The organism is Streptomyces sp. NPDC102402, from assembly GCF_044765765.1.
GTDB lineage: Bacteria > Actinomycetota > Actinomycetes > Streptomycetales > Streptomycetaceae > Streptomyces.
On record NZ_JBIWKR010000006.1, the window covers coordinates 343,790 to 401,159 of the forward strand.

Genomic DNA, 57,370 nt, shown 5'->3' on the forward strand with positions numbered 1-57,370 from the left:
TGATCAGGGTCCACCCGCCGCCGTCGTCCCTGACGACGGACGTGTCCACCCAGCTGCCGCCCGCGTTCCGGATGTCCGTCCGGAGCGAGGGGTAGGAGGTGAGGGTCTTGTCCCTCACGACGTCCGACTCGACGAGAGCCCAGGGGCCGTGGCAGATGGCCGCCACCGGCCGGCCGGTCGTGGTGAACGAGCGGACGATCCGGGTGGTGGCCTCCTGCTGGCGCAGCTTGTCGGCGTTGAGGGTTCCGCCGGGCACGAGCAGCAGGTCGTAGCCGGCCGGATCCACGTCGGCCAGGGTCAGCGAGGGCCGTACGGTCTCGCCCGGGTCCTTGTCACCCACGAGCGTCCGGACGGGGTCCGTCGAGACCGCCGCGATGTCCACCGTGGCGCCGTCCGCGCGCATCTGCCGCACGGGCAGCACGAGTTCGTCCTGTTCGACGCCGTAATTGGTCACGATCGCCAGGGCTCGGCGTCCTTCGAGGCCGTCGGTCATCCGTCTATCCTCTCTGCGTGATCTCCAGGATGGGAGTGCGTTGAGCGAGTACCCTCGGCCGCTGGCCGTATTCGATCTTGACGGAACGATCGCCGACAGCGGTCACCGGCAGCACTTCCTCCAGGGCCGGCGGCGCGACTGGGCGCGTTTCTTCTCGGCGGCACCCCACGACCCCCCACTGGAGGAGGGGGTACGCCTGGTTCTGGCGAGCGCGGAGGAGTGCGAGATCGTGTACCTGACCGGCCGCCCGGAGCGGTGCCGCAGGGACACCGTGGACTGGCTGACGCGGCAGGGGCTGCCGCGGGGTGATGTCCACATGAGGCGCGACGGTGATCGCCGCCCGGCTAGCCGCACCAAACTGGAGGAGCTGGAACGCCTGGGCCGTGATCGCGAGGTGCGCGTCTTCGTCGACGACGACGAGCTGGTGTGTGACGCGGCCGAACGAGCCGGATTCACGGTCGTACGCGCTCGGTGGGCCGTCACCCCGCAGTCGATGAGGCACGCGCAGCAGCGCGACGGGCGGACCTGACGCGGCTCTTTCCGGACGCCGCCCGTGCCACGTGCCGGCTCATGCGCCGAGGCCAACGGGTCAGGCGTCGCCGTCGAGCCGGAAGCCGACCTTGAGCCCCACCTGGTAGTGGGCGATGCGGCCGTTCTCGATGTGGCCGCGGACCTGGGTCATCTCGAACCAGTCGAGATTGTGCAACGTTTCGGCGGCTCTTGCGACGCCGTTCCGGATCGCCGCGTCGATGCCCTCCTCGGAGGTTCCTACGATCTCGGTGACCCGGTAGGTGTGGTTCGACATCTAATGTCTCCTTTCGTGATTCCACGGTGCCTCACTCGACGTCCTCGCGCGAGGCGTCCAGGCCGGTGATCCACTCCGGCCGGGCCTTGACCTGCGGATTGGTCCATACCAGACTCCGGGTCATACGCCCGTGCGAGCGCCGCCCGCAGCCCCCCACCCGGGTCTGTCGTGTTGTCGTGCCGTTTCGCAGAAGGTGACCCCCGTGAAGATCCGCATACTGGCCGGAGCCGTCGCGCTCGTTTCCTCCGTCACGCTGAGCGGCTGTGGTCTTCTCCCCGGTGAGGGTCCCGACACCAGCACCGTGACGGTGTGGCTGATGAAGGGCAGTGCCTCGCAGGGGTTCCTGGACCGCTTCAAGGAGTCGTACGAGGCCGAGAACCCTTCGGTCGAACTGGAGTTCACGATCCAGGAGTGGGGCGGCATCGGCCCCAAGGTCATGAAGGCGATCGAGGGTGACGACGCACCGGATGTCATCGAGGTCGGCAACACCCAGGTCGCCCAGTACGCGGAGAGCGGTGAGCTGCGCGATCTCACCCTGGAGTCGATGCGTGACCTGGGCGGGGAGGACTGGCTGCCGGGGCTCGCCGAACCGGGCAAGGTCAACGGAGGGCAGTACGGAATCCCCTGGTACGCGGCCAACCGCGTGGTGATCTACAACAAGGACCTCTTCGCGGAGGCGGGGATCACCGAACTCCCCAAGACCCGTGCGGAGTGGGTGGACGTCACCGAGCGCCTGAACGCCGACGGCCGGCAGGGAATCTACCTCGCCGGGCAGAACTGGTACGTGCTCTCCGGGTTCATCTGGGACGAGGGCGGCGAGCTGGCCGACGACGGAGGCGGCGACTGGGAGGGCGCGCTCCACTCACCCGCCGCGCTGCGGGGCATGGACTACTACAAGACGCTGCAGGCACTCGGCGGCGGCCCCAAGGACGCCGACGAGCAGTCGCCCCCGGAGACCGACGTATTCGCCGAGGGAGGGGTCGCCCAGATCATCTCCGTGCCCGGCAGCGCCGCGCTCATCGAGCAGCAGAATCCGGAACTCAAGGGAAAGCTCGGCTACTTCCCCATTCCCGGCAAGACGGCGAACAAGCCGGGGTCCGTCTTCACCGGAGGGTCCGACCTGATCGTCCCCGAGGGGGCCGACCAGCGGGGCGAGGGCATCGAGGTCGTCAAGGCCCTCGCGGGGGAGAAGTGGCAGACCGAGCTCGCCCGGGCCATGAGCTACGTGCCCAACAAACCCGCCCTGGCGGGCGTGGTCGAAGGCCAGGAGGGGACGTCGGCGATGGCCGTGGGTGCCACCGAGGGCCGAGCGACCCCCAACTCGCCGTTCTGGCCCACCGTGGAGGCGGACAACCCGATCAAGCCGTACATGACGGCGGTGCTGGAAGGCGGCGATCCGGCGGAGGAGGCGAAGAAGGCGTCCGACCGCATCACGTCGAAGCTGGCCATCGGCTGACTCTCCTGAGGGCGGTCCGCGCGAGGCGACGCGGGCCGGCCGGATTCAGGGCGGACCGCGGAGCCGGGAGACGCGGTCCGCCCGCGAACCGGGGGATTCAGCCGTCGCACATCCGCTCGCTCCACGGCGGTCACGTCGAATCCAGCCGGTCACGGAAGAAGTAGGGAGTCGGGCCGTCGCACCTGCGCGGCGGTCCGTCAGCCGCCCCGCTGATCCGTCCCCGGAGACTGCCATGACCGTGCTGCCCCTCACCTCCCCCGCTCCCGCACCCGTCGGTGTACCCGCGCCGCGCCCGGCCGCCCCTTCGGCCTACCGGGTCTCCCTGGCCACCTGCCAGGACGACGTACGGGCGGCCCAGCGGCTGCGCCACCTCGTGTTCGCCGGAGAGCTCGGCGCGCGGCTCGACAGCGCCGAACCCGGCCTGGACAGTGATGCCTTCGACGCCCACTGCGACCACCTCCTGGTGCGAGAGGTGGCCACCGGGGACGTCGTCGCCACCTACCGGCTGCTGCCGCCCGAAGGAGCCAGGCTCGCGGGCGGCCTCTACGCGGAGGGCGAGTTCGACCTCACCCGGCTCGACCCGATCCGGGACGACCTCGTCGAGGTCGGGCGGTCCTGCGTCCATCCCGCCCACCGGGACGGTGCCGTCATCGCCCTGATCTGGGCGGGGCTCGCCCGCTACATGGAGCGCACCGGGCACACCTGGCTGGCCGGCTGCTGCTCCGTACCCCTCGCCGACGGAGGGGCCCTGGCCGCCAGGAGCTGGGAGACCGTCCGGACCCACAACCTGGCGCCGGAGGAGTACTGGGTCACGCCTCACCGCCTCTGGGACACCACGGGCCACCCCGGCGGCACCGCCGGCCGGGCCGGACTCCCCCCGCTGCTGCGCGGCTACCTGCGGCTCGGCGCCTGGGTCTGCGGGGCCCCGGCCCACGACCCGGATTTCGACGTCGCCGACCTCTACGTCCTGCTCTCGATGCGCCGCACCGACCCGCGATACCTGCGCCACTTCCTCTCCCTGGCCCCGCTGCGATGAGCGCCTGGCTGCCCGTCGCCCCCTGCACCCCGCGCGACTGCGCGCGCCACGAGGGCGCCACACGCTCCCCGCTGCCCGCGGCGGCCCTGCTGCTCGCCGGATGCGCCCTCACCTTCCTCGGGGTGCTCTGCGTGCCCGCGGTGCTGCTGCTGGGGACCTCGTACCGCGACCGGCTGATCCGCCGGTGGGCGTCCACGGTGGTGCGTGCCTTCGGCGTACGCGTCCGGGTCACCGGTGGGCAGGCCGACGGGAAGGCCCGGCCCCCCGCGGGTGAACTGGTGGTCGCCAACCACGTCTCCTGGCTGGACATCCCGCTGGTGGCCTCGGTCCTGCCCGCCCGCATGGTCGCCAAGAGCGAGATACGGGACTGGCCGCTGCTCGGGCCGCTCGCCGCGTTCGGCGGCACGCTGTTCATCGAGCGGGACAGGCTGCGGGCCCTGCCGCACGCCGTCAGGGTCATCGCCGGGGCGCTGGCCGCCGGATCGCGCGTGGCGGTGTTCCCGCAAGGGAGCACCTGGTGCGGCCGGAGCGGTGGCGGCCGGTTCCGGCACGCCGCCTTCCAGGCGGCGATCGACGCGGGCTCCGCGGTGCGCCCCGTCCGGATCAGCTACCGGACGGCCGGGACGACGAACGCGGCGGGAGCCGCCGCGTTCGTCGGGGACGACCCGCTGGCCGCCTCTCTGTGGCGCGTGGTGACCGCCGCCGGGCTCACCGCCGAGATACGGATCCTGCCGCCGGTCCCCGCCGGAGCCGAGCCCGGACGGCGGGCGCTGGCGCGCGCGGCTCAGTCCGCCGTCGACAACGACAACGCGAACCTGCCCGCCGTGTCCGTCCACCACTGATCCAGCCGCAGGCCAGCGGCGGCCAGCTCGTCGCGCACCTTCTCCTCGCGGAACTTCGCCGAGATCTCCGTGCGCAACTCCTCGCCCTCCTCGAACTGCACCACGAGATCCAGCTCCCGGATCTTGACCGTCAGCGCCCGGCGCGCCCGCAGCCGCATCTCGATCCACTCACGGTCCGGGTCCCAGAGGGCCACATGGCCGAAGTCGTCGGGCGTGAAGTCCGCACCCAGCTCACGGTTCACCACCGTCAGCACGTTCTTGTTGAACGCGGCGGTCACGCCCGCGTCGTCGTCGTACGCCGCGACGAGCGTCGCCTCGTCCTTGACCAGGTCCGTGCCGAGCAGCAGCCCGTCGCCGGGCGCGAGCCGCGCCCGGACGGAGCGCAGGAACTCCGCGCGCTCCTCCGGAAGCAGATTGCCGAGCGTGCCGCCGAGGAACACGACCAGTCGCGGGCCGGGGCTCTCGGGCAGTTCCAGGTCCTGGGTGAAATCGGCGACGAGCGCGTGCACGTCGAGCTCCGGACGTTCGGCCAGCAGCGCCTCGGCCGCGCCCGCGAGCGCGCTCTCACTGACGTCGACCGGCACGTAGGTGTGCAGGTCCGGCAGCGCGTCCAGCAGGTGCCTGGTCTTCTCCGAGGAACCGGACCCCAGCTCGATCAGGGTCCTCGCCCCGGACGCCTCGGCGATCTCACCGGCACGGGCGACGAGGATCTCCCGCTCGGCACGCGTCGGGTAGTACTCGGCCAGCCGGGTGATCTCCTCGAAGAGGTCGCTGCCGCGCGCGTCGTAGAACCACTTGGGCGGCAGCGTCTTCGGGTGCCGGGTCAGACCGTCCAGCACATCGGCGCGCAGCGCCGCGTCCGTCGCGTCCGCAGGCAGGGTGCGGGTCAGCAGGAAGGGACTCACGCGGTGGGCTCCTTGAGCGGGGTGAGCAGGACATCGGTGCGTGTCGCGGCCAGCAGGGTGCGGTCCGGGACCTCGCGCCAGAACGGATCGTCGTCGTACGGCTCCGAGGCCACCACCGTGCGGCGGCCCGGTTCGTGCAGGTACCAGAGGGAGTCGCCCCAGGCGGTCGCCACGATCGTCGAACCGTCGGTCAGCAGAAGATTGAGGCGGGAACCGGGAGCGGCGGCGGCGACGTCGAGCACGGTGTCGGCGACCGCCCGGGCTATCTCGTCACCCTGCGCCGTCCGCTGGAGCACCAGGGCCCAGATCAGGGCCGAATCGCTCCGCGCCGCGAGGGCGAGCATCCGCTCGGGCGGCAGCGAACCGGCCAGCGGCGTCAGGGAGCCGGGCCACCCCGCCACAGCACCGTTGTGGCTGAACAGCAGAGCGCCCTCGGCGAAGGGAGCCGCGGCCGCCTCGCCGTCCGCCCCGGCGAACGTCGCGTCACGCACGGCGGCGAGCACCGCCGTGCTGCGCACCACGCGGGCCAGGTCGGCGAACGTCTCGTCGCCCCAGACGGGCCCGCTGCGGCGGTAGCGGCCCGGGACGGGGTCCCCGTCCGCGTACCAGCCCACTCCGAACCCGTCGGCGTTGACCGTGCCGTTCCGCTGGCGCCGGGGTTCCCACGACTGGCGCACCAGACTGTGGGCGGGGGAGGTGAGCACCTCCCCGAGAGCCACCAGCGGTCCGATGTAAGCGATATGACGGCACATCAGGCATCCCTCGCGGTACGGAAACCGGAGAAGATCTGGCGCCGGACGGGAAGGTCCCAGTTGCGGAACGTGCCGCGGCACGCCACCGCGTCCACGGCGAACGAACCCCCGCGCAGCACCTTGTGCCCGGGGCCGAAGAACACCTCCGAGTACTCGCGGTACGGGAACGCGACGAAGCCGGGATAGGGCAGGAAGTCGCTCGACGTCCACTCCCACACGTCGCCGATCATCTGACCCGCCCCCGCCGGGGACCGGCCGGAGGCGTACGCACCGGCGGCGGCGGGCCGCAGGTGGCGCTGGCCCAGATTGGCCCGCTCGGGTGTCGGGTCCTCATCGCCCCAGGGGTAGCGCAGTGAACGCCCGGAGGCCGGGTCGTGACGGGCGGCCTTCTCCCACTCCGGCTCGGTCGGCAGACGCCGGCCCGCCCAGCGGGCGTACGCGTCCGCCTCGTACCAGCTGACGTGCAGCACCGGTTCGTCCGCCGCCACGGGTTCGGTCACCCCGAAACGCCGCCGCAGCCACTGCCCCGCGTCCCGGTGCCAGAACAGGGGTGCGGTCAGGCGATGTTCGCCGACCATCGCCCAGCCCTCGGGCGCCCACCAGCGTTCGTCGGTGTAGCCGCCGTCCTCGATGAAGCGCTGGTACGCGCCGCAGGTGACCGGAGCGGTGTCGATGTGGAACGCGTCCACGTCGCGCCGGTGCGCCGGGCGTTCGTTGTCCAGCGCCCAGGGCTCTGTGGAGGTGCCCATGGTGAAGGGGCCGCCGGGGACGAGGACTTCGGCCGGAAGGGTGAGCGGGCCGGTGGGATCCGGAGGCTCCGGGGCGGTGAGCACCGCGGGTCCGGAGCGCAGCTGATGGGTGATCAGCATCGTCTCGTCGTGCTGCTGTTCGTGCTGGGCGACCATGCCGAAGGCGAACCCCGCCCGTTCCAGCCGCCGTCCCCCGTCGTGGAGCGGAGCGCCGACCAGGATGTCCAGGGCCCGGCCGCGTACGGCGGCCGCGTACGTCCGGGCCTCGGCCGGCTCCAGCAGGGGCAGCGAGGGGCGGCTGGCCCGGGAGTGCTCGAACGCGTCGTACAGGCCGTCGATCTCGGGGCGCAGCGCGTCACGCCCGCCGACCGCCCGCAGCAGCCACAGCTCCTCCTGGTTGCCGATGTGCGCAAGGTCCCAGACCAGGGGCGACATCAAAGGGGAGTGCTGCGCGGTGAGCTCGTGGTCGTCCACGCTGTCGGTCAGCAGCGCGGTGCGCTCGCGCGCGGTGAGGAGCGCGGCCAGGGCACGCTCACGCAGTGCCTCGGGGCCGGTCTCCCCGACCGTGTGCGGAGCCGGAGTGTCAGTCATCGGACAAGCCCTTTCCGTGCGGCGGCCGTGCCGGATCGAGAAGATCGTCGGCCGGACATCGGCCCCGGGCCACATAGCGGTCGTGGAAGGCGGCGACCGTGCCGAGGACGTGGTCGCTCGCCCCGATCCTCGGCAGCGCCTCGAGAGCCGTGGTGAAGCAGGCCGCCGCCGCCGCGGCCAGTTCCGGATCGCTCAACCCGTCGCGTGCGGCAGCGGTCCACAGCGGATTGCGCGGTGCGGCCGCGGGGCCCGCGGTCTCCGCCAGCGGTTTCACGGTGCGGTACACGGTCTCCGCCGCCTCCGGGTCGTCGAACAGCGCGGTGGTGACCGCCAGTGGCACCAGCCACCCGTCGGTGCCGGACTGTGCGTCGATCATGCGCAGCTCCAGATGCCCGCGGGGGCGCACCGGGGGGAACAGCGTGGTCAGGTGGTAGTCGAGATCGGCCCGCACCGCCGGCCTCGGTCCGCCTCCGCGGATCCAGTCCCGGAACGTCAGACCGTCCGGGACGGCCCAGGGGCCGTCGCCGTTCCGGACGCACATCACCGGCGTGGCGAGGACATGGGCGGCCCAGGCCTCCCGGGGTGCGAGACGGGCCTGGGGCGCGAGCGACCTGGCCGGATCGAGATCGGCCCACAGTGCCTGCCGGCTCGACCGCCAGCCCGTGCGCCGTCCCTGGCGGAACGGCGAATTGGCGAACGCCGCCACCAGCACCGCGCCCAGCAGGTCTCCGAGCTGCCAGCGCCGCGCGTAGCCCAGCGGACCCGGCTCCTCCTCACCCGCGTCCAGGCACACCTGCACCGAGGCGGACGTGCACATCATGGCCCGGCCGGCGGGTCCCGAGCGGTCGAGCGCCGCCTCCATGGCGTCGTAACGCGGCTCCTGGAGCAGTCGGCGCGGAGCCTGCCACGGGTCGACGCCCAGGCCCGCCAGGACCAGCCCGGCACGGCCGAGCGTGTCGCGGACCGAGGCCAGGTCGGCGGCCGTGGTGTCGACGCACTCCATGAGGGAAGCCGCGGGCTGGGAGCTGAGCTCCAGCTGACCTCCGGGTTCGAAGGTCAGGGCGGCGTCCAGCGGAGTCGCGCGCACGGCGTCGGCCGCGGCGCGGAGGCGGTCGTGGGGGACAGCGGCCTCGGGACGTTCAAGGTCGTGCAGGAGCCATTCCAGCTCCACGCCCACCGTCCGGGGCGGTCCCGTCTTGAAACATATGCCGCGGAGCAGATCCTCCGCCTCCTCCTCGCCGAGGGGCGCCGCGTCGACGGGCGGACCGTGCTGGCCGAGAGTGTCCGGGGGCATGCCTGGGCCTCCTTTCCGAGGTGCTCGCTTCCCACCCAAACCCTTACCGGGAGTTCGCACAAGGGTGCCCCTGAGCCACCGAAAAGCGGTTGCGTCCATGCCGCCGGGACATCCAGCATGCCCCGTATGCACCACATGGGGGAGGGCCGATGAGCGCACGACTGCGCGCTATCGCGCGAGAGACCGAGGCGATCGTCCTGGCCGGGCGGTACCGCACGTCAGAGGGGCGCGAGGTGACGATCGAGCACGCGCTCGCCACCGCGCTCTCCGGTACCCGGCTCCACGGCCCCGAGGCCGTACCCGTAGCCGTTCCGGACACCGGCCGGGACCGGACCGTCCAGGTCACCGACGAGACCAGCCTGCAGGCGGCACGGCGCATGACGGGCGAGTCGGCGGCCGGGGTCGCCGTGCTGAACTACGCCTCGGCCCGCAACCCCGGCGGCGGCTACCTGAACGGCGCGCAGGCCCAGGAGGAATCCCTGTGCCGCGGCTCCGCCCTCCACGCCACGCTGCTGCGCGCCCCCGAGTTCTACGCGCACCACCGCGCCGAACGCAGCGCGTTCTACACCGACCGGGTCATCCACTCACCCGGTGTGCCGGTCTTCCGCGACGACCGGGGCAGGCTGCTCGACGTCCCGTACACCGTCGGATTCCTCACCTCGCCCGCTCCGAACGCCGGAGTCATCCGCAGCCGCGACCCGGACCAGGCCGCCCGCATACCCGCCGCACTGACGAGCCGCGCAGAACGCGTGCTGGAAGTCGCCGCCGTACACGGTTACCGGCGGCTGGTACTGGGCGCCTGGGGCTGCGGCGTCTTCATGAACGACCCGGCCGAGGTGGCCGGCGCGTTCGGCGCCCTGCTCACCGGCGGCGGACGGTTCGCCGGGCACTTCGAGCAGCTCGTCTTCGGCATTCCGGACCGCGCCGCCGATTCCGCCGTCCGGGCGCCCTTCACCCGCGCGTTCGCCGCTCAGCTCCAGCCGTAGCGCTCCCGCAGGCGCCCCGCGACCAGCCCGAACCGGTCCAGGTCCAGCGCACAGGCCTCGCGCCGCATCCCGTCCTCGTGCACCCGCAGCACCCGGTCCAGATCCACCCAGGACGGTCGTCCCGAGCTGTCCCACGGCCCCGCACCGAGCGAGACCCATTCGTGGTCCCGGGCGTGCTGCCTGCTGGACAGCTGTACGGCGAGAAGAGTGCCCCTCTCCTCCCGGGCCACGACGAGAACCGGCCGGTCCTTGCCTCGCCCGTCGTTCTCCTCGAACGGCACCCACGTCCAGACGATCTCGCCGGGGTCGGGATCTCCGTCACGGTCGGGGGCGTACGAGGTACGGACGGCCCCCACCTCACGGGGGTCGGCCTCCGTGGTGGCGGCCGGTCCACTGCGGCCGGGGAAGTCGGTCGTGCTGTCGCTGCTGTGGTTCATGTGCTGGAACGTCATCGCAACACCGTAGAACCTGTACGGCCCAGTCCGTGGAGCGGGGCGGTGGAAGGGACAGCAGGCTCGACCCCATGATCACCACCGACCTCGTCGCCCGCCTGTCCCGTGCCCTCACGGTTGCCGGCCTCCTCGCGACGACCGCGCTGACCACGGCTTCCGGTGCGGCGTCAGCCCCGACGCCGGAACCACCCCCGGCAACGGCCCCAGCCCCTGATCCCACCGCCGGCCCCACCACACCGCTTCCCCGCACGGTCTCGGCATGGCTGCCCTACTGGGACCAGGAGGGCGCCTACCAGGACGCCCTGCGCCACGCCGGCCAGCTGCACACCGTCAGCCCGTTCTGGTACGAGGCCGTCTCGGCCGGCCGGATCGACGCGCACCCCGGCGCGGGGGAGCGGCGCATCATCGACGGTTTGCACCGGGCCGGGACGAAGGTCGTCCCCACGGTCATGGAGACGATGAAGTCCGGCGCCCTGGCGGCGATCCTCACCAGCCCCGCCCGGCGCGCCGAGCACGCCGAGGCGCTGATGCGCACCGTCTCCACCCGCGACTACGACGGCCTCGACCTCGACTACGAATCGATCGCCGCCACCGGCGACACCACGTACGCCGCCGTACGCGACGGCTTCACCGCTCTGGCGACCGACCTCTGCCGACGCCTGCACACCCTCGGCAAGCAGTGCGTGGTCACGGTCTTCCCGAAGACCGCCACGACCGGCCGCATCTGGGACTACGCGGCACTCGGGCGTGTCGCCGACCGCGTCCGGATCATGGGCTACAACCTGCACTGGTCGGGCGGGGACCCCGGACCGCTCGCCGACACCCGCTGGTACGAGGACATCCTGACCCGAGCCACCGCCCTCGTCCCGCCGGCGAAGCTGGAGATGGGGCTCCCCGCCTACGGCTGGAACTGGCCCTCGGACAGCACGAGTACGGCCGCCACCCGGCACGTCACCTGGAAGGAGGCCGAGGCGCTACGAGCCGAGGTGGGCGCCCCTTACCGGTTCGACGAGGTCTCCGGCACTCCGTACTTCACGTACGACGACGGCACGGAGTCCCGCGAGGTCTGGTACCAGGACGCGCGGGGGATCTCCACCCATCTGCCGGTGCTGCGCAGGCACGGCGTCGTCAACACCACGCTGTGGGCGCTCGACTTCGAGGACCCGGAGATCTGGCCCGTCCTCGCCGGAGGCTGACGGCGTCCCGGTTACGGTGCCCCGACGCGCGGGCAGGGCGGACGCGTCTGGAAGACTGCCCGACGCCATGAGCCAGTTACCCGAGCGACCCGCCGGCATCTCCGTACCGACCAGCGCCGACGTGGCGCGGTTCGCGGGAGTCTCCCGGGCCACCGTGTCCTACGTGCTGAACAACAACACGTCCGTGCGGATCAGCGAACCCACTCGCCGCCTGGTCAGGGAAGCCGCCGCGCACCTCGGCTACGTCCCGCACGCCGCGGCCCGGAGCCTGCGCGCCGGGCACACCAGAACGGTGCTGCTGCCCGCCGCGCAGAGCCCGGCGGACCCCCTGCACCAGCGGTTCCTCGCCGGGCTCGAATCCGGCCTGCGCAGCCTCGACTACACCGTCGTGCAGTTCGGCAGCGCCGGCCTGGACGCCGACGAGGCGGCCCGGGCCTGGGCAGAGCTCCGGCCCGTCGCCGTCGTAGCGCCCGGCGGCATGTCCCTCACCCCGTACGGGATAGCTGTACTCACCCGCTCCGGAGCCAAGGCCGTGATCACACTCGGTCCGCAACCGGTGGACGGAGCACACGCCCTCGTCGTGGACCAGCGCGAGGTCGGCCGCTGCGCGGTCCGGCACCTGCTCTCGTGCGGGCGGCGCGCGATCGGGGTGGTCATGCCCCAGGAACCCGGTCTCGGCCTGTTCGCCGGGCACCGCCTGGAGGGCGCGGTGCGCGCAGCGGAGGAGTCGGACGCGGGCGCCCGCGTCCAGCCGCTGCCCCTGCGGTACGAGGAGGCCCCGGCCGCGGACCTCGCCGCCCGCTGGCGGACACTCGGCCTGGACGCGGTGTTCGCCTACGACGACGCGTACGCCATGCTCCTGATGAGAGCCCTCCAGGACGCCGACGTCGACGTACCGGGCGAAACGGCCGTGATCGGCGCGGGCGACCTGATGCTCGGCAGACTCCTGCGGCCCCGGCTCAGCAGCATCGCCATGGAGCTGGCGGCCCGGGAGCCGCCGGCCGAGCTGATCGACCGGCTGGTGCAGAACCCCGGCGGCGAGCCGGAGCGCCATCATCTGCTGAGGGCCGCGGCGGTGACCCGCGAGTCCGGCTGACCGTGCCGCCCCCGCTTGTCACGGCACACAGGTCAGGGCCTCACGACATGCGCGAAGGGCGGCGGATGTCTAGCGTCGTCGGCATGAGTCATCCGCAGAGCTACGAGATCCTGCTGTTCCCGGAACCGGAGGAGACCGCCACCGGCGCGCCCGAGCCCGGCACCGCCATCCGCTCCGCGGTCGTGGCAGCCACCGGGGACACCGGCGCCTCGGGGTACCCGCGCTACGCGGGCGAAGGCATGGAGGCGGACATCGACCCGGCCTCGCACACCGTGGAGGCCGTGCTGGTGGACGGGGCGGAGCTGGACTACGGCCTCACGGTCAGGATCGCCGAGCGCATCGGCGGCACACGGGAGGCGGCGGAAACAGCGGAAGCGGAGGCGCCGGAGCCACTGGACGCGCCGGGCTCAGACACCGGCCGGGAAACGGAAGCGGCTGGGGGCGGTGCCCCACGCTCCGGCTCCACCACCGGACCGGATCGGCCCGGCGAGGGATGAGGCGGCCGGAACCATCCCACATGACGAAGGCCCGGCCTGCACCTTGGGTTCTAACGGTCCTCGCAACTCCCACAGATCGCGGGTGTTGCGAGGACCGTTAGAACCCAAGGTGCTTGGGTTCCAGTGATCTACTCACCACCTAAAACCAGGCGGTGTTGCGACGACCACTGGAACCCAAGCACGGCCGGGCCTTCATCACGTCTGCCGCAGGTCCGCTGCGACTACTGCTGCTCCTGCTGGGGCGGCTGCGCCTGCTGTGCCTGCTGCTCCTCGACGGACTTGCGGACCTCGTCCATGTCCAGGTTGCGCGCCTGACCGATGACGTCCTCCAGCGCTGCCTCCGGGAGCGCCCCGGGCTGCGAGAAGACCGCCACGTTGTCACGGACGATCATCAGCGTGGGAATGGACCGGATCTCGAAGGCGGCCGCCAGCTCCTGCTGCGCCTCGGTGTCGACCTTGGCGAAGACGAGGTCGGGGTGGCGATCGGAGGCCGAGTCGTAGACAGGGGCGAACTGCTTGCACGGACCACACCAGGAAGCCCAGAAGTCGATCAGCAGGAATTCGTTGTCGCTCACGACCTGATCGAAGTTTTCCTTGGTGAGCTCTACGGTGCTCATACTCTGTTACCTCTTCCTGGGACCGTTCGGACCTGTCCGGCACAACGGTGGCGTCACTTGCGCTATTCCGCCTGCCCATGTGGCCGCGGCGCACACCCACGACGACACTGTTCCCATGACTGATGTTGATGGTGTGCAGAGCAGCGAATACGACGTAGTGGTCATCGGGGCGGGCCCGGTGGGGGAGAACGTCGCGGACCGTGCCAGGGCCGCCGGGCTGAGCACCGCGGTGATCGAGTCCGAACTGATCGGCGGCGAGTGCTCCTACTGGGCGTGCATGCCCAGCAAGGCCCTGCTCCGCCCGGTCGTCGCGCGTGCCGACGCGCTCCGCGTACCCGGGCTGAGCGAAGCGGTTCGAGGACCGCTCGACGCGGACGCCGTCCTCGCCCACCGCGACGAGCAGACCTCCCACTGGAAGGACGACGGGCAGGTCGGCTGGCTGGAGGGCATCGGCGTGGACATCTACCGCGGCATGGGCCGTCTGACCGGAGCCCGGAAGGTCTCCGTCACCGCCCCCGACGGGGCGGAGCGCCACCTCACCGCACGGCACGCCGTCGCCGTCTGCACCGGCAGCCGGGCCGTCGTCCCCGCGCTGCCCGGCATCGAGGACGTCCGGCCGTGGACCAGCCGCGAGGCCACCAGCGCCAAGGAGGTGCCCGGCCGGCTCGTCGTCGTGGGCGGGGGTGTGGTCGGAGTGGAGATGGCCACCGTCTGGCAGGGACTCGGCGCGCAGGTCACGATGCTGATCCGCGGCAAGCGCCTGCTCCCCAAGATGGAGCCCTTCGCGGGTGAGCTGATCGCCGAGGCACTGGCCGACGCCGGCGCGCGCATCATGACCGGGGTCTCGGCCACCGGTGTGCGCAGGGCGGGCCACGACGGCCCGGTCACCGTCGAACTGGACAACGGGGAACAGCTGGAGACCGACGAGATCCTCTTCGCCATGGGACGCGCCCCGCGCACCGACGACCTCGGCCTCGGGACGGTGGGGCTCAAGCCGGGGTCCTGGCTCTCCGTCGACGACAGCTGCCGGGTGGAGGGCAGCGACTGGCTGTACGCCGTCGGCGACGTCAACCACCGCGCACTGCTGACCCACCAGGGCAAGTACCAGGCCCGCATCGCGGGAGCGGCGATCGCGGCACGGGCGCAGGAGACACCCCTGTTGGAGACTGACCGCTGGGGTGCGCACGCGGCCACCGCCGACCACGCGGCCGTCCCCCAGGTCGTGTTCACGGACCCCGAAGCCGCCTCGGTCGGCCTCACCCTCGCCGAAGCGGAAGCGGCGGGACACCGGGTCCGCGCCGTCGACTACGACCTCGCCTCCGTCGCCGGGTCCGGCCTGTACGCGCAGGGATACAAGGGCAGGGCCAGGATGGTCGTCGACCTGGACCGCGAGATCCTGCTCGGCGTCACGTTCGTCGGCCCGGGGATCGGCGAACTGCTGCACTCGGCGACGGTCGCGGTCGCCGGCGAGGTCCCCATCGACCGCTTGTGGCACGCCGTGCCCGCCTACCCGACGATCAGCGAGGTGTGGCTGCGGCTGCTGGAGACTTTGAGGGGGTAGGAACCGCCGTTAAGGACACACCGGGAAACGCCACGACGGGCTGGGGAACGCGGAGGCTGTCGCAGGTTCGAGCCTGGTTGTTGTGTCATGTCTGGCAGGTATCAACCTCGTCAGGGTGCCGAGCACTGCTGATGCGACGGGGGCAGGCGACGCTGTGTGCAGACCGACTGCCCCTACTGGTCGGATGTGCTGGAGGGGAATAGTCTCTCGGCTGATTTGCAGGAACGGTCGCCCCTCAGCCGCTGACCTCGTAGACGGCCTATCGGCTGCTTGCTGCTCGTGCCCTTGATGCAGCTGAAGGCCCCGGAGGGCTCCCAAGCAGGCTAGGCGTTCTTCCCAGGTCATGTGGGCTGTGCGGGGCGTGCTGGAGTTCAGCGGTTGGGGGGATTCTCGCGGATGACGGAGCAGGGACAGATCTAGCGACCTGGGTGGGGCCGTCCTCGCGGGGACCGGGGACGACCTGCAGTCCGCGCGGTTCGCCAGGTGCTGGCGGGTCTCCGCCGGGTGCTGCGCGACCACACAGCATTCGTCGTGCCTGGAGGCACTGTCCGAAACGCCGTTTCATACGAGGGGCAATGTGGTAGTGGTAGCGGCTGACGGTGGACTGAATGGGGGGCGGACATATGCGAGATCCGTTGGAGAAGGTGGAACTCACGGCGGCCGTACAGGGCTTGCGGGATCAGCTGATGGACTCTGTGCAAGCCGCGGACGGCCAGCGCGTCAGGTTTGAGGTCGACGAGATCACGCTGGACTTCTCGGTCGAGCTGCGGCGCGACGCGACGGCCAAAGCGGGGTTCAAGGCATGGGTAGTCTCCAGCGACGCCCAGGTGGGGGTGGCGCAGAACTCCGTCCAAAAGGTATCCGTGAAGCTGAAGCCGAAGGACTCGGCCAACGGCGGGCCGATCGAGATCGGAAATCAGGCTGAAGTCGATATGAGCGACTTCGGACATCCGTCCGGACTGCGCGGGGGATGAGCATCCGCTCCGTCGAACGCATCGCCATCGTTCAGGGAGCGCGGCAGGGTAGCGGCTTCCTGCTGGACTCCCGCCTGGTGCTCACATCGGCGCACCTGTTCGAAGGCGAGGGCGAGATTGCTCGCGTCGCGGTACCCGGAGGGACAAGGACGCACATCTGCCGCCTCGTGTGGCGTCGCTACGACGAGTCATGCGACGCGGCCTTGCTCGAAGCAGACGAAGAGCTGGTGAGGGAGGGCACGACGTGCCGGATGCCCGACGTTCGGTGGGGGCGGGTTTCCGACCTGGCCGCCCGGGAGAACTGCGAAGCGATAGGTTTCCCGCAGATCTCGCTCCGCGACGGCCTGCGGCCGGACACCGAGCAGATCGTGGGCACGCTGAAGCCAGGATCATCCATCCTGCGCGGCCGCTATGTTCTGGACAGTTCTCACGCCCCGCCGCCAGCGGCCGGCACTACCGGCACATCGCCGTGGCAAGGGATGTCGGGCGCCGCGCTCTTTCTCGATGAATACCTGATCGGCGTGGTCTCCGGGGATCCCGCACAGTGGGGTCACGCGCGGGTGGAAGCCGTTCCCATCTTTGTCGTGGTGGCTGATGCCGGCTTCCGAAAGGCGATGGATGCAGCAGGACTTTGTCCCGAGGTGGTGGAGATCGGCAGGCCCGTGCCGCAGGTGGGGAACGAGGCCGCAGTATCGTGTGAAGGTGACTGGGTCGCTGTCACCGACGCCGACCCGGTCTCCTTCGGTGTTCATCGCGCGCCAGTTGCCATCGGCCATCCGGACGTTGTGCAATACGTGCCACGCTGTGTCGACGTGGAGATGGACGCCCGACTCGAAGCGCTAGCTGAGACGGGCGGCATGCTGCTGCTTACAGGGGATTCGGCCGCAGGCAAGTCGAGGGCTCTGTTCGAAGGTATGGTCCGCAATCTCGGGGACTGGTCGGTCTGCAAGCCGGACCCCGACGCAGACCTATCCTCCCTGCATCCCTCCCCTGGACGTGATCACGAGAAGGTCGTGTGGCTCGACGACCTGCACAATTACCTGCGGTCCGACGGGCTGACGCCGTCCTTGTTGGACCAGTTCGCCCGGCGCGGCATAGTCGTGCTTGCCACGCTGCGCACCGAGTTCCACGAGCACTACACGAATGAGGAGGACGGCACGTCGCTCTCGCGGAGCACCGGGCCGAGACTGCCGTCCTCGCCGGGCAGAGTGATCCGCGCAGCGCATCACATCACCTTGGACCGGATCTGGACCGAAGACGAGCGGTCGGCTGCGTCGTCGGGCGAGGATCCGCGTGTCGTTGCGGCACTGAACGCCGACAGGGCGCACGGAGTGGCGGAGTACCTAGCGGCCGGACCGCAGGTCCTCAAGCGGTGGAAGGCCGCTTCCCGCGCGAAAGGCAACCCCCGGGGCGCCGCGCTCGTCGCAGCCGCCGTCGCCCTCGCCCGCACAGGTGTGGACACCGCGCTGCCGCCGGAGTCTCTGGCACGCCTCCACGGGTACTTCCTCGACCGGGCGGGCGGCCCAGCCTTGCGGCCGGAAAGCATGGAGGAAGCCTGGGATTGGGCATCCAAGATCGTGCTGGGCGTCACCAGCCCCCTGGTACCCGGCCAGGGAGGAATGTGGAAGCCGTTCGACTACCTCGTGTCCGACACCGCGCGCCTGTCCCGGCCGAGTGACCTCCCGGGACAGGTGTGGGACGAGGCCCTGCGCATTGTGGACGACTCGCGACGTGTGCTGGTGGCGACCGTCGCCAAAGTAGCGGGACGGCCGGATGTGGCCAAGGAGGTGCTCTGCCCGCTCGCGGAACGGGACGTACCAGATGGCCTGATCAACCTCGGGGCGCTGCTGGCCGAGGAGATGGACTATGCCGGTGCCGCCCGCTGCTTCGAGCGCGCTTTCTACCTGGGTGACTCCGGCGGGGCCCACAACATGGGCGCCCTGTCTTACACGAGGGGAAATCTGGAGGCGGCACGGGACTGGTACGAGCGTGCGATCGAGAGCGGGGAACGCGAGTCGATCGGCGCTCTCGGCCTGGTGCACGAAAAGCTGGGGAACCAGGACGAGGCGGCAGCGCTGTGGAAGCGTGGCACCGAGGCCGGCGATCCCGGGAGCGCACTGCACTACTCGGACTGGCTGAGGTCGAAGTGGCAGTCGGACGAAGCCGTCGAGGCCCTGAGAGTGGCTGCGGACGGTGAGATGCCGTTCGCCGCGCTCTCATACGCCGGCGCCCTCCTGCGGAGGAAGGACCACGAAACGGCAAACGCCTATGTCGCGCGCGCCTACGACGCGGCGGTCAAGCAGGGGAGTCTGGGCGACCCGATCGGCTGCCTGATGGCCGGCGTGACCGCTTACTCCTTCGGCAACGTCCGGCTGGGGGAGGAATGGTGGAGTCGGGCACGTGAGCACGGCCACCCGTCGGGCTGGGTGGTCCTGGAAGCCGCGGACGGCTCGGCCGGACTCCCGTACCTGGCCTTCAGCCAGGATTGCCTGGGCAGACTCGGGCACGAGGAAGCCCGTTCCCTCATGCAGTTGCTCTGGGCCGGTGACTGCCAGGACTGCGGATACCCGCTGGGCGACGGAGTTCCAGCACTCTATGTGGACGACCATCACTGGACTGACGCTCGGCTCTTCCACTTCGGACTGTGCCGTTATCCGCACTGGAACGATTCTGCGCTGATCAGTGTGTCGAAAGAAGCGGGTATTAGTTGGACGGCCTTCACCGCCGGAGTGCCTGTGGGAGAGCGCAACGACCTGGTCGTTCCCGCTCTCGTGATCAATCCCTCTCTCGAGGTGGCGCAGTTGGTCCGGAGCGGGGACCGCTGGACGGCCACGTCTGCTTTCGGTCCCCGGTCGACCCGCGCTGAAGGGCTTAACCTTCGCCCTCTGTGGTCCGGATTGCCGCCGAGGACCTCCGACGGGCGTGCTTGGGCACTCACCGGTCCCGGTGAGGTCGCCGTGGCATCGCTCGGTCAGCTCTGGACCGCTCCTGCGACCAAGGAGTTCATCGCACTGGTGAAGCAGAACGGAGGAATGCTGCTCATCGTGGCGAGCATCGTCGGACCCCAGGCCCCGGCCACGATGGAGGTCCTGGTGGACGCCCTGGAGTCCTGGGACTCAATGACGAGGTGGGTGCCCCTGAAGCCCGACGTTTCGGGTCGGGCCTCCCGAACTGAGCGTGGCTCTGGCAATCGAACGGCTCTGGACCAAAATCGGCGATAGCGCCGTGGAGTGATCACTCGAGGAGGACGGGGAGGCCGAGCAGGGGGAACCCGGCTCGGCCCTGCATCTGGACTGGATAATGCTGCTTGAGGCCACGCTTCTCACCGACGTCGGCGGCGGCGACGTCGAGGCGAGGCACCAACGCGCTGACCGGGACTTGCAGGCGGTCAGGACTGACCACTCGCCTCACGCCTGCGAAGGAGCTCGGTTCCCTAAATTGGGTCTCGAGAGGTCGCTAAAGCAGTGAACGTCTTCCAACCTGACGGGTGGTTGGGCTGGCAGCCCCGGCGGCGGGCATGAAGAAAGCTCCTGGTAGACGGGTTCACGACCAAGATCACCAGTCCGCCAGGAGCTTCCGCGTGCTTGTCTACCCGTCCGGCATTGATCTGTCCAGCCGCACCCTGAGGCATCTCTCCGGTCTTCTCGCAGATCACCGTCGTCGGATCGGTTCACGCTGGCGGCGCCTGACCTGCGGCCGACAGGCCATGCTCTGACCGCACACCCAGGCAGCACCATTCTCGTAGCCGAGCGGGCGAGGCTGTCGAGGTCGGCGCGGTCGGCATCATGAGGATCGGTTCGCGCAGCCCTTGCTCGCTGATCCGGCCGGCATGTGACTCGACGGCCTGTCGGCAATGCGACGCGTAACGGCGATACGTGGCGTACCTGGCTTATATCGCCGTAACGGGCGTGATGTACGTGTCAGTCCACTTCCAGGGCGTCCAGGGCCAGCGTGTGGGCGATCGCGAGGCGGCGGTCGATGTCGGGCGCGAAGATCTCAAGTACGTACCGGGTGTGCAGCCCCAGCTTCTTGGTGACGGTCATCAGAAGCTTGCCGCTCTCGGTGTACTTGAAGCGGTACGGCCAGATGAACGGCACGTATTCGAGATAAGGCACGAACTCCCAGACGAACCGGACGAAGGCCACCACCCGGCTGCGCTCGCGGCCGGTCAGCTTCATCGTCCCCGGCTGCCGCACCTGCCATGTCCTGCGGAGGAAAGACGCGCCCGCGTCCTCGTAGAACGACCCGAAGGACTGGCCCGAAGCGTCCCGCACGTCGTACATGTAGCCCACTTCGTGGTCGCGGCCCTTGAAGGCGGCGAGAACGGACTTCCTGGACGCGTCCGTATAGACGGTCACCTGCCCCCTGAGCGACAGCCGCTTCTCGCGTGCGTAGGCGACGGGCTCGCCCTCGGAGCCGTCCGACCGGGCCACGCTCACCACGTACTCGCCGGCCGTGAGGCTCAGTGTCTTCTTGATGACGAAGGTGTCGTGGGACTGGATGTCCGGTGCTTCCGCGAGGGTGGGGGCCAGGGTTGGGGCGGGGGTGGCCTTGGTGAGGCCGACGGCGGCCTTGTCCTGCTCCGCGCCCGTTCCTGTATTCGACTCCGTGCCCGTGCTGTCCATGTGGCATCTCCCGTTGTCCCCGTGTCCCCGTTTTGGTCCGTCCATCGTCGGCCGCACGACCGGCCCGGCGCAGTCTCCGGAAGTCGCGATCCCGGGCGACGAAAGGTGTCGACTTTCGTCGTACGGTGGCACGACGCTCGGCCGATGCGCGCGTTCTTCCGGGGGCCTACCGTCGGTCCGGTGTATGCGGACAGGGAAGTGGATGTGGATGTGAGGGCGGGTACGGATGTGGGAGATCGACGGGTACGTTCCGCCGGGCTCGCCGTTCGGGGCCTCCGGCGGCGGTTGACCGGCGGTGTGCTCTGGAGCCCCGCCCGCATCGTCGGGGAGGCGGTGCTCGCCGTCACCCTCGCCGGGCTCGCCACGGGCATCGGCGCGTGGGTGGACACGTTCGGGGCGCGCACCGTCCTCCTCGCCGGGGCGATGGCCCTGCTGGCGCCCGCGCGCCACGCGCTGCCCGCGACCGCCCTGATCCTCTCCGCCCCACTGGCCGGGGGGTGGAATGTCATGGCCTCCGTGCTGCTGGTCTGCGCCGCCTGGTCGGCGGGGCGGCGGATCACGGAACCCTGGCGGGTGGCCGCCGCGTTCGGGGCCGCGTGTGTGCTCCACACCGTCCCGGGCGTGTACCACGACATCACCTCGGGGGCCGCTCCTGTGCTGCCCGTCACCCTAGGGTGGAACGTCGTGACATTCCTGACCCTGGCCGTGGTGCCGGCCCTCGTCGGCCGCTATCGGGACCAACGGCGTCGGCTGCTCGACGCGTTGTGGCAGAACAACGAGCAACTCAGGCGCGAGCAGGCGATGGTGGCCCGCGAGGCGCGGTTGCTGGAGCGCAACCGCATCGCTCATGACATGCACGACAGCCTCGGCCACCAGCTCGCCCTGATCTCCGTGCACGCGGGCGCCCTCCAGGTCGACCCGGAGCTGACCGGGAACCAGCGGGAGGCCGTACGGATCCTCCGGGGTGCCTCCGTCACCGCGATGGCGGAGCTGCGGGCGGCGGTGGGGGTGCTCCACGACGAAGCGGAGTATCGGGAGCAACAGAACGAGCAGCAGTACCAGGGGCATCAGCCCCACCAGGGGAATCAGGGGGAGATTTCCTACCGGGAGTACGGGGAGCACCAGGGGCGCCGGCGGCAGCCGGTGGGCGGCGGTGCCTCGGTGCCGTACGCGCCCCGTACCACCGCCGCCATCGACGGCCTGGTCGAGTCGTCCCGGGGCGCGGGCACGGCGGTGTCGCTGGACCGGAGCGGTGTCCGGCGGCCGTTGGCGCCCGCCGCCGACCACGAGGCGTACCGCATCGTCCAGGAGGGGCTGACCAACGCCCACAAGCACGCGCCGGGCGCCCCGATACGCCTTGCCCTGCGGTACGAACCGGACAGCCTGGTCGTGGAGGTCACCAACGGGCCCGTGCCGGGCGGAGCGCCCGAGGTGCCGCCGGAGATCAGCGGCGGCCAGGGGTTGAAAGGGCTGCACGAGCGGGTCGGCCGGGTCGGCGGCATGGTGCACACCGGGCCCACCGAGGACGGCGGCTTCCGGATCGCGGGGATGCTGCCGTACGGGGAGGAGAGCAAGGCGGGAAGCGGGGCGGTGAGCCTCGGGGGACACGGGGCGGGGAACGGTGCCCGGGGCGCGGGGCCGTGCGGCGCGACCTCCGTCGTACCGGCTGGCGACGTTCGGGGGCAGCGGCGTCCGGGGGCGGTGGGCGACGGTGGAACGGTCATCAACGGGGCCGATCCACAGAGGGAGTTCACCACCACTATGAGTACCAGGAAGAACGTCGCCATCGGCTGCGCCGTCACCGCCGTCGTCCTCGTCGCGGGCGTCATCGGCCTGGGCGTCTGGGGAGTGGGCGTCATGACGGAAGAGGTGAAGAAGGCGGACATCTCGCCGAGCGTCTACGAGGAGGCGAAGGTCGGGGACGCCGAGGCGGACATCCAGGCCAGGCTCCCCGAAGAGGACTCGTGGCTCACCTCTGACCTGGCGGACCAGGGGCCCAAGCTGCCCGAGGGAGCGACGTGCCGACACTTCACCTCCAAGGACGACCGGGGGGTCGACGCCCTCACCGTCTTCCGGTTCTGCTTCCAGGGCGGGAAGTTGGTCTCCAAGGAGACGTACAAGGCGAAGTGATGCGGGGCTCCGTGCGGCGGGTCGGCCCCTACAGGGCATGATGGCGGGGCCACTCCGTCCGTTCTCCTTGACTACGTCATGATCGACACCGCGCAGGAGGCTGTGTGATCCGGGTCCTCGTCGCCGACGACGAGCCGCTCATCAGGGCCGGCATCAGAATGATCCTCACCTCGGCCGACGACATCGACGTGGTCGCCGAGGCCGGGGACGGCCGCGAGGCGGTGGAGAAGGCCCGGGGCGGCGGGGTCGACGTGGCGCTGCTGGACATTCAGATGCCGGTGATGGACGGGCTGACGGCGCTGGTAGAGCTCGGCCGCGCCACGCCGAAGGTACGGGTCCTGATCCTCACCACCTTCGGCGAGCGGGACAACGTACTGCGGACGCTAGGCCACGGCGGTGCGGGGTTCCTGCTGAAGGACTCCGCGCCCGGCGAGCTGATCCAGGCGGTGCGGGCCGCGGCGGCGGGCAACGCGTATCTCTCACCCGCGGCCACTCGGCATGTGGCGGACGCGCTCTCCGCCACCGGGGCCACCACGCGCGGGGAGGCCGCGCGGCGCCGGCTCGACGGGCTCACCACCCGGGAGCGCGAGGTGTTGGCGCTGCTCGGGGAGGGGCTCTCCAACGCGGACGCGGGGCGGCGGCTGCATATGAGCGAGGCCACGGTGAAGACGTACGTCAGCCGCATCCTCACCAAGCTCGACTGCGACAACCGAGTCCAGGCCGCCCTACTCGCTCGCGACGCAGGGTTCCAGCCGGGGGGACTTCAGCCGGGCGGGCACTGACCGGACGGAGCTACCAAGCCCGTTGACCAAGGGTGAACGCCGTACGGTGGATTCCCGGACGCTCCTGGACCAAGATCAGACAACTCGTAATGCGTAGGTCTCGGGTTGGGGCTGAGCCGTGTGTGTCCGACTCATCGGCGGCCGGCGCTGTCGACTGCTTCGGTCAGCCCCTGTGCCCCGTTGAGGAGCAAATCATCCAGGAAGTTGAGGATGTCTGAGCGGCGGGGGCGGTGCCGGCTTGAGCGTAGGCGCGGACCAGTATCTCGCCGATGTGGTGTGCATCTGCTGCTGCACGGGCGGAGACGCCGAATTTGTCTGCTTCGCCAGCCGGCCTCGGAGCCACCGGTCTCCCTTGCCGCTGGACAGTTTCCCATCCTCGCCGTGTGCGTGATGCGCAGAATATCGCCGTACTAGCCAGCGCGGACAGCTACGTGCTCGGGGACCTCAGAAACTTGCCGACGGCTCTGGAGCGACCGCTACGGTGTGTCCTTTACGGCGGCTGCTGGAGACGTATCGAGGCTGAGGGCGGACGGCGGAGGCACGGCGGAGAGAGCGCGAACGTTCCTGCGGCGGGTGCGGACGTTGCCTGGCCGGCGTCGTCCCGTCCCTCTCGCATGTCGCCTCGACGTCCTTCCATGAGCGCCGGCGTGAGGACGTGCTCGCCGCAGTCAAGGCTGTGGGCGGGCACGTCGTCGCGTGGGCGGCCGACCTGGAGGTGTCGCGCGCTGCGGACCCGATGACGCGGCCGAACCCGGGAGCTTGGCTTCGAGGGCGAGAGCGGCCCTGACAACGCCATGGCCGGCGGGTCCTTCCTCCCGGTGTGCTCTGCGGCGCTCACACCCATGCGGTGAAACCGTAGCGGCCGAGCGGGCCTGCCCCTGGGTGCCTTCCCCGGGAACGGTGCTGACATCGTAGGAGTCATGAGAGCAGAAGGAGCGACGCCGGAACCGGAAGCCTCTGTGCGGAGCGGGCTCACAGCCCTGGGTGAAGTGGCCTGCCGTTATCAGGCGGATGAGATACGCCCGGAGGATCTGCCGATGATCGCTGCTGAGGCGCTCGCAGCCGGACTGGACACCCCGACACTGTGCGAGCTCGCCGGCTGGCCTCGCAACGCGGATGCCCGCGATATTCGGGACGCGTTCGGGCAAGTACTCGCCGAATCCGGGATCGGGCTGCCGGATCGGGGCCTGGCACGGCGCCACGCTCTGCGCCGGATGGCGGCGAGGCTCATCGACGGAGGGACAACTCCCGCTGAGCTGGCGACGGACGGCTGGTGGGATACGGACGCCGAGACCGCGACGGAGCAATCGTTCGTGGCACTGATCCCGCAATGCGATTGCTGCATCGAGTACACCTTGGGGCTTGACCGGCAGGTGTGGGCGGCTCAGCTGCGGAACGCCGCCCTCGCCCTGACGTCGTCTCCGCCCATCGGCCCCGGATGCTGAATCCGCCTGGCCGCGTAGCGGCCGAGGGTGCTGTCCGCGTTGAAAATCAGTCGTTCGTGAGCACAGGAAGCGACACGATATGGCCATGACCGGCGATCTCTTGTGTGACCGGGCCCGGGAGCTGTGGGTGGAGCTGGCGGTGGAGCCAGTGCAGTTTTCCTCGTCGGCCGGGGCGGTGAACGTCGTGGCTTCTCCTGGCTCGCGGCTGTGCCCGCCACTGTGGACAGGGATCGTCGTCCTCGGCGGCGCCGGCATCGGCACCGTGCCGAGCATGGAGGCCGCCCAGTTGCTGGCGGACGCTGCAAGCAAGCTGTCCTGTGAGGAGCTCGTCCAGGAGGACCGCTTACGTGAGGTGTTGCCTGTCCTCGACGTACTTGGTCCTGCTTCCCTCCTTTATCTCGACCGCGCCGGTTTCCTGCCGATGCCAGAAGGCGCTGCCGCCGAGGAGGCGGCATGCGGCGACGGGCAGCTGGCCGCACTCCTGGTTCGATCTGGTGAAGGGGACGCCGGGGAAAGCGGCTTGGAGGACATCACCTCTCCCGCATTCGTCCTCCGCGAGAGTAACGACGTGGTTGCCGCAGCGGGCTGTCAAGTCTGGCCGCGTTCGGTGGCTCACCTGAGCGTGCTGGTTGCGCCAGGGCATCGAGGCCGCGGTCTGGCGCGGGGCGTGGCGTCCGCAGCGGTAGCGCACGCACTTGACGCCGGGTTGCTTCCGCAATGGAGAGCACGCCCGCATCCGTCGAAGCGGGTGGCACTTGCGCTCGGTTTCCGGGATCTGGGTTCTCAGCTCAGCGTCCGCCTCGACGACGCGGTTTCACCGGCCTGGGCCCATGAGACCGTCGCCTGAATTCGGCCGAGGCGGTCAGCCGCCGGACGGTCACCACCCGGCGAAGGAAGTACCGGCCCCTGTACGGCGATGAGCCGTCAGGCACCTGCTGCGGCACGCCTCCGGATCTGGGAGACGTGTGACCGGTTCGGCCTATGGACGCCACTCAGGCCGATAGTCCGAGTGGTCGGCGTAGGCCTGTGCGAGGTGCCGCGCTGCCATGTCGACGGCCGCGCGGTGCGTGCCGGCCGCGAAGCGGTCGAGGGCGTCCGAAGGCCCCGCACTCGTCCCGGACGCCGTGTACTGCCGGAGCAGGCCCCGTGCCGCCTCGACCTCGCGCAACACCTGTGCCGGGTCGTGGAGTGCGATGTGTTCGGCGCGGGCGGCGTCCTCGTCGGATCCGCCGGCCTCCGGGCCGGTGGTGATGAGAGGTGGGACGTCGTCGTCCGGAATCGCCGCGGAGTGGACGCCGGTCCCCAAGGCATGCCAGACCTCACTCGTCCCGCCGGCGGCGACAGCGGCTGCCGCCCGCTCGTCGAGCCGGGCTTGCAGGAAGGCGACCAGGTCGGCGGTCATGCGGGGCTCCTGGGCTGGTCGGCGGCTTCCTCGTCGTGAGGGTAGTCCCGGTGCTCGACGTAGGGCGCGGCAAGCAGCCGAAGCTGAAATTCGGCGTTCCGGCCGTACGGCCCCGTGGTTCCCAGGTAGGGCACCACGGTGTCGTCGAGCAGCGCGAGGCGCGCTTCAGCGGCGGCGACGGTGAAGCGGGCGTGCTTGGCGGCGTCCTCGGGTTCCACGCCGAAGCGTTCGGGCTGCGTGGCCACCACGTTGCTGGCGAAGCGGGCCTTCTCCAGCTCCTCTTCGAAACGGGCCCGGACGAAGGCCACCAGGCCGGCGGTCATGCGCGACTCCTCGGAGGATTGGGCCCGGCCCACACCTGGCTGTTCCGCCCCGTCCTGACGGTGACCCCGATCCGCTGGTGGACGACGTCCTCCACCAGCGGGACCTGGATCAGGTCCCGCTGGGCCGGCTCGACGAGCGGGGTGAGCGGCTCGACACTCTCTTCGAAGCCCTCGCGCTGTCCGGAACACCGGTCCCGGACAGCGCTCCGACGGGCCGCGAGCGGGTCGCCCCACGGGAGGCCCAGCTCCTCGCGGGCGGCCTGCCTGGGGTGGCCGGTGTCGATCATGCAGGACTCCTGCGTTGCTCGGTCATCTTCTTCCACTGCCACGGCAGTGTTGCCTTCGGCAGCAAGGATGGCCGTCGGGCCGTGTTGCGAGCAAGTTCGGCGTGGCCCCGGACCTGCTGTGAGAACACACGACAGGCCTGTGGCGTCCGCCTTCCATCCGCGCGTGGGCGACCGCCGGGGCACCTCCGCGGCGGCCGTACTCACCAGGGCCTCCGGCACCCTGACCGTGCTGCGCGCCGCCGCCCTCCGACCCGCTGCGACGGCGCCACCGGACGGCACGGAGGACCGCCCGCCGGATCAGGCCTCCGGCGGGCCCTCGGGGATCGGGTGCACCTCGACCGGGTCGTTGCCGGGCTTCCCGCCCGGTCCGGGGCAGGCGGAGGCCCGTGCGGCGATCTCCAGGGCCCGGTCCTCGCTCCTGACATCGACCACCCAGTATCCGGCCAGGATGTTCTGTTCCGCCTGAGCCGGTCCATCGGTCACCTGCGGGCGCCCATCACTTCCGGCCCTCACCGTCTTGACCAGCGAGGGGCCGCCGAGGCCCTGACCGTCGACCCATTCACCCGCGGAAGTGATGTCCTCGTTGAGGGCGTTCATGTGGGCGAACATGGTCTCCATGTCGGCCGTGGAGTGGGACGACATGACGGCGTCCCACTGGTCCGCCGGAACGTTCATCTGGATCATGTACCTCATGGTGCTCACTCCTCCTGGGCGGCTGTGGCTCTCTCCGGCCTACGAACAGGTAGACGGACGGACAGCACAGAACTCATCGGTGCGATACACCTCACCATGCGACGCGTCGCAGTGCCGGTGCGCCTCGCTGACCACGTCGGTCATGGCTGCCGCCGCGAACCCGGCCACCGCCGTCAACGCAGCGCGCTCTTCGCCTGCCACGCGTCCCACGGCACGTTCCAGTCACCGAAGCCGTTGCCCGGGGCGACGACACCCTTGGTGTCCTTGCCCTTGACCTCGAAGGGGTCGCCGGGCCTGACCCGGGCGTAGAGCCAGGCGGCGTTCGTGTCGCTCATGCCGATGCAGCCGGAACTCTTGTTCGCACGGCCGAACCACCTGCTGTTCCACTGCGCGGCGTGCGCGTACATGCCGGACCAGGTCAGCCGCATGGAGTTGTCCACCATCCTGTCGTAGGCGTCACCGAGGCCGACGGTCTCGGAGTTCATGTTGATCGTGCCCTCCTTGGCGATCAGGACGGCGGTCCCGCGCCAGGACCTCTTGTCGCCGCCCGGGGTGCCGCCTGAGACGGGGACGGTCCGGACCGTCTGCCCGTCCCGCTCCAGGGTGAGCTGTCTGCGGTCGAGGTCGACCTTGACGATCTGGCTCTCGCCGATGGTGAAGCCGGTCGAGTAGTCGCGGACGAACCAGCCGCCGTCGCCGGAGTCCGTTCCGTTGAGTTCGGCGCTGAGGGAGACCTTGGTGCCGGGCTTCCAGTACTCCCTGGGGCGCCAGTCGACCCGGTCGCGGCCGGACCAGTCCTCCAGCCATGCCCAGGAGCCTTCCGTGGCGTTCGACGTCGTCAGACGCAACTGCCGCTCCACGGCCGCCTTGTCGGTGACCGGATGGTCGAAGACCAGCGAGACCGGCTGGGCGATGCCGACGGTCGCCTTCGTACCCGGCCGCCAGTCGACCTTGTTGACCTTGTCGGCCTCGGCGGTGGTGAACACGGACGTGACGGCGTTCTTCGTGCCGGCCTCCGTGGTCGTCCTCGCGGTGACGGTGTAGGAGGTGCCGGGGACCGCCTTGCGCTTCGAGATCCACGCCGACCCGTCGGCGGCCACCTGCCCGGCGAGTGTGTGGCCCTCGTCGTCGGCGACGACGACCGAAGTGATCCTGCCGCCCGTCGCGTTGACCTTGACCGTGCCGCCGGCCCGTACGCCGTTGCCCTTCGGCGTCACGGTCACCGTCGCGGGGCGGTCCTCCGCAGCGTGGGGACCGCCGCCCTCGGCGTCCCCCGCGGCGGCGCCCTGGCCTGCTCCGGGCGAACAGGCCGCGAGCGGTGCCAGCAGGGCCGCGACTGCCGCGACACGCACACGTATATGGCTCAACGGAGCCTCCGTCCATGGTGGTTCGGATGGGATACACGTGACTGTAGAACCGGGAAAGCCCAGGTGAGCGGGGCTGCGGCTGTGTGACGAAGACTGCAGGGCAACGGTCATCGTCCGGTCACATCCGCCGCGCGGAGCCGTCACGGACGGCTGTGAGCATCCTGTGCATTCCCACAGAGAGGCTCACACAGTGTCATTGCCGCTCGTGACGGCTGCCCGCGGCCAGGAAGCGCCGCTGGGGGTCATCACCGCCGATACGTACCGCTCGTTCCTGCACTCCGGCGCGGGCTCGGACCTGGGAGCGGGTTTTCTGCAGTGTCCCTCCTGGGCGCAGGTCAAGAACGGCTGGCGTTCCCAGCTGGTGGGATGGGGAGCGGACCCGGCAGCCGGGGGGCTGACCGGTGCCGCTCTCGTCCTGCTGCGTCAACTCCCGGGAACCCGGAAGTACTTCGCCTATCTCCCGGAAGGGCCGGTCGTCGACTGGGCCGATCCGGGCATCGACGCCTGGCTCGGCCCGCTGCTGGAGCACCTGCGCGCGTCCGGAGTGTTCGCCGTACGGATCGGGCCCTCACCGGCGTACCGCCGCTGGGACGGGGCACGTCTCAAATCGGCTACCGGGCCCGGCCGCAGGCTCTCCGACGTCCTCGCGAGCGAGGTGGATCCGCTGGGCACAGCCGTCGCGGAACGGCTCCGGGCCCGGGGCTGGAAGCGGTGCGGTGGCGAGGACGACGAGGACGCGCAGCCGCGCCACGTCTTCCGGATTCCGCTCGCCGGGCGTACGGAGCGGGACCTGTGGGCGGGGCTCAACCAGGAGTGGCGGCGCAACGTCCGCCGGGCGCAGAAGTCGGGCGTCGAGGTGGTCGTCGGCAGCGCGGCGGACCTTCCGGAGTTCTACCGGCTGCTGCGCGTCACCGAGGAGCGCGACGGCTTCCGCCTCGGCCGGTCCCCGGAGTACTACGAGCGTCAGTACGCCGTCCTCAACGCGGAGGAACCGGGCCGAATGCGGCTCTACCTCGCCCGTCACGAGGGCGAGATCCTCGCTGCCCACACCATGATCCGCTTCGGCCGCCGGATCTGGTACCAGACCGGTGCCTCCGCCGATCACCGCCGCGAGGTCCGGCCCTCCAACCTGCTTCAGTGGCGCATGTTGCTCGATGCGCAGGCACTCGGCGCCGACGTCTACGACATGCGCGGGGTACCCTCCACGCTCGACCCCGACGACCGTCCGTACGGGCTGCTGCGCTGGAAGCTCGGCACCGGCGGCGAGGTCGTCGAAACCCTGGGGGAGTGGGAGAGAGCGTTGGACGGCACCACCAATCACGCGCTGTACCGCGCGTTTCAGACCTACCTGGCGCGACGATGACCACCGCCGCCACCGACCCCCTGCCGAAGCAGTCGTCCGCACTGCGCAGTGGCGCGATCATGGCAGCCGGGTCGGTCGTCTCCCGCGCCACCGGATTCCTGCGGTCGGCGGTCGTCGCGGCCGCGCTCGGCCTCGGGATGGTCGCCGACGGGTACGCGGTGGGCAATACGGCCCCCACCATCGTCTACATCCTGCTGCTGGGCGGTGCGCTCAACGCGGTCTTCGTACCGGAACTGGTGAGGGCGGCCAAGGAGCACGCGGACGGGGGCACGGCCTACACCGACCGACTGCTCACCCTGTGCGTGCTGGCACTGCTCGTACTGACGGGAACGGCGGTGTGGGCGGCGCCGGCGATCGTCGGGCTCTACTCGGACTACCCGCCGGAGCAGCACGCGATGACGGTCGCGTTCGCCCGGTACTGCCTGCCGCAGATCTTCTTCCTCGGCCTGTTCACCCTGCTCGGGCAGGTGCTCAACGCGCGGGGCCGCTTCGGCGCCATGATGTGGACGCCGGTCCTCAACAACGTCGTGGTCATAGCGGTGTTCGGCCTGTACCTGGCGACCGGCGCGGGCGGGGACCTGTCCACGGGGGAGCGGGCGCTGCTCGGGTGGGGCACCACGGCCGGGATCGTCGTCCAGGCGCTCGCCCTGCTTCCGTCGCTGCGGGCCGCGGGGTTCCGCTACCGGCCGCGTTTCGACTGGCGCGGCAGCGGCCTGACCCGACCACTGCGTTCCGCGGGCTGGCTGGTGCTCCTGGTGCTCAGCAACCAGGCCGCCTACTGGGTCACCACCCGACTCGCGACCTCCGCCGGTGCCCGAGCGGCCGCCGAGCGGATCGAGGGCGCGGGGTTCAGCGCGTACAACAACGCGTACACGCTCTGGATGGTGCCGCACGGCATCGTCACGGTCTCCCTGGTGACGGCGCTGATGCCGCGGATGAGCCGGTCAGCGGCCGACGGTGACACGGCGGCGGTCCGGCGGGACGCGGGATACGCGCTGCGCACGAGCGGAGCCCTGATCGTGCCCGCCGCGTGTGCGCTGCTCGCCCTGGCACACCCCGCGACGGCGCTCGTCTTCCAGCACGGCAGGACGGGACCGGAGGACATCGCCGTACTTGCCGGGATCCTGATGGCATTCGCCCCCGGGCTGATCGCCTTCTCCGGCCAGTACGTGCTGTCCCGCTCCTTCTACGCCCTGTCCGACACGCGCACCCCGTTTCTGCTGAACCTGATGACCGCGGGTCTCAACGCGGCGCTGTCGTGGGCGGCGTACCAACTCCTGCCCGCCCGCTGGGCGGTCACCGGCATGGCGGGCGGCTACTCACTCGCGCTGTTCGTGGGCTGGGCCGTGACCGCGCTGGTGCTGCACCGTCGGCTGACGCCCGGCGAGGACCCCGCAGGCCCACCCGGCGCCGCACCGGCCCGCCCACGGCTCCTGCGCTCCGCCACCGTTGCCGCTCAGGCCAGGCTGCTCGCCGCCGCCGTGCCCGCCACTCTGCTCGGTCTCGGCGCGGCCAGGGCGGCGGCCCCTGCCGGGCCGGCCGTCGCCGCCGGAGCCGGCGCGCTCACCGTCGCGGCGGTCTTCCTCCTGCTCGCCCGCCCTCTACGCCTCGCCGAGGTCGACACCCTCGTCACCGGTGCGTCCGCCCGGATCCGCCTCCGGCGCTGACGCGCGCGGAACCGCGAAGCCCTCCGCGGGCGTTGACCTTCCTGACCCGTTCACCACGACCCCCAGGGACTCCCCGCACATGCCCCGCGTGCTCCTGATCGAAGACGACCCCTCCGTGCGCGAAGGCGTCGAGCTGGGACTGCGCCGCCGCGGCCACGAGGTCCGCGCGGTCGCCACCGGGGAGGCCGGACTGGCCGCCCTCCGGGAGTTCCGGCCGGACCTGCTGCTGCTGGACCTGATGCTGCCCGGGATGAACGGGGTACAGGTCTGCCGCCGGGTGCGGGAGGACAGCCAGCTGCCCATCATCATGCTCACCGCCCGAGGTGACGACTTCGACGTCGTCATCGGCCTCGAGGCCGGAGCCGACGACTACATCGTCAAACCGGCCCGCACCGAGGTGATCGAGGCCCGCATCCGCGCGGTGCTCCGCAGGATGGAGGCCCCGGGCGGCGGCCGGCCGGCCGTCGAGTTCCACGGAGACCTCGCCGTCGACCGCGTCGGCCTCACCATCACCAAGTCCGGCGAACGCCTCGCCCTGGCACCCTCCGAGATGAAACTGCTCCTCCACCTGACGGCCGCTCCGGAGCAGGTGTTCAGCCGGCAGCAACTGCTCGAGCACGTGTGGGAGCACAGCTACCACGGCGACGCCCGTCTCGTCGACGCCTGCGTCCGCAGACTGCGCAACAAGATCGAGGACACCCCGGGCAGCCCGCGCTACATACAGACCCTGCGGGGCTTCGGCTACCGCTTCGGACCCCTGTGAACGCCGCCCCGGCGAGACGCGTGCGCCGGATCGCCACCTCCGGGTTGCGTACGCGCCTCGTCCTCGCGTTCCTCCTGGTCGCCGCCGTCAGCGCGGGCACGACCGCGGCGCTCACCTACCGTGAGGCACGCAGCGCCGTCCTCGTCAGTGCCCAGGACACCGCGGTCGCGTCCTTCCGCGAGCAGGTGGAGACGCTCGCACCCTCGCTCCCCGTCGAACCGGTGTCACTGCGCGAGCTGCTGTTCGTCCTCGCGAGCAAGGCGAAGCCGCACCCGTGGATCGTCTTCGCCGAGTACGGTTCGCTGCGTGTCTCGTCGAGCACCCGCCCCACCTCCACCGTGATCACCCCCGACCTCCGCCGCACCGCCCTCACGACGTCGCACGCCAGCTTCGAGAGGGTCGTGAAGAACGGTGTCCCGTATCTGACGATCGCGGTGCCTGTCCTGACGAGGACCGGCGGGGCGGGCACCCTGCCGACGGGGCTCGTCCTGTACGCCGTGATGCCGATGAGCGAGGAGCAGGCGGACGTCGAGGCCCTGGTGACCGCCGCGCGCGACGGGGCCATGCCCGGACTCGCCATCGCGCTGGTGCCCGCGCTGATCGCCGCCCGCGGTGTGCTGCGCCCGGTCCGTGAGCTGCGCGAGGCGGCCCGCTCGATAGGCAGTGGCCGGCTCGACGCACGGATCAAGGTTTCGGGGAGCGACGAACTGGCTGACCTGGCGCGTACGTTCAACGAGTCGGCGGGCCAGCTCGAGAAGTCGGTCGACGAACTGCAGCAGGCGGAGGCCCGCGCCCGTCGGTTCGCCTCCGACGTCTCGCACGAGCTGCGCACCCCGCTCGCCGGGATGCTCGCCGTCACCGAGGTGCTCGACGAGGACGCGGACGGCCTCGACCCGGATACGGCACGGGCCGTACGGCTGATCAGTGCGGAGACCGTCAAACTGGCGGTGCTGGTGGAGGACCTGATGGAGATCTCCCGCTTCGACGCACGTGCGGCCGAGCTCAACACGGACGAGATCGACGTCGCGGAGACCATCGGCAGAACCCTCCTGCACCGGCGCTGGAACGAGCGCGTTCGCACGGAACTGCCGGACGGGATCCGGGCCCGTCTCGATCCACGCCGGTTCGACGTCGTCGTCGCCAACCTCGTCGGCAACGCACTGCGGCACGGCGCGGAGCCGGTCACGGTCCGCCTGCGCACGCGGGCCTCCGCCGACGGGGCGAGCGTGCTGGTCGTCGAAGTCTGCGACAGCGGGCCCGGCATTCGGCCGGAGGTACTGCCCCACATCTTCGACCGGTTCTACAAGGCGGACGCGGCCCGCACCAGGTCGGCGGGCAGTGGTCTGGGCCTGGCGATCACCCAGGAGAACGTCCGACTGCACAGCGGCACCGTCCGGGCCGGGAACGGACCGGACGGCGGTGCCGTCTTCACGGTCGAGATCCCCCTGGGCGGGCCCACCGGGGACGGACGAGGCAACGGCATGGACGGATCCGCCACGACACGCGAGGCAACGGCATGAGTGAACCCCGCCGACAGGGCGACCGCGTGGGCGGATCCGTCACGCGACGACGACACGGAGAGGGCGCCGGCATGAGGATGCGCCTGCGCACGGCGGCCTTGCTCGCGGCCTGGGTCCCCCTCACGGCCTGTGGCATCCAGGAGACAGACGTCATCGGCGCGGGAAGCGCCGCGACCGTCGACGTCCTCCCCGCCCGTCAGGTGCGGATGCTCCTGTTCTTCCTCTCCCCGGACGCCGTGCTGGTGCCTGTTCCCCGGACCGTCGGCGAGAGTCAGTTTCCCGGGGAACAGCAGGGCCCGGAAGAAGGTGAGGAGGCCGCCCTGCCCGCCACGGAGAAGACCATCAGCGCGCTGCTGGCAGGACCGAACGAGGCGGAGAAGCGGGCGGGCCTCGTCAACGACGCGTCGCTGCCCGACCCGGCTGCGGTAAAGGTGTCCGACGACGGCGTGGACGTCGCCCTGGCGGCCCCGCTCGGCGGGCTCAGCCGGCCCGCCGAGTGGCAACTCGTCTGCACGGTGGCGTTCGCGGAGAGCGCTCAGGGCACGGCGACGGTGACGCTGCGGGGCACGGACGGCACGCGTGATCCCGCACGGTGCGACCTCCAGCCGGGTGCCGGAGGGACCGCCACCGAGACGGGTCCGCGCTGAAGCGCACGGGCGGTCCGGCGCGGAGAGAGAATGTCTCCTGTGGTCTAGGCCAAGTCGGCCCAGTCCGCTTATCCTCGTGCGTGCCGGCGGCACGCCGTCTCCCCACCCCGGTTGCGTGCCGGTGAGGACGATGCCCACTCGACTCCGTCCGGAGCGGCCGGCTGCCCTCCCCCCACTCACCGCCTCCAGGAGGCCACGGTGAACGTACGCACCAGAATCACCGCGATCATCGGCACTGCCTGCCTTGCCGCGTCCGTGGCTCTCGCCACGGCGTCGGCCGACCCACAGCAACGGGCGTCGGTGGTCCTCAACGAAGTCGCCCGGGCCACGAGCCCCTCAGCCGGCGCCGCCGGGCCGGACGGCACGCTCTGGATCGCCGAACGCGCGGGAACCGTAAGGGTTCTGAGCGCCCAGGGGCTCGGCGATCCCGTCCTGGACATCTCTGACCAGACGACCACCGACGGCGAACGGGGCCTGCTGGGCGTGGCGTTCGACCCGGACTTCGCCCACTTCTACATCTCGTTCACGGACCTCGAAGGCACCAGCACGGTGGACGAGTTCGCCGTGCGGGACGGCGCGATCCAGGCGGACACCCGACGCACCGTTCTCACACAGACCCAGCCGTACTCGAACCACAACGGCGGCGACCTCAAGTTCGGCCCCGACGGATACCTCTACATCGGCCTCGGCGACGGCGGATCGGGCGGTGACCCGCACGGCAACGGGCAGAAACTCGACACGCTGCTCGGCAAACTGCTGCGCATCGATCCCGGCGGCGGCGACCCGTACGCCATTCCGGCGGACAACCCGTTCGTGGGCGATCCGACGGCGAAGGGCGAGATCTGGGCGTACGGGCTGCGCAACCCGTGGCGCTTCTCCTTCGACGCGGGCACGGGTGACCTGCTGATCGGCGACGTCGGCCAGAGCGACTGGGAGGAGATCAACTGGGCTCCCGCCGCGAGCAAGGGCGGCGAGAACTACGGCTGGTCCTCGATGGAGGGCAACCACCCCTTCCGCGGAGGTACCGAGCCCGCGAACCACGTGCCCCCGGTCCACGAGTACGACCGCACCGGCCTCGGCTGCTCGGTCACCGGCGGCTACGTCTACCGCGGCGACGCCATCGCGGACCTCAAGGGGCAGTACGTCTTCAGCGACTACTGCGACGGCACGATCCGCACCCTGCGGATCGAGAACGGCGAGGTCACCGGCGAGGGTGACCTCGGAGTCCAGGGCGGCGAGGTCATCTCCTTCGTGGAGGGCGGAGACGGCGAGCTGTATGTCCTCGCCATCGGCGGCAGCGTCTCCCGCATCGAGCCGGCGTGACCCGCTGACGTACCTCGTCCGCCGCACACGCGCGCGGGGAGGGGTACCGGACCCGTGGTGTCCGACGATCTTCCCGAGGTGTTCGGCCGACGATGCCCCTGCCGGGGGTGGCGCGTGCTCCGTCCGCGACGCGCCACCCCCCTGACTCACCGCGGAGAGGGGGCGACAGCCCTGTCCTGACACCCCGCGGACGTCACGAGGGCGTTCGGAACCGGGGCCGCGGCCGTCACCCCCGGAGCTCCGGCGCGTCCCCGCACGTCAGCGACACCGCCGTGGTCCCGAGGCGGGGTACCGGGACCCGCAGCGCACCGCCCGGCCCGGCGTGCAGGGCGGTGCCCAGGGCGCCGAGGTAGTCGGCGGACACGGCCCCGGTGACGGGGAAGCCCGGAGTGATGCGGCAGGTGACCGGCTCCTCGGCGAAGGACTGCAGGCGTACGAGCACGCGCCCCGGCTCGGGCACGGTCAGGCCGACGACTCGCACCCGCGGGTCGTCGACGGCCAGGAGCGCGTATGAGGTACCGGGGTCGGGTTCGGCCGGCCGGCCGGCACGTACCGCCACCAGGGGCCGGCTGCCCACAGCGGCCGTGCGCATGCCGAGCACCGCGCCACCGGGGACTTCCGCGTCCTCCCACCCGACGCTGTAGCGGAACACGTGGTCGAAGGCCTGCTCCGAAGGGAAGTTGGTGTCCCAGATGTTGTTGTGGACCCACGAGAACACCGTGCCCGGCTCCTCCTGCGCCAGCGACTGCGGGTACGGCACATAGGGGATGGCGATCCCGCCCACCTGGATCAGCGGTGCGTCCTGGGTGGCCAGCGCGGCGGTCGTGCCCTCCTCCTGGAGGCTGACCCAGCGGCGTACGGCCCGCATGTGCCGGGCCGAACCGGGCACCGTCGGCAGCCCCGTCCCGGTGACTCCACCGGTCGCCTCCATCCGTACGACCGGGGACCGCATAGCGAAGGGGAAGGCGAAGAACGCGCTCTCCTTCGTCAGGGTCGCGGCCTTGTCGATCCGGTTCTCCAGGTCGATCCGGGCACACGCGTGCGGAAGATGGACCTTGACCCTGAGCCGCCGGGTGCCCGCCGGGGCGCACTCGTAGACCAGCGTCTCGCCGGTCGCGTCCGACACCCGTTCCACGAGGGCCGCCGGGGGTGCCGTCCTGCGTGTGGCAAGCAGGTGCATCGAGTCGTCCGCCGTGGTCTTGCTCGACTGGTGGTTGAACCCGCCGGCCGTGGCGTACTCGTCGTACACATATCCGTTGAGGCCGACGGTCGCGTCCTGACGGACCAGTTCGCCGCCCGTCCGCTTGTCCAGGACGGAGTCGATGCACGCGGACCTCAGATCGACGTGGACGCGCAGGAACTCGTTCTCCAGGACCGTGGAGACGTCGTCCGGGGTGCCGGCCTCGGCCGGCGGTGCGGCCGAGGGGGCGGGCGAGGGCTCGATGTCCACCCGTACGGCTCCATGGGCCGGCACACCGACCGCCCGGAACAGCAGGAAACGACCAGCCGCCCGGTGGAGTTCGTTGCTCTGCTCCTCCTCGGTCACCTCCAGCGGCATGCCCGTGCGGGAGTCGACGACCCGCACCGGGTCGGCGAGGGACACGGTGCTCTCGGGGAGGAAGAGCCGGACCGACTCGGACCGTTCCCAGCTGCACGTGTTGACGACGTAGTAGCCGGCGAGCGTCCCCTCGCGCGGGGCGAGACGTTCCCCCAGGGCCGCGTTCGCGGCGTCCAGCAGGGTGTGCGCCCCGTCGTGGGCGCTCAGGGCCTGGGCGTATTTCCAGTGCCACTGCCGCTCACCTGAGGCGTGACCGTGGTCGCCGTGCGTCCAGGGGTCGCCGGCGCCCCAGGTGTGCTCGTTGAACAGGGAGGCGGCGCGGTACACCTGCGGTGTGGCGCGGGTGATCCGGGCCGCGTCCGGTGCTCCCAGGATCTCCGAGTGGCCCGCGAGAGTCTGGGCGTCGGCCAGCGCCGCCTGTCCGTCGCGCGTGGCGGCCAGCGGCACGGCACCCGCGCCGACGCCGTCGACCCACCAGTCCGTCCAGTCGCCCTCGTACGTCTCGATCCGGTCGCCGAGCCGCTCCTCGGCGTCCTTGAAGAAGTCCTCGTTGCGCGAGGTGCGCAGGACGGGGAAGGCCCACTCCTCGTTCCAGCGGCGCACGGTGTCCGCGATGATGCGGCGCGGCGGCCCGTTGTCCGCGAACTTGCCCAGGACCCGCAGGTGCAGGATGTCCCAGGGGTAGGGGTCCCCCTTGAACTCCTCGTCCAGGACGGGGAATCCGGGGATGCCCCGGCCCTCGTGCGGGTACTGGTGGTTCGCCAGGGCCGTGAGGTAGTTCGGCAGCAGGTCGTCGACGCGGTCGAAGGACTCGTCGAACCCGATGATCGAGCCCTCCATGTAGGCGAGGCCGTGGGGGGTGTCGGTACGCCAGACCAGCACCTCACGGCCGCTCGGCGCCCGCCAGCGGAACAGACGGGGAAGGTCCTGGCCGCCGACGTGGTGCGGCACCGCCCGCCCTGCCCAGTTGTGGGCCACCGACAGGTAGCGGATCCCGCTGTCGGCGAGGACGTCGGGCAGCCCGACGACCTGCCCCGGCACGTCCGTCTGCATGGCCGTGGTGATGTCGATACCCGACTTGTCCCGCAACTCGCGTATCGGTCGCAGCAGTTCGTGCAGCTCGTCGGTGGAGCAGGTCTCGGTGTGCAGATTGAAGGGCATCGCGGTCAGCTCGATGCGCCCTTCGCGTACCCGGTCCAGGAACTCCGCGACCATGCGCGCCGGCCGGTTCTGCGACCAGTTCTCATAGCTGAAGTATCCCTCGACCGCCCAGCGGAACTTCGACTCCTCGGGCCAGTCGTCGGTGGTGCGGCACAGTTCCAGCAGGGAGTCGAGGTACTTGCGTCCCTCGGCCAGTACGGTGCTCTGAGGGTCGGTGTAGCCGATGTCCAGATGGGCGTGCTGGACCAGGTGCAGAGTCCAGTGGCGTTGAGGGGTCAGCAGTACCTCGACGCTCTCCCCGTCGGCGAGTTCAGGCAGTCCGACCAGGACCGGTGTGGGAGCGTCCACCTCCGGGACCAGCAGCCGGGTGTCGGTGCCCGGCCCCGGCAGCACGTCGCAGCGCAGGACGCTGCCGGAGACGGTGGTGACGAGGGCGCGGGTGACCGGCCGGCCGGCCGTGACACGCACGGACTGCAGGAGGCCTCCCGCGCCGTCATGGCGCAGGAGAGGTTCGCAGGAGAACCTGACGGGGTGCCCGCCGAGAGCCCCCTCGGCGGACACCCCGCGGTCGCGCAGGATGTCTCGGGCCATGTTCGAGTCCCACCAGGAGGGACGGGCAAGTGCGGGGCGGGGCATGGGAGAGATCTCCACTCGTGTGTGGTGCCGGGACATGCTGCTCGGGAGCGGGGTGGGTCAGGAGCGGTCGGAGGCGAGACCGGCGAAGATCTGCACCATCGCGGACTGTTCGAGTGTCTCGGCCTGCGCCTGGGGGGCGTGGTCGCCGCCGCCGGAGGGCTGGAATCGGAACAGACCGTCGGACGGTGTCCGGTTCTCCTTCCAGGTCCGCTCGGCGTACGTGGCGGCCGCGGCCCGGTAGGCGGGGTCCGGCCGCACCTCGTCCAGGATGCGGAGGTTGTCGAAGTAGAAGGCGTTGAAGATCGCCGGCTGGTCGTGCAGCCGGTCGCCCTGCTTCCAGTACGCGAGTGAACCCTGCGCGTCCTCGACGGCACGGTCGAGGTAGCTCCGCTCCCCGGTCGCGCGGTAGAGCGTTGTGGCGGTGCCGATCATGGCGCCGGAGTTGTACGACCACAGGGCCGTGTTCACGGTGCCGTCGTCGTCACGGCTGTTGTCGTACAGGCCGGGGGACCGACGCAGGCACGACCAGTTCCACGCGTACCACTGCCTCGCACTCGCGAGGAGCCGTTCGTCGTGATCGAGGGTGTAGAGCTCGGCGGCGAGCTGGGCGGCCAGTCCCGTGACGTTGGCGGCGCGCATGGTGTTGTCCGGGGAGTCGACCCAGTGCATGCCTCCGGGGCAGGGCTTGGCCGGATCCTCGTCCCAGCCGCGGCTGACGACCGCATAGGTCTCCCGAGCCCGGTCGAGGTAGAGCTCCTCGCCGGTGGCCCGGTACTGGTCGAGGAAGGAGAGCCCCACGACAGCGTTGTCATCGTAGAAGACGTCCCCGCCCTGACCGAGCGGCGCGGGCAGGTAGGAGTCGTAGCCGGGGCGGCCGTCGCGGGGGTCGAAGTACAGCCGCAGCGTGGTGAAGCGCTCGGCGGCGTCACGCTCGTAGCGGGCGCCGATGCCGGGCAGTTCGGACATGTCCACGGTGGCGGCGGCCGCCTCACGCAGCGGCCAGAGGTAGGAGTGGGGGTTCTCCCCTTCCTTGAGCGGTGTCTTCTCCAGGTACAGGCCGCGGGACCGAGGGCCCTGGTAGAGGTGCTGCTGCAGCGCGTCGTAGGTGACTTCGGCGCGGTGGGCCCAGGCGGATGCCGGTGTCTGCCGGTCATCGCCGGCCGCGGCGGCGGGACTCGCCCACAGTGCTCCGGAGAGGACGGCGAGGGCCAGTGCGGCGCGTACGGGAGTCTTCACCATGGTCTGCCTTTCGGGAAGGTGGAACGGTGGCGGTGGCCGGGACTCGGCTCAGCCGTGCAGCTTGAGGCTGCTGACGAAGAAGCGCTGCGCGGAGAAGAACAGGACGACGGTCGGCAGCGAGACCAGGAGTGCGCCGCCGAGCACCACAGGCGGTCCCACGTTGGAGTAGTTGCCCTGGAGGTCGGCCAGCGCGGCCATCACCGGGCGGATGTTCTTGCTGGTGGAGAGCGTGATTCCGAACAGCAGGTCGTTCCAGACGGAGACGAACTGGAAGACGAAGGCGGCCACCATGGCGGACCTGGACAGCGGCACGTGGATCTGCCAGAACACCCGCCACCACGACGCGCCGTCCATCCGGGCGGCCTCGATGATCTCCGGTGCCAGCGTCAGCGCGAAGTTGCGCATGATGAAGTACGCGAACGGGATGGCGATCGCCACGTACACCAGGAAGAGACCGAACTGGGCGTCGTAGAGACCGGTGTCCGCGTAGGCGAGGAACAGTGGCCGCAGGAAGACCTGGAGCGGAAGCAGCGTCCCGGAGTAGATCAGCCAGAACCACAGCGCCTTGTGCCGTACCGGCATGATGACGGTCGCGAAGGCGGCGGTGGTGGCCACGACGATGGCGGCGGCGGCACTGGTGACGGCGTAGAGCAGGCTGTTGCCCATGGAGGGGCCGAGGTCCGCCTTCGTCCAGGCCTGCGACATGTTGTCGAAGAGGCCGAACCCCTGCGGCCACCAGTGCGGCGTGCCGCCGTAGTCCGCCGCCGGGACCAGGGCGTTGACGAGCAGCAGCCAGGTGGGCAGGGCCCAGATCAGGGAGATGACCACCAGGGTCGTGTTGCGGACGATCCGGCCCGGGGTGGGCCGCCTTCGCGGGGCGCGGCCGGTGCGGGTGGTGGACATGTTCAGTCGCCTTTCGGGGTCAGCTGGCGCCGCAGGTACAACCACGAGGCGATCAGCACGATCGCGGTGAGCACGACCGCGACCGCCGCGCCCGCCCCCGGGTGCAGGGCGAGGAACGTCTCCTGGTACATCGAGACCGCGAGTGTCTCCGACTGCCGGCCGGGCCCGCCCTGGGTGAGCACCCAGATCAGGTCGAAGGACTTCAGGCCGTTGACCAGGCTGGTGCCGACGACGATGACGGAGACGGTCCGCAGCTGCGGCAGCACGACGTACCAGAACTTCCGCCAGCCCGCCGCCCCGTCGAGGGAAGCCGCCTCGAGGGTCTCCGGCGGGATGGTCTGGAGGCCGACCAGGAAGAGGATCACCGCCACGCCGGCCGACTGCCAGGTGTTGGCGACGATCATCACCAGCGTGTTGCCCGGCCACTCCAGCAGCCAGCCCTGGGCGAACGAACCCATGCCGAACGCCTTGAGCACCTGGTTCGCGGCGCCGTCGGTGTTGAGGACGAAGTTCCACACGACCGCGACGGCCGAACCGGACAGCGCGTAGGGCAGGACCACGACCAGCCGTGCCACCCGGGACCACCGGGCACCGTCGGTCATCACGGCGATGGCGAGGCCCAGCACCAGCGGCAGCACGACCGTTCCGACCACCCACATCAGGGTGTTCTGGATCGACCGGGTCAGCACCGGGTCGTTGAGGAAGAGGGCGTAGTTGTCGAGACCGGCGAACCCGGAGACCCGGCGGTCGTCGAACAGGCTCCGGTAGACGGTGGCGGCGAACGGGGCAAGGAGCAGCGCGCCCACCAGGACGACGGCGGGAGCCAGGAATCCGGCGCCGGCGACCCTGTCCCGCAGCCGGCGCGGGGGCCGCCGGGCGGACGCGGAGACCGCCGGGCGCGGCCCGGGCGAGGCTTGAGGGCCGGGAAGCGGCGACCGGCGCTGGTCGAGGGAGGAACTCATGACTCGTCCCTCTCCCACGCCGCCCACTCCTTCGTGGCCCGGCCCGCCATGCTGCGCAGCGTGGCGTCGGATGAGGAGGCCCCGGTCATGAAACCCCCCAAGTCGTCGGTGTTTCCCTGGATGAGGTTGGGCGGGCCCGACTCGCCGTAGCGGGGCAGCAGTGTCCAGTGTTCCTTCAGCGCCCGGTCCTTGAGCCCGGCGATCACCGGATTGCCCGGTCGTGAGAGCGGGTTGGCCGAGGAGTCCTGGAGGAAGTCGGTCCACACCTTCTGGACCTTCGGGTCGAGCCAGTTCGCCGCGTTGGCCATGGCCGCGTCGTGCGAGACGGCCTTGCGCGGTACCGCGAGCACCCCGGACTCGGTGATGACGGAGCGGCGGGTGGACGCGGCGACGGGTGGCATGACGAAGGCGTCGAAGTCGACGCCCGGCTTCATTCCGGTGGCGGCTATCCCCTGCGACTGCCAGGAACCGTGCAGGAACATGCCGATCCGGCCGGCCTTGAGGGCGGCCGGGCCGTTGTTCTGGTCGAAGTCCGCCGCGGTCATCCAGCCCTTGCTCATGAAGTCGCGCCAGATCTGGAGGGCCTGCTTCGCCTGCGGGTCGGTGTAGCTCGCCTTTCCCGTGATCAGCTCCGCGTAGAACTCCGGGTCCACCTTGCTGACCAGTTCCTGGAACCACTCGTACGCGGGCCAGTTGCCGGCCTGGGTGGCCACGAACGGGGTGACACCGGCCTTCTTCAGTACCTCGGCGTTGTGCAGCATCTCCTCCCAGGTGTCGGGAGCCCGCAGCCCGTGCTTGCGGAAGACGGCCGTGTTGTAGAAGAGGACGTAGTACGACTCGTAGAGCGGTATCCCGTATACGGAGCCGCGGTACGACATCGGCTCACGGGCCTGCGACGTGACCCAGCCCTTGCGCTCGTAGTCGGTCCACAGGGAGGAGAGATCGCTGAGCTCCCCGGTGCGGGCCAGCGACTTGAGGAAGTAGCCGGAAGCCCACTTGATCATGTCGGTGGCCTTGGTCGTCTGCAGCGAGATCTGCGTGACCTGCCTGTACGAGGTGGGGTTGGGGTTGGACAGCGGACGCAGCGCACAGCCGGTGAGCTTCTTCAGTTCCCGCCCGGCCGCGACGTACCCCTGGTCCCAGGTGGCGTTGTCGTTGGCGAGAGTGGTGGTGCCGGGCCGCACCGCGGTGCTGTCGCCCCGGGCGCAGCCGGCCAGTGCGGCCGCACCGCCCGCTCCGAGGGTCGCCAGGACGCTGCGGCGGCCCACTGGGTGGGACGACCACTGTGTCGCCCCGCCGGTTGATCTCATGGATTCCCTTCCCTCGGGACCCTGGAAGGGATCCCTGGCTCTGGGGGTGTGGTGGGTGAGGGGCTTGGCCCTCCGAGAGATCTCGCCGTACCGCACGGCAGCGGCGGTTCGGATTGCCAGGATGTTAACGACACCATGAGGTCGAAACAAGACTTCGCCCCAAGAATCCGCAGAGAACCTGTGTCTAGCTGCTGGTATGCCTGAGAAGCCGTCAGCTCTCTTGTTCGTCGTCGTTGTTATCGATACCATCCCCTCGGTTGCCCGCTCGTCCCGTCAGGAGAACCTGTGCACTCAGAGCCCCGCCCTTATGAACGCGACCCCCGCTACCCGGCAGTAGGCACCGTGGTCGCCGGCTGGAACGACGCGGTCGCGACCCTGCCCGCCCGGCCCGTCGTCCTGGCCGTGGACGGGCCCGCGGCCCTGGACTGGGACGGGGCCGCCCGGGGGATCGCCGCAGCACTGCGTGCGAGGTCCGTCGAGGTGGCCGTCCTGGACGTGCGCGAGCGGTGGTCGGCGGCGGCCGTCGAGCGGTTGTGCGTCCCGGACGCCGGGGCCGACGCCTTCTTCCTGCCGCTCGCCGAGTTCGAGATGGCCGACCTCTTCGAGTGCCGGCCGTCGGCGGAGCGTCCCGACAACGGCGTCCTGCTGGTGTTCGGCCCCGGCGCGGCCCTTTGCTCACCCGATCTGATCTGGTGGGCGGACCTGCCCAAGCGGTACGCGGAGAGCGCTGTCGCCTCCGGGACGCTTCCCGTGGGTGCCAACCTCGGCCGCCCGAACACACCGGGCGAACTGCGCAGTCTCTTCTACACCGACTGGCCTGTCACCGACCGCCACCGTGACGCTCTCGCGCCCAGGATCGACCGGTGGATCGACGTACAGGACCCGAAGGCCCCGGCGTCCCTGGCCGGCGACGAGGTCCGGGCTACCCTCGCAGCCCTCGCACGGCAGCCCGTACGCACCCGTCCCTACTTCAACTCCACCCCCTGGGGCGGACAGTGGGCCGCCGAGAAGCTCGGCTTCGAGTCCGAGGACGGCAACACCGCCCTCGGCTACGAGCTGATCGCCCCCGAAGCGGGCGTCCTCGTCGGCCAGGACGCCGGGGCACAGGTGGAACTGCCCTTCCAGCTCCTGTGCGTCCTGCACCCCGAGGAGTTCCTCGGCGCGGAAGTGCACCAGCGCTACGGCACCTCGTTCCCGATCCGCTTCGATTACCTCGACACCGTGGGCGGAGGCAACCTCTCCCTGCACTGTCACCCGCAGGAGCAGTACATGCGGGACACCTTCGGCTGGCCCTACACCCAGCACGAGACCTACTACATCACGGCCGGCGACCCCGGATCCCAGGTCTACCTCGGGCTGCGGCAGGGTGCGGACATGGACATCCTGCGCAAGGAGGTGGAGGCGTCGGCGGCGCACGGCACGCCCCTGCGCGTCGAGGACCACGTCCAGACGTTCCCCGCCGACCCCGGCCAGCTGTTCATGATCCCGGCCGGAACCCCGCACGCCTCCGGCGCGGGCAACCTCGTGCTGGAGATCAGCGCCACGCCCTACCTCTACTCGCTGCGCCTCTACGACTGGCTGCGCCGCTCCACCTCCGGGGTGCCCAGGCCGCTGTCCCACGGGCACGCATTCGCCAACCTCGATTCCGGCCGGCGCGGCCCCGATGTCGGCGAGGACCTCGTCCAGCGGCCCCGTACCCTTCGCGAGGGCGCGGGCTGGCGTGAAGAGGTCATCGGCGCCCTGCCCGAGATGTTCTACCGGGTCCACCGCCTCGTGCTCGACGGATCGGGCCCGGCCGAGGACGACACCGAGGGGCGTTTCCACATCCTCAACGTCGCCGCGGGTGACGGCGTGGTGGTGGAGACAGCCGGAGGCCGCCTCCACGAACTGGCCTTCGCCGAGACCCTCACCGTGCCGGCCGGGGTGGGAGCCTACCGCCTCCACCCCGTCGGGACGGGGCCCGTGCAGGTCGTCAAGTCCCTGGTGACACCGTCATGACCCGGGTTCCCGTGCTGGAGATCGGCGGGACCCATGTCACTGCCGCTCTCGTGGACATGACGTCCCGTTCGCCGGTCACCGGTTCCGTCGTCCGCAGACCGGTGTCCGCCGATGCGGGCGCCGAGGAGATCCTCGACTCCTTCGCGGACGCCGCCCGCCACCTCGCGGCGCCCGCCCGGGCCTGCTGGGGTGTCGCCGTCCCGGGGCCGTTCGACTATGCGGCCGGCATCGGCAGGTTCCGGGGCATCGGCAAGTTCGAGGCGCTGCACGACGTCGACGTAGGGGCGGAGCTGCGCGACCGGCTCCCGCACCCGCGCGCCATCAGCTTCCTCAACGACGCGGACGCCTTCGCCATCGGGGAGCACCACAGCGGGGACACCACGAAGCGGGGCCGGTCCGTGTGCGTCACGCTCGGCACCGGCGTCGGATCCTCCTTCCTGCGCGACGGGCATCCCGTCACCGAGGGCCTTGCCGTTCCGCCCGGAGGCCGGGTCCACCGCATCTCGGTCGACGGACTTCCGCTGGAGGAGGTGATATCGCGGCGGGCGATCCGCGCGCGGTACGCACGGGCCGCGGGTCTTGACCGCCGTGCGGAGACCCCGGACGTCAGCGCGATCGCCGCCCTGGCCCGCAGGGCGGACCCGCACGCCGAGGCGACGATCAGCGGGTGCTTCACCACGCTGGGGCGCGCCCTGGCGCCCTGGTGCGCGGCGTTCCGGCCCGACGTGATGGTCGTCGGCGGCTCCATGACCGCCTCCTGGGACCTCATCGGCCCCGCGCTGCGCGCCGGACTCACCACCGGGGCCGAGGCCGCTGGACCAGGAGCGGGCGACATCGTCGCCGCGATGGACCTGCGTACCGCTCGACGGCCCGACGACGCGCCTCTGATCGGGGCCGCGTACTGGGCCCTGGGGCGACGGACGGAAGGAGACCCGGCGGGACCCGGCCCTCTCGCTGCCGGGGAGATGCCCTTCGCGGCGCCGAGGGCCGGGCACTCTCTACAATGACGGCGCCTGCGGCTCCGGGAGCCCACCGACGGCACAGACCCGCTTACGGCACGAAGGAAGGACCGGCCGTGGTGCAGCACCGAGCGAGTGACCCCGCCATGCCGACGATGCGTGACGTCGCCGCCCGTGCCAAGGTCAGTGCGATGACCGTCTCCCGGGTCCTCAAGGACGATCCCGGCGTCACCGAAGCCACCCGGGAGCGGGTGCTGAGCGCGGTCGACGCGCTCGGCTACCGGCGCAACGAGACCGCCCGCCGGCTACGGGTCGGCGGGAGCGGGATGATCGGTCTGGTCGTCACCAACCTGGCCAACCCCTTCTACTCACGGCTGGCGCTTGGCGTCCAGGAAGTGGCCTACGAACACGGTCTCAGGGTCCTGCTCGCCAACACCGCCGAAGAGGTCGACCGTGAACGGGGGCTGGTGGAGGACCTGGCATCCCGCCAGGTCGACGGGATGATCGTGGTGCCGGCGGGCGGAAGCCACCGCCACCTGGCACCGGCAGCGCTGCGCGGGATGCCGATCGTCCTCGCCTCCCGGCCCCCGGCGGGAATGGACGCCGACTGCGTACTGGTGGACGACTTCGGCGGGGCAGAGGCGGCCACCGGCCGGCTGATCGAGGACGGCCACCGGCGGATCGGGTTCCTGGGCAACCCGCCCGCGCTCTACACGGGCGCCGAACGCTTCCGTGGCTACTGGGCCGCCCATGAGGCGGCCGGCCTGGAGCCGGACGAACGCCACGTCCGCCGCGGACTGGCCGATGTGGCCACCGCGGAGCGCGCGGCCGCCGCCCTGCTGCGAGAGCCTGACGCCCCCACCGCCCTCTTCTGCACGAACAACCGGCTGACCCAGGGCGCCATCAGGGCAGTCCGCACCCTCGACGTCCCGGTCTCCCTGGCCGGTTTCGACGACTTCGACCTCGCGGACGTACTCGGGCTCCCGCTGACGATCGCGTCCTACGACGCCGACGAGATCGGGCGCAGAGCCGGCCAGATGCTCATCGACCGCATCAACGCCGGCCCCGGCAACCCGCTGCCCGCACGGCGCTCCGTGGTCCCCACCGAAGTCATCCGGTACGGGACCGACCGACCGTAACCCCCGCACCGTCCGCCGTCCCCGGGACGCGCCGCCACCCGGACGCCGGGCGGGCCGAAGCCGCCCACCGCGCGGAACTTTCGATGGAGTCCCCATGCACGACGACCGCACGCTGACCGAACGCCGGCTCACCCGGGTGCTCGACCAGCGTCTCAGGCCCGCAGTCCACAGCCGCTCCCTCCCGCTGGAGGTGAGCGCCCATCACGTCCACGGTGAACCCGTCCCGGTGGCCGAGGGCATCGCCGGACTTTACGAGCCGGTCGGCACCGGCGAGTGCTGGGGCCCGGCCTGGTCCACCAGCTGGTTCAGGGTCCGTGGCACCGTCCCCACCGAGTGGGCGGGGGAACGGGTCGAAGCAGTGCTCGACCTCGGCTTCGGCGTCACCCAGCCCGGCTTCTCCGCCGAAGGGCTCGTGCACCGGGCCGACGGCACGCCGGTGAAGGCCCTCAACCCGCGCAACACATGGCTGCTCGTCGCCGAACGGGCACAGGGAGGTGAGGAGTTCGAGTTCCACATCGAGGCCGCCGCCAACCCGCTGATCTTCGACTTCGACGCCGCCGGCGACCCCTTCGTCCCCACCCGGGCCGGGGATGTCGCCCCATGGCTGGGCGCCGCCGGGCGCACCGGGCCCCCCGGCGAACCCCTCTACCGGCTGGCCCGGACGGATCTCGCCGTCTTCGACGAGACGGTCTGGGAGCTCGTACAGGACCTCGACGTGCTGTCCGGGCTCATGCACCAACTGCCCGAGGACTCCAACCGGCGCGCCCAGATCCGGCACACGGTGGGCAAGGCCCTCGACGTGATCGACCTCCAGGACATCAGCGGTACCGCCGGGCAGGCCAGGACCGTGCTGGTCCCCGCGCTCTCGGCACCCGCGCACGCGGGCGCCCACCGCATCTCGGCCGTCGGCCACGCCCACATCGACACGGCCTGGCTCTGGCCGGTACGCGAAACGGTCCGCAAGGCGGCCCGCACCGTCTCGAACGTGACCGCACTGATGGACGACCACCCCGACTTCCGCTTCGTCATGTCGCAGGCCCAGCAACTGGCCTGGCTCAAGGAACAGCGCCCCGAGGTGTATGCCCGGGTGCTGGAGAAAGCGGCGACCGGGCAGTTCCTGCCCACCGGCAGTCTCTGGGTCGAGCCCGACACCAACCTCTCCGGCGGCGAGTCCCTGGTCCGCCAGTTCGTCCACGGCAAGCGTTTCTACCTGGAGGAGTTCGGCGTCGAGACACGCGACATGTGGCTTCCGGACACCTTCGGCTACAACGCCGCGCTGCCCCAGCTCATGAAGCTCGCCGGCATCGACTGGTTCCTCACGCAGAAGATCTCCTGGAACACCACGAACGCGTTCCCGCACCACACCTTCTGGTGGGAGGGCATCGACGGTTCCCGGATCTTCAGCCACTTCCCGCCCGTCGACTCCTACAACGGCGACCTCTCCGGCGGCGACATCGGCCACACCGAACGCAACTTCCGCGACAAGGGAGCCGCCAACCGCTCCCTGGTGCCGTTCGGCTACGGCGACGGCGGGGGAGGCCCCACCCGCGAGATGCTGGCACGCGCCGAGCGGCTGTCGGACCTGGAGGGCTCCGCGAAGGTCGCGATGGAGGGCCCCGTCGACTTCTTCACCAAGGCCCACGAGGAGTACCCGGACGCGCCGGTCTGGGTCGGCGAGCTCTACCTGGAACTCCACCGGGGAACCCTCACCAGCCAGCTCGCCACCAAACAGGGGAACCGACGCAGCGAACACCTGCTGCGGGAGGCGGAGCTGTGGTCGGCCACCGCCTCGGTACGCACCGGCGAGCCGTATCCGTACGCGGCGCTCGACCGCGTCTGGAAGACCGTTCTGCTCCACCAGTTCCACGACATCCTGCCCGGCTCCTCCATCGCCTGGGTGCACCGGGAAACGGAGCAGGCGCACCGAGAGGTCGCGCGGGAACTGAACGAGATCATCGACACCGCCCAGCGCGCCCTGGCCGGTCCGGCCGACGCGAACGGCGCCGTCACCGTCTTCAACGCCGCCCCGCACAACCGCGACGGGGTACCGGCACTCGGTGCCGCCCCCCGCACCGCACCTGTACGGACCACACCCGTGCGAACAGGACCGGACGGCAGCCTGGTCCTGGACAACGGACTGGTGCGGATCACGGTCGATGCCCGTGGCCTGATCACGTCGGCGTACGACCTGACGGCCGGGCGCGAAGCGCTCGCCCCCGGGGCCGTGGGCAACCTGCTCCAACTGCACCAGGACTTCCCCAACCAGTGGGACGCCTGGGACATCGACGCGTTCTACCGCAACACAGTCCAGGACCTGACCCGGGCCGACGGCGTGACGGCCCGCGGCGACGCCATCGAGATCGTGCGGAGCGTCAACCGGTCGAGCATCCGCCAGGTGCTGACGCTGAGGGAAGGCGCCCGCCGACTCGACATCGACACCGCCGTCGACTGGCGGGAGCGCGAGAAGATCCTCAAGGCATCCTTCCCCTTCGACCTCCGGGCCGGGCACTCCACCAGCGAGATCCCCTTCGGCCACGTCCAGCGGCCCACCCACACCAACACCAGCTGGGACGCGGCCCGTTTCGAGATGTGCGCCCACCGTTTCCTGCATGTCGCGGAGCCGGGCTGGGGCGCGGCCCTGGTCAACGACTCCACCTACGGCCACGACGTCACCCACGACGTGCGTCCCGACGGGGGCACGACGACCACCGTCAGGCTGTCGCTCCTGCGCGCCCCGCTCTTCCCGGACCCGGACACCGACCAGGGGGAACACCGGCTGCGCTACGGCCTGGTGATCGGCGCGGACATCGGGGACGCAGTCCGTGAGGGCTACCGCTTCAACCTGGCGGAACGCACCGTCACCGGCAAGGCCGTCGTCGCCCCGCTGGCCGGGACCGACCACAGCGGTGTCGTGATCGAAGCAGTCAAGCTGGCGGACGACCGCTCGGGGGACGTGATCGTGCGCCTCTACGAGTCGCTCGGCGGGCGCGCCACGACGGTTCTGCGCACAGGATTCCCCTTGCGCACCGCCACCGTGACCGACCTGCTCGAACGGCCGCTGACCGACGGCCCCGTCCTGCCCGTCACCGCCGACGGAGTACCGCTCGTGCTGCGCCCGTTCCAGATCGTGACGGTCCGGCTGACCCCTTCCGCGTGAGCGAGCCCTGGACCCGCACGTGCGCATGATCGGCGGCGGGGCGCTACGGCGTGGCGCCCCGCCGCCGTCACCGGCCCGCAACCGCGGCCGGTTCCGTCGTCACCGCCTCCCGCGGTGACGACGGAGTCGGGTGCGTGATCAGCCGGGCAGGACCCACTTCTGGTTGGCGCCGGCGTGGCACGACCAGAGGTGGACCTTGGTCCCGTCGGCCGAGGAGGCGCCCGACGCGTCCAGGCACTTGCCCGACTGCGGGTTCCTCAGCGTGCTGTCGGCCTGCGGCACCCACTTCTGGGCGCCGGAGCCGTTGCAGCCGTAGAGCTGGATCTTCGTGCCGTCGGCCGTGGCACCCCCGCTGATGTCCAGGCACTTGCCGAGCGCGCGCAGCGTCTGGTCCGTTCCGGCCGTCCACTTCTGGGCCGCCGACCCGTTGCAGGTCCACAGCTGGATCTGCGTACCGTCAGCGCTCGCGCCGCCGGCGACATCGAGGCACTTGCCACCTACGCCCGTGACCGCGCCCTCCTTGGGTCCGGTCGTGGCGCCGAGTTCCTTGATGCGGACGTTGCGGAACGAGACGTCGTCGCCCGTGCCGTGGTTCTGCAGGCCGATGTGGCCCTGCTGGAGGCTGCGCACGGGATCGGTGTTGGTGAAGTCGTTGATCCTTCGGCCGTTGAGGAAGAGCTGGAGGCGTTCGCCCTCGACCCGGATCTCGTAGGTGTTCCACTCGCCCGGCGGGTTGAGAGCCGCGTCGCGGGTGGAAAGGTCGGCCGACTTGAAGCCGTAGACGGACCCCGTGGTGCGGTCGGGGGAGTCCGTCGCGTCGATCTGGATCTCGTATCCCTTGTCGACGGCCGACCACGGGTCGTCCGAGGCCGGAAAGCCCACGAACACACCGGAGTTGTCGTCACCGGCCTGCCGCCAGTCGAGCTTCAGGGAGTACGCCTTGTACTCCTTGGCCTGGTACCACAGCAGGCCGAGACCGCCCTGGGAGGTGAGGGTGGCGTCCGAATCGATGAAGGAACCGGGTCCGGCCTGCCTCCATCCGGCGGTGCCCGAGGTTCCGTACAGAGGCGTGTAGCCCGTCTCCGGACCGCAGTCGGCCTCCGTCATCCGTGATGCCCAGCGCAGGCCCCCGAGCAGATGGCGGCGGAAGGCCGGATCGGTGTACGAGTCCTCGGTGTGGCCGCCGCCCGTGTAGAAGGCACGCCCGCCCTGGTAGTCCTTGCACCAGGCGATCGGGTGATCGCCGCCCATCGTGCCGCCGCTGTACGTGGACTCGTCGAGCGAGGCCAGGACGTGCGCGGTGGTCCGGGGGTTGGTGCGGTAGTCGTACCACTCGTCGGTCCGCTGCCAGGTGGGGCCGAGGTGGGCGGTGGCGTCGTGGGCGCGGTCCTCGACCCTGACCGTGGCCGGCTGGATCTGCGGGTGGGACTTGAACAGCGCCCCGGCGAGGCCGCTGTACCAGGCCCAGTCGTACTCGGTGTCGGCCGCCGCGTGGATGCCGACGTAGCCTCCTCCGCCGGTGATGTAGCCCTCGAAGGCGGTCTGCTGCGCGCTGTTGAGCACGTCGCCGGTGGTGGAGAGGAAGACGACGGCCTCGTAACCGGCCAGGCCGGCGGTGGTGAAGGCGGCCGCGTCCTCGGTCGCGGTCACGGTGAAGTTGTTGGCGGCGCCCAGCTCGCGCAGGGCGGTGACGCCTTCGTCGATGGAGGAGTGGCGGAATCCGGCGGTCTTGGAGAAGACCAGGACGTCGTACCGCGGGTCGGCGGCGGCGGCAGCGGCGGAGAGTCCTGCGGGGGCGGATGATCCGGCTTCGGAGGCGGCCGTGGAGACCGCCGTGGGCAGGGCGGCCGTGGCGAGCAGGGCGCACGCGGCCCAGGCGGCGACGCGCCCGTGCAGTCGGCTCATGGCAGGATCCACTTCTGGTTGGCACCGGAGTTGCAGGTCCACAGGTGGAGCTTGGTGCGGTCGGCCGAAGAGCCACCGGCCGCGTCGAGGCACTTGCCGGACACCGGGTTCTTCAGTGTGCCGTCGGTCTGCGGCGCCCACTTCTGGGCTCCGGTGCCGTTGCAGCCGTAGAGCTGGACCTTGGTGCCGTCGGCCGTGGCACCCCCGCTGATGTCCAGGCACTTGCCGAGCGCGCGCAGCGTCTGGTCCGTCCCGACCGTCCAGCTCTGGGCGGGCGTCCCGTTGCAGCCGTAGAGCTGGATCTGCGTCCCGTCGGCCGTGGCCCCGGCTGCGACGTCGACGCACTTGCCGCCGATCCCCTTGATCTCGCCGGTCCGGGCGGGCTGCGCACTCGTGGTGACGGTGAAGTCGTCGACGTCGAAGAGGGATCCGCTGCCCCCCTTGAAGACGAGGTGGAGCGTGGTGGTGCCTGCCGGACGGGCGGTGAGGTTCGTGGACACGTCCTGGAAGGACTCCCAGCCTCCGGTGGCGGGGACGGCCGCCGATCCGAGCAGGGTGCCGGTGGGCGAGCCCGCTCGTAGTTCCAGGGTCCCTCCGGCGCCACCGGAGGCGATGCGGGCCGTCAGTCCGGTGACGTCGGCGAGGAGGTACGGCTTGAACGAGATCCAGTCGCCGTTCTCGATGTAGCCGACCGCCTTCCCGCCGTGCGCCGCGGCCTTGTCGACGATCGTGACACCGGCGGAGTCCCCGAAGTGCTCGGCCTGGCGCTGGCTGCCCTGGCTGAGGTTCTGGTCATGGGTGGTCAGGGCCGGCTGCCCGTTCGCCCCCTTGTCGGTGTACTCGGCGTCCCAGACGCCGAAGATGTTGGCGTTGGGATCGTGTTCACCGTCCGCGATGGTCTGCACGGTCCCGGAGCAACCGGTGGCGGACGTCTGCGGGTGGCCGTGGCTGTCGTGGCCGATGATGAAGGTGACCTTCACCTTGGAGCAGTCGATCGTTCCGTCCTCGGGGTCGGTGACGGTGACCTTGAAGGGCACGGCGGCACCGGGATCGATCACGGAGCCGTCGACGGGCAGTTCGAGGGTGACGCTGGGCGCCGTGTTGCCGACGGTGATGATCACCGACGCCGTCGCGGTCTTCCCGGTGCCGTCGGAGACCGTCAGCTCCGCGGTCCAACGCCCGTTCGAGGAGTAGGTGTGGGAGGGGGAAGCGCTGGTCGAGGTTGTGCCGTCACCGAACTTCCAGGCGTACGTCAGAGGGTCGCCGTCGGGGTCGGAGCTGCCCGCCGAGGAGAACTTCACCGCGAGCGGGGCGCCGCCGGAGGTGCGGTCGGCGGCAGCCTTGGCGAGCGGTGACCGCCCGCCGGTGATGTGCTCGATGCGGTAGACGGCGCTGTTCGCGTCCCCGTTGAAGTAGCCCGTGCCGTAGTCGAGCACGTAGAGGGCGCCGTCCGGCCCGAAGGCCGAGTCCATGACCTGGGTGCCCTGCCAGGGGAAGGCGTTGATCGACTGGACGGTGCCGTCGGTGCCCTGCTCGATACGCTTGATCCACTTGCGGCCGAACTCGCCGGCGAAGAAGTCCCCGTCGTAGCTCTGGGGGAACTTGACGTCCGAGGCCAGGCCCGCGTCGTAGCGGTAGACGGGCCCGCCCATGGGTGACTCCGAACCGCTGCCGAACTCGGGGACCGATCCGCCGTCGTAGGGGATCCAGGCGGCCTGGGCCGGAGGCAGGTCGGTCAGGCCGGTGTTGTGGGGCGAGGTGTTCCTCGGGGCGGAGCAGGAGAAGGCGGCTCCGGACGTCGAGGTGGCGAAGTCGTAGTCGACGTACGCGTTGTTCTTGCCCGTGCAGTAGGGCCAGCCGTAGTTGCCGGCCTTGGTGATGCGGTTGAACTCGACCTGCCCGGCGGGCCCGCGGCCCGCGCTCGCGGTGCCGGCGTCCGGGCCGTAGTCACCGACGTAGACGGTGCCGGTCGGCTTGTCGACGCTCATGCGGAAGGGGTTGCGGAACCCCATGGCGTAGATCTCGGGCCTGGTCTTCGCCGTTCCCGGCGCGAACAGGTTCCCTGACGGGATGGAGTAGTCGCCCGCGGCGTTCACCTTGATGCGCAGGACCTTGCCGCGCAGGTCATTGGTGTTGCCTGCCGAACGCTGGGCGTCGTAGGCGGGGTTGCGGCCCGACCGCTCGTCGATGGGGGTGAACCCGTCGGAGGCGAAGGGATTGCTGTCGTCACCCGTGGAGAGGTACAGGTTGCCCTGGGCGTCGAAGTCGATGTCCCCACCGACGTGACAGCAGAGACCGCGGCTCGCGGGGACGTCCAGGACCTTCTTCTCGGACGCGGTGTCCAGGGTTCCGTCGGTCCTGAGGACGAATCGTGAGAGCCGGTTGACGCCGTCGAACGGCGCGAAGTCGGCGGCCGACCCGTTGGCGGGGGCGTCCCCCGCGGGAGTCGAGAGCACCGGGGCGTAGTAGAGGTAGACGAAGCGGTTGCTGGTGAAGCCGGGGTCGACGCCGACGCCCTGCAGGCCCTCCTCGTCGTGGGAGTACACGTCGAGGCGCCCGGAGACCTTGGTGGTGCCGGCCGCGTCGGTGAGGCGCAGGGTGCCGTCCCGTGAGGTGTGCAGGACGGACCTGTCGGGCAGGACGGCGAGCGTCATCGGCTCACCGGTCTCCGCCACTCCCTTGGCCAGGGTGACCTGCTGGAACTCCTCGGCCGCCACGGGGGCGGCTTCCACCGGTCTCTGCTGGGCGGTGAGGGCGCCCGCGGTGACGGCTAAGGTGCACGCCAGGGCCGCGAGAGGTCTGATGAGTTTCCTGTGCACGCGAATCCTCCGTGTGGAGACGGGGTCGGGGTGGAGCACAGGCGCGCGCCGTCGCGCCAGGAGCCGGGCGCCCCAGGGGGAGGAGGGCACTCGGTCCTTGTCGTCCGGTTCAGATCAGGAAAGTAATGGCTTTTGCGGCGTCCAGATAGACCTTTGACGCATCGGTCCTCAACTTTTTCTAGTGGAGGGACAAAGAGACCGGGTGAGGGCTCGGGGTGACGGGGTCCCGCTGCGGCCCGGAAGGCGGGTCTGCCCCGGGACGCGGGGCGAGCCCGTATCCGGTTGACGCGCCGTCAGGTCCTCGTGTGCTCCGGTCTCGACGGGCACGGACCGCGCGGCGGGTGTGCGGGCTTCGGGCGGCGCGGTTCATATGCGGGGTGGCAGGATGTCCCGGTGTCCGACTCTCTGTGTGCATCGTGGCTGCGCGGCATCGCCTTCAATCCGGCGGCGCCCCCGGACGTCCTGGAACGCCTGATGGACCGAGCGGCCGGTGAGGCCGGCCTGCTGATGTGCGAGCGCCGTGACCTGCCCGACGCCGTCATCGACGCAGCCGTCCGCCATCCGCTCGAGGAGATCCGCCGTGCTCTCGCCGGCAACCGCCACGTCGACCCCTCGCGCCTCGCCCCGTTGGCGACGGATCGGTCCGGGCTCGTCCGCGCGCGGCTGGCCGGCGGCACTCGCCCCCACCCCCGCCGGGTGAGGCCGTTGCCGGACGACATCCTCGTGACCCTCTTGACCGCCCGGGACGGAGGTGAGGACGGCAAGGTCAGCGAGCGCGACATCGTGTCCGAACTCATTTCCTCCCGGCAGATCCCGCTGTTCTTCTTCACCGCCATGGCCGGGCACGAACACCCCGGACTCCGCATGCGTGCCGCCTGGGAGTGGCAGTCGCTCTCGGCCGCACAGCGGGAGGCATTGCTCCATGACCCCGACGCTGTGGTGCGGGAGGCGGCGCGGGAGAGTAGCTGGGAGCTCGACCCGGATG

The 57,370-nt window shown here is 70.7% G+C and carries 47 protein-coding genes and 1 pseudogene (2 of these 48 cut by a window edge); 27 read left to right on the plus strand and 21 right to left on the minus strand.

What is annotated here, in order from left to right:
* On the minus strand, positions 1 to 493 hold the 5' portion of the coding sequence (locus ACIRJR_RS20730) for a type 1 glutamine amidotransferase domain-containing protein (protein WP_403782673.1). The gene continues 71 nt to the left of window position 1, outside the view; 493 of the gene's 564 nt are visible here — the first part of the coding sequence; the start codon lies at positions 491 to 493; its stop codon lies off the left edge, out of view.
* Positions 494 to 533: 40 nt separating this feature from the next.
* Here ACIRJR_RS20730 and ACIRJR_RS20735 point away from each other — a divergent pair, with 40 nt between their 5' ends.
* Entirely contained in the window at positions 534 to 1,022 is a 489-nt protein-coding gene (locus ACIRJR_RS20735; protein WP_403782676.1) for a hypothetical protein, read from the plus strand.
* Positions 1,023 to 1,082: 60 nt separating this feature from the next.
* Here the strand turns inward: ACIRJR_RS20735 and ACIRJR_RS20740 are convergent, their stop codons facing one another.
* On the minus strand, positions 1,083 to 1,298 hold the full coding sequence (locus ACIRJR_RS20740; protein ID WP_403782679.1) for a dodecin: 216 nt from the start codon (positions 1,296 to 1,298) through the stop codon (positions 1,083 to 1,085).
* Positions 1,299 to 1,500: 202 nt separating this feature from the next.
* Between ACIRJR_RS20740 and ACIRJR_RS20745 the strand changes: the two genes are divergently transcribed.
* From ACIRJR_RS20745 to ACIRJR_RS20755, 3 genes are all read left to right on the plus strand, one after another.
* Positions 1,501 to 2,754: an extracellular solute-binding protein gene (locus ACIRJR_RS20745; RefSeq protein WP_403782682.1), complete on the plus strand. Its 1,254-nt coding sequence runs from the start codon at positions 1,501 to 1,503 to the stop codon at positions 2,752 to 2,754.
* A 232-nt stretch (positions 2,755 to 2,986) separates the two neighbouring features.
* Positions 2,987 to 3,790: a GNAT family N-acetyltransferase gene (locus ACIRJR_RS20750; RefSeq protein ID WP_403782685.1), complete on the plus strand. Its 804-nt coding sequence runs from the start codon at positions 2,987 to 2,989 to the stop codon at positions 3,788 to 3,790.
* Positions 3,787 to 4,632, plus strand: coding sequence for a lysophospholipid acyltransferase family protein (locus tag ACIRJR_RS20755; protein ID WP_403782688.1), 846 nt, complete (start codon positions 3,787 to 3,789; stop codon positions 4,630 to 4,632). The genes ACIRJR_RS20750 and ACIRJR_RS20755 overlap by 4 nt, the downstream gene beginning before the upstream one ends.
* Here the strand turns inward: ACIRJR_RS20755 and egtD are convergent.
* From egtD to egtA, 4 genes are read right to left on the minus strand one after another with little or no spacing between them, the layout of a single operon-like run.
* Positions 4,575 to 5,537 (minus strand): L-histidine N(alpha)-methyltransferase, encoded by a 963-nt coding sequence (gene egtD / locus ACIRJR_RS20760; RefSeq protein ID WP_403782691.1) that lies wholly within the window; start codon positions 5,535 to 5,537, stop codon positions 4,575 to 4,577. The genes ACIRJR_RS20755 and egtD overlap by 58 nt on opposite strands.
* Positions 5,534 to 6,289: an ergothioneine biosynthesis protein EgtC gene (gene egtC / locus ACIRJR_RS20765; RefSeq protein WP_403782694.1), complete on the minus strand. Its 756-nt coding sequence runs from the start codon at positions 6,287 to 6,289 to the stop codon at positions 5,534 to 5,536. The genes egtD and egtC overlap by 4 nt, the downstream gene beginning before the upstream one ends.
* Entirely contained in the window at positions 6,289 to 7,629 is a 1,341-nt protein-coding gene (egtB, locus tag ACIRJR_RS20770) for an ergothioneine biosynthesis protein EgtB (RefSeq protein WP_403782697.1), read from the minus strand. The genes egtC and egtB overlap by 1 nt, the downstream gene beginning before the upstream one ends.
* Positions 7,622 to 8,923: an ergothioneine biosynthesis glutamate--cysteine ligase EgtA gene (gene egtA, locus ACIRJR_RS20775; protein ID WP_403782700.1), complete on the minus strand. Its 1,302-nt coding sequence runs from the start codon at positions 8,921 to 8,923 to the stop codon at positions 7,622 to 7,624. Before egtA ends, egtB begins: the two co-directional genes overlap by 8 nt.
* A gap of 149 nt (positions 8,924 to 9,072) precedes the next feature.
* Between egtA and ACIRJR_RS20780 the strand changes: the two genes are divergently transcribed.
* Positions 9,073 to 9,909, plus strand: a complete 837-nt coding sequence (locus ACIRJR_RS20780; protein ID WP_403782703.1) for a TIGR02452 family protein — start codon at positions 9,073 to 9,075, stop codon at positions 9,907 to 9,909.
* Here the strand turns inward: ACIRJR_RS20780 and ACIRJR_RS20785 are convergent.
* Positions 9,894 to 10,361 (minus strand): type II toxin-antitoxin system PemK/MazF family toxin, encoded by a 468-nt coding sequence (locus ACIRJR_RS20785; protein WP_403782706.1) that lies wholly within the window; start codon positions 10,359 to 10,361, stop codon positions 9,894 to 9,896. The genes ACIRJR_RS20780 and ACIRJR_RS20785 overlap by 16 nt on opposite strands.
* A 71-nt stretch (positions 10,362 to 10,432) precedes the next feature.
* Here ACIRJR_RS20785 and ACIRJR_RS20790 point away from each other — a divergent pair, with 71 nt between their 5' ends.
* The 3 genes from ACIRJR_RS20790 (at position 10,433) to ACIRJR_RS20800 (ending at position 13,150) form a co-directional block, all read left to right on the plus strand.
* Complete coding sequence (locus ACIRJR_RS20790) at positions 10,433 to 11,557, plus strand: glycosyl hydrolase family 18 protein (protein WP_403782709.1); 1,125 nt, start codon at positions 10,433 to 10,435, stop codon at positions 11,555 to 11,557.
* A 67-nt stretch (positions 11,558 to 11,624) separates the two neighbouring features.
* Positions 11,625 to 12,653, plus strand: a complete 1,029-nt coding sequence (locus tag ACIRJR_RS20795) for a LacI family DNA-binding transcriptional regulator (protein WP_403782712.1) — start codon at positions 11,625 to 11,627, stop codon at positions 12,651 to 12,653.
* Positions 12,654 to 12,736: 83 nt separating this feature from the next.
* Entirely contained in the window at positions 12,737 to 13,150 is a 414-nt protein-coding gene (locus tag ACIRJR_RS20800) for a hypothetical protein (RefSeq protein WP_403782715.1), read from the plus strand.
* 221 nt (positions 13,151 to 13,371) lie between these two features.
* On the opposite strand, the gene trxA is transcribed toward ACIRJR_RS20800, so the two are convergent.
* Complete coding sequence (gene trxA / locus ACIRJR_RS20805; RefSeq protein ID WP_403782718.1) at positions 13,372 to 13,767, minus strand: thioredoxin; 396 nt, start codon at positions 13,765 to 13,767, stop codon at positions 13,372 to 13,374.
* Positions 13,768 to 13,882: 115 nt separating this feature from the next.
* Between trxA and ACIRJR_RS20810 the strand changes: the two genes are divergently transcribed.
* The 4 genes and pseudogenes from ACIRJR_RS20810 to ACIRJR_RS20825 form a co-directional block, all read left to right on the plus strand.
* On the plus strand, positions 13,883 to 15,328 hold the full coding sequence (locus ACIRJR_RS20810) for a dihydrolipoyl dehydrogenase family protein (RefSeq protein ID WP_403782721.1): 1,446 nt from the start codon (positions 13,883 to 13,885) through the stop codon (positions 15,326 to 15,328).
* Between the two features lie 644 nt (positions 15,329 to 15,972).
* Positions 15,973 to 16,302, plus strand: coding sequence for a trypco2 family protein (locus tag ACIRJR_RS20815; RefSeq protein WP_376004817.1), 330 nt, complete (start codon positions 15,973 to 15,975; stop codon positions 16,300 to 16,302).
* The gene (locus ACIRJR_RS20820; protein ID WP_403782724.1) at positions 16,299 to 19,523 is read left to right on the plus strand and encodes a trypsin-like peptidase domain-containing protein; all 3,225 of its coding nucleotides are present in this window, start codon (positions 16,299 to 16,301) and stop codon (positions 19,521 to 19,523) included. The genes ACIRJR_RS20815 and ACIRJR_RS20820 overlap by 4 nt, the downstream gene beginning before the upstream one ends.
* A gap of 359 nt (positions 19,524 to 19,882) precedes the next feature.
* Positions 19,883 to 20,014: pseudogene (locus ACIRJR_RS20825) on the plus strand (IS5/IS1182 family transposase); the annotation flags it as partial.
* A 208-nt stretch (positions 20,015 to 20,222) separates the two neighbouring features.
* Here the strand turns inward: ACIRJR_RS20825 and ACIRJR_RS20830 are convergent.
* On the minus strand, positions 20,223 to 20,927 hold the full coding sequence (locus ACIRJR_RS20830; RefSeq protein WP_403782727.1) for a hypothetical protein: 705 nt from the start codon (positions 20,925 to 20,927) through the stop codon (positions 20,223 to 20,225).
* Between the two features lie 297 nt (positions 20,928 to 21,224).
* Here ACIRJR_RS20830 and ACIRJR_RS20835 point away from each other — a divergent pair, with 297 nt between their 5' ends.
* The 4 genes from ACIRJR_RS20835 to ACIRJR_RS20850 all read left to right on the plus strand — a co-directional run bounded on the left by ACIRJR_RS20835 (position 21,225) and on the right by ACIRJR_RS20850 (position 26,131).
* Positions 21,225 to 23,057: a sensor histidine kinase gene (locus tag ACIRJR_RS20835; RefSeq protein WP_403782730.1), complete on the plus strand. Its 1,833-nt coding sequence runs from the start codon at positions 21,225 to 21,227 to the stop codon at positions 23,055 to 23,057.
* Between the two features lie 104 nt (positions 23,058 to 23,161).
* Positions 23,162 to 23,839 carry a response regulator transcription factor gene (locus ACIRJR_RS20840; RefSeq protein WP_329236913.1) on the plus strand — a complete coding sequence of 226 codons (678 nt, stop codon included), beginning with the start codon at positions 23,162 to 23,164 and terminating at the stop codon, positions 23,837 to 23,839.
* Positions 23,840 to 24,759: 920 nt separating this feature from the next.
* Positions 24,760 to 25,284, plus strand: a complete 525-nt coding sequence (locus tag ACIRJR_RS20845; protein ID WP_403782733.1) for a hypothetical protein — start codon at positions 24,760 to 24,762, stop codon at positions 25,282 to 25,284.
* An 85-nt stretch (positions 25,285 to 25,369) separates the two neighbouring features.
* Positions 25,370 to 26,131, plus strand: coding sequence for a GNAT family N-acetyltransferase (locus ACIRJR_RS20850; protein ID WP_403782736.1), 762 nt, complete (start codon positions 25,370 to 25,372; stop codon positions 26,129 to 26,131).
* A 132-nt stretch (positions 26,132 to 26,263) separates the two neighbouring features.
* Here the strand turns inward: ACIRJR_RS20850 and ACIRJR_RS20855 are convergent, their stop codons facing one another.
* The 5 genes from ACIRJR_RS20855 to ACIRJR_RS20875 all read right to left on the minus strand — a co-directional run bounded on the left by ACIRJR_RS20855 (position 26,264) and on the right by ACIRJR_RS20875 (position 29,356).
* Positions 26,264 to 26,686, minus strand: coding sequence for a DUF6221 family protein (locus tag ACIRJR_RS20855; RefSeq protein WP_403782739.1), 423 nt, complete (start codon positions 26,684 to 26,686; stop codon positions 26,264 to 26,266).
* Positions 26,683 to 27,009 carry a DUF6221 family protein gene (locus ACIRJR_RS20860; RefSeq protein ID WP_403782742.1) on the minus strand — a complete coding sequence of 109 codons (327 nt, stop codon included), beginning with the start codon at positions 27,007 to 27,009 and terminating at the stop codon, positions 26,683 to 26,685. The genes ACIRJR_RS20855 and ACIRJR_RS20860 overlap by 4 nt, the downstream gene beginning before the upstream one ends.
* Positions 27,006 to 27,296 carry a hypothetical protein gene (locus tag ACIRJR_RS20865; RefSeq protein WP_403782745.1) on the minus strand — a complete coding sequence of 97 codons (291 nt, stop codon included), beginning with the start codon at positions 27,294 to 27,296 and terminating at the stop codon, positions 27,006 to 27,008. Before ACIRJR_RS20865 ends, ACIRJR_RS20860 begins: the two co-directional genes overlap by 4 nt.
* A gap of 297 nt (positions 27,297 to 27,593) precedes the next feature.
* Positions 27,594 to 27,989, minus strand: coding sequence for a YciI family protein (locus tag ACIRJR_RS20870; protein WP_403782748.1), 396 nt, complete (start codon positions 27,987 to 27,989; stop codon positions 27,594 to 27,596).
* A gap of 173 nt (positions 27,990 to 28,162) precedes the next feature.
* Entirely contained in the window at positions 28,163 to 29,356 is a 1,194-nt protein-coding gene (locus tag ACIRJR_RS20875) for an Ig-like domain-containing protein (protein ID WP_403782752.1), read from the minus strand.
* A gap of 190 nt (positions 29,357 to 29,546) precedes the next feature.
* On the opposite strand from ACIRJR_RS20875, the gene ACIRJR_RS20880 reads away from it, so the two are divergent.
* From ACIRJR_RS20880 to ACIRJR_RS20905, 6 genes are all read left to right on the plus strand, one after another.
* The gene (locus ACIRJR_RS20880) at positions 29,547 to 30,719 is read left to right on the plus strand and encodes a lipid II:glycine glycyltransferase FemX (RefSeq protein WP_403782755.1); all 1,173 of its coding nucleotides are present in this window, start codon (positions 29,547 to 29,549) and stop codon (positions 30,717 to 30,719) included.
* Entirely contained in the window at positions 30,716 to 32,386 is a 1,671-nt protein-coding gene (murJ, locus tag ACIRJR_RS20885; RefSeq protein WP_403782758.1) for a murein biosynthesis integral membrane protein MurJ, read from the plus strand. The genes ACIRJR_RS20880 and murJ overlap by 4 nt, the downstream gene beginning before the upstream one ends.
* 79 nt (positions 32,387 to 32,465) lie before the next feature.
* Positions 32,466 to 33,149 carry a response regulator gene (locus ACIRJR_RS20890; RefSeq protein WP_403782761.1) on the plus strand — a complete coding sequence of 228 codons (684 nt, stop codon included), beginning with the start codon at positions 32,466 to 32,468 and terminating at the stop codon, positions 33,147 to 33,149.
* Complete coding sequence (locus tag ACIRJR_RS20895) at positions 33,146 to 34,669, plus strand: sensor histidine kinase (protein WP_403782764.1); 1,524 nt, start codon at positions 33,146 to 33,148, stop codon at positions 34,667 to 34,669. The genes ACIRJR_RS20890 and ACIRJR_RS20895 overlap by 4 nt, the downstream gene beginning before the upstream one ends.
* 71 nt (positions 34,670 to 34,740) lie before the next feature.
* Positions 34,741 to 35,316, plus strand: a complete 576-nt coding sequence (locus ACIRJR_RS20900; protein ID WP_403782766.1) for a hypothetical protein — start codon at positions 34,741 to 34,743, stop codon at positions 35,314 to 35,316.
* 198 nt (positions 35,317 to 35,514) lie between these two features.
* Positions 35,515 to 36,639 (plus strand): PQQ-dependent sugar dehydrogenase, encoded by a 1,125-nt coding sequence (locus tag ACIRJR_RS20905; protein WP_403782769.1) that lies wholly within the window; start codon positions 35,515 to 35,517, stop codon positions 36,637 to 36,639.
* A 226-nt stretch (positions 36,640 to 36,865) separates the two neighbouring features.
* Here ACIRJR_RS20905 and ACIRJR_RS20910 read toward each other — a convergent pair whose 3' ends face one another.
* From ACIRJR_RS20910 to ACIRJR_RS20930, 5 genes are read right to left on the minus strand one after another with little or no spacing between them, the layout of a single operon-like run.
* Complete coding sequence (locus ACIRJR_RS20910; protein WP_403782772.1) at positions 36,866 to 39,994, minus strand: alpha-mannosidase; 3,129 nt, start codon at positions 39,992 to 39,994, stop codon at positions 36,866 to 36,868.
* Positions 39,995 to 40,051: 57 nt separating this feature from the next.
* Positions 40,052 to 41,233, minus strand: a complete 1,182-nt coding sequence (locus tag ACIRJR_RS20915) for a glycoside hydrolase family 76 protein (RefSeq protein WP_403782775.1) — start codon at positions 41,231 to 41,233, stop codon at positions 40,052 to 40,054.
* Positions 41,234 to 41,281: 48 nt separating this feature from the next.
* A complete protein-coding gene (locus ACIRJR_RS20920) occupies positions 41,282 to 42,136 on the minus strand; it encodes a carbohydrate ABC transporter permease (RefSeq protein ID WP_403782778.1) in 855 nt (284 codons plus the stop codon).
* A gap of 2 nt (positions 42,137 to 42,138) precedes the next feature.
* Entirely contained in the window at positions 42,139 to 43,098 is a 960-nt protein-coding gene (locus ACIRJR_RS20925; protein WP_403782781.1) for a carbohydrate ABC transporter permease, read from the minus strand.
* On the minus strand, positions 43,095 to 44,408 hold the full coding sequence (locus ACIRJR_RS20930) for an ABC transporter substrate-binding protein (protein WP_403782784.1): 1,314 nt from the start codon (positions 44,406 to 44,408) through the stop codon (positions 43,095 to 43,097). Before ACIRJR_RS20930 ends, ACIRJR_RS20925 begins: the two co-directional genes overlap by 4 nt.
* Positions 44,409 to 44,693: 285 nt before the next feature.
* On the opposite strand from ACIRJR_RS20930, the gene ACIRJR_RS20935 reads away from it, so the two are divergent.
* The 4 genes from ACIRJR_RS20935 (at position 44,694) to ACIRJR_RS20950 (ending at position 51,661) form a co-directional block, all read left to right on the plus strand.
* Positions 44,694 to 46,406, plus strand: a complete 1,713-nt coding sequence (locus ACIRJR_RS20935; RefSeq protein WP_403782787.1) for a class I mannose-6-phosphate isomerase — start codon at positions 44,694 to 44,696, stop codon at positions 46,404 to 46,406.
* On the plus strand, positions 46,403 to 47,413 hold the full coding sequence (locus ACIRJR_RS20940) for an ROK family protein (RefSeq protein WP_403782789.1): 1,011 nt from the start codon (positions 46,403 to 46,405) through the stop codon (positions 47,411 to 47,413). Before ACIRJR_RS20935 ends, ACIRJR_RS20940 begins: the two co-directional genes overlap by 4 nt.
* A 107-nt stretch (positions 47,414 to 47,520) precedes the next feature.
* The gene (locus tag ACIRJR_RS20945) at positions 47,521 to 48,504 is read left to right on the plus strand and encodes a LacI family DNA-binding transcriptional regulator (protein ID WP_403782877.1); all 984 of its coding nucleotides are present in this window, start codon (positions 47,521 to 47,523) and stop codon (positions 48,502 to 48,504) included.
* A 94-nt stretch (positions 48,505 to 48,598) separates the two neighbouring features.
* Positions 48,599 to 51,661: an alpha-mannosidase gene (locus tag ACIRJR_RS20950; RefSeq protein ID WP_403782792.1), complete on the plus strand. Its 3,063-nt coding sequence runs from the start codon at positions 48,599 to 48,601 to the stop codon at positions 51,659 to 51,661.
* Positions 51,662 to 51,799: 138 nt separating this feature from the next.
* Here the strand turns inward: ACIRJR_RS20950 and ACIRJR_RS20955 are convergent, their stop codons facing one another.
* Together ACIRJR_RS20955 and ACIRJR_RS20960 are read right to left on the minus strand one after the other, a co-directional pair.
* Positions 51,800 to 53,566, minus strand: coding sequence for a ThuA domain-containing protein (locus ACIRJR_RS20955; protein ID WP_403782795.1), 1,767 nt, complete (start codon positions 53,564 to 53,566; stop codon positions 51,800 to 51,802).
* Positions 53,563 to 56,385: a PQQ-dependent sugar dehydrogenase gene (locus ACIRJR_RS20960; protein ID WP_403782799.1), complete on the minus strand. Its 2,823-nt coding sequence runs from the start codon at positions 56,383 to 56,385 to the stop codon at positions 53,563 to 53,565. Before ACIRJR_RS20960 ends, ACIRJR_RS20955 begins: the two co-directional genes overlap by 4 nt.
* A 393-nt stretch (positions 56,386 to 56,778) precedes the next feature.
* On the opposite strand from ACIRJR_RS20960, the gene ACIRJR_RS20965 reads away from it, so the two are divergent.
* Positions 56,779 to 57,370 carry the 5' portion of a hypothetical protein gene (locus tag ACIRJR_RS20965; RefSeq protein ID WP_403782802.1) on the plus strand. It continues 941 nt past the right edge of the window, so only the first 592 of its 1,533 coding nucleotides appear in the window; the start codon lies at positions 56,779 to 56,781; its stop codon lies off the right edge, out of view.

Coding starts and splice junctions, on each gene's coding strand:
- ACIRJR_RS20940 (WP_403782789.1), top strand. CDS start 46,403: ATGACCCGGGTTCCCGTGCTGGAGATCGGCGGGACCCATGTCACTGCC.
- ACIRJR_RS20910 (WP_403782772.1), bottom strand. CDS start 39,994: ATGCCCCGCCCCGCACTTGCCCGTCCCTCCTGGTGGGACTCGAACATG.
- ACIRJR_RS20955 (WP_403782795.1), bottom strand. CDS start 53,566: ATGAGCCGACTGCACGGGCGCGTCGCCGCCTGGGCCGCGTGCGCCCTG.
- ACIRJR_RS20800 (WP_403782715.1), top strand. CDS start 12,737: ATGAGTCATCCGCAGAGCTACGAGATCCTGCTGTTCCCGGAACCGGAG.
- ACIRJR_RS20865 (WP_403782745.1), bottom strand. CDS start 27,296: ATGATCGACACCGGCCACCCCAGGCAGGCCGCCCGCGAGGAGCTGGGC.
- ACIRJR_RS20850 (WP_403782736.1), top strand. CDS start 25,370: ATGACCGGCGATCTCTTGTGTGACCGGGCCCGGGAGCTGTGGGTGGAG.
- ACIRJR_RS20810 (WP_403782721.1), top strand. CDS start 13,883: ATGACTGATGTTGATGGTGTGCAGAGCAGCGAATACGACGTAGTGGTC.
- ACIRJR_RS20860 (WP_403782742.1), bottom strand. CDS start 27,009: ATGACCGCCGGCCTGGTGGCCTTCGTCCGGGCCCGTTTCGAAGAGGAG.
- egtA (WP_403782700.1), bottom strand. CDS start 8,923: ATGCCCCCGGACACTCTCGGCCAGCACGGTCCGCCCGTCGACGCGGCG.
- ACIRJR_RS20950 (WP_403782792.1), top strand. CDS start 48,599: ATGCACGACGACCGCACGCTGACCGAACGCCGGCTCACCCGGGTGCTC.
- ACIRJR_RS20870 (WP_403782748.1), bottom strand. CDS start 27,989: ATGAGGTACATGATCCAGATGAACGTTCCGGCGGACCAGTGGGACGCC.
- ACIRJR_RS20900 (WP_403782766.1), top strand. CDS start 34,741: ATGAGGATGCGCCTGCGCACGGCGGCCTTGCTCGCGGCCTGGGTCCCC.
- ACIRJR_RS20740 (WP_403782679.1), bottom strand. CDS start 1,298: ATGTCGAACCACACCTACCGGGTCACCGAGATCGTAGGAACCTCCGAG.
- ACIRJR_RS20795 (WP_403782712.1), top strand. CDS start 11,625: ATGAGCCAGTTACCCGAGCGACCCGCCGGCATCTCCGTACCGACCAGC.
- ACIRJR_RS20915 (WP_403782775.1), bottom strand. CDS start 41,233: ATGGTGAAGACTCCCGTACGCGCCGCACTGGCCCTCGCCGTCCTCTCC.
- ACIRJR_RS20925 (WP_403782781.1), bottom strand. CDS start 43,098: ATGAGTTCCTCCCTCGACCAGCGCCGGTCGCCGCTTCCCGGCCCTCAA.
- ACIRJR_RS20830 (WP_403782727.1), bottom strand. CDS start 20,927: ATGGACAGCACGGGCACGGAGTCGAATACAGGAACGGGCGCGGAGCAG.
- ACIRJR_RS20785 (WP_403782706.1), bottom strand. CDS start 10,361: ATGACGTTCCAGCACATGAACCACAGCAGCGACAGCACGACCGACTTC.
- ACIRJR_RS20920 (WP_403782778.1), bottom strand. CDS start 42,136: ATGTCCACCACCCGCACCGGCCGCGCCCCGCGAAGGCGGCCCACCCCG.
- ACIRJR_RS20820 (WP_403782724.1), top strand. CDS start 16,299: ATGAGCATCCGCTCCGTCGAACGCATCGCCATCGTTCAGGGAGCGCGG.
- ACIRJR_RS20890 (WP_403782761.1), top strand. CDS start 32,466: ATGCCCCGCGTGCTCCTGATCGAAGACGACCCCTCCGTGCGCGAAGGC.
- ACIRJR_RS20930 (WP_403782784.1), bottom strand. CDS start 44,408: ATGAGATCAACCGGCGGGGCGACACAGTGGTCGTCCCACCCAGTGGGC.
- trxA (WP_403782718.1), bottom strand. CDS start 13,767: ATGAGCACCGTAGAGCTCACCAAGGAAAACTTCGATCAGGTCGTGAGC.
- ACIRJR_RS20750 (WP_403782685.1), top strand. CDS start 2,987: ATGACCGTGCTGCCCCTCACCTCCCCCGCTCCCGCACCCGTCGGTGTA.
- ACIRJR_RS20845 (WP_403782733.1), top strand. CDS start 24,760: ATGAGAGCAGAAGGAGCGACGCCGGAACCGGAAGCCTCTGTGCGGAGC.
- ACIRJR_RS20855 (WP_403782739.1), bottom strand. CDS start 26,686: ATGACCGCCGACCTGGTCGCCTTCCTGCAAGCCCGGCTCGACGAGCGG.
- ACIRJR_RS20780 (WP_403782703.1), top strand. CDS start 9,073: ATGAGCGCACGACTGCGCGCTATCGCGCGAGAGACCGAGGCGATCGTC.
- ACIRJR_RS20790 (WP_403782709.1), top strand. CDS start 10,433: ATGATCACCACCGACCTCGTCGCCCGCCTGTCCCGTGCCCTCACGGTT.
- egtB (WP_403782697.1), bottom strand. CDS start 7,629: ATGACTGACACTCCGGCTCCGCACACGGTCGGGGAGACCGGCCCCGAG.
- murJ (WP_403782758.1), top strand. CDS start 30,716: ATGACCACCGCCGCCACCGACCCCCTGCCGAAGCAGTCGTCCGCACTG.
- egtC (WP_403782694.1), bottom strand. CDS start 6,289: ATGTGCCGTCATATCGCTTACATCGGACCGCTGGTGGCTCTCGGGGAG.
- ACIRJR_RS20945 (WP_403782877.1), top strand. CDS start 47,521: ATGCGTGACGTCGCCGCCCGTGCCAAGGTCAGTGCGATGACCGTCTCC.
- ACIRJR_RS20755 (WP_403782688.1), top strand. CDS start 3,787: ATGAGCGCCTGGCTGCCCGTCGCCCCCTGCACCCCGCGCGACTGCGCG.